We start from the raw sequence: 57,671 nt of genomic DNA, 5'->3' as shown, positions 1-57,671 counted from the left end.
GGCGTCGAGAACACGCCCCAGCAGGCGAGCGCCTGCTTCATCAACTCCGTCGAGGACACGATGGAGTCGATCATGGACCTCGCGAAGACCGAGGCCATGCTCTTCAAGGGCGGCTCGGGCACGGGCAGCAACCTCTCGACGATCCGCTCGTCCAAGGAGCAGCTCGCGGGGGGCGGGACCGCTTCGGGCCCCGTCTCCTTCATGCGCGGCTTCGACTCCTTCGCGGGGGTCGTCAAGTCCGGCGGCAAGACCCGCCGCGCGGCCAAGATGGTGATCCTGAACGTCGACCACCCGGACGTCATGGAATTCGTCAACTGCAAGGCGGACGAAGAAAAGAAGGCGTGGGCGCTGATCGAGGAAGGCTACGAGGGCGGATTCAATGTCCCCGGCGGTGCCTACGACTCGGTCTTCTTCCAGAACGCCAACCACTCCGTTCGTGTGACCGACGACTTCATGCAGTCCGCCGAGATCGGTGGAGCCTGGCAGACGAAGGCGATCACGACGGGCGAGTCGGTCGAGACGCTCCGCGCGGACAACGTCCTGCGCGAGATGGCCGACGCGGCCCACGTCTGCGGCGACCCGGGCATCCAGTACGACTCGACGATCAACCGCTGGAACCCGGTCAAGAACTCGGGGCGCATCAACTCGAGCAACCCCTGCTCCGAGTACATGTTCCTCGACGACACGGCCTGCAACCTCGCCAGCCTGAACCTCATGACCTTCGTCGCGGCGGACAGCGGCGCGTTCCAGGTCGAGGACTACCGGCGCGCGGCGGGGCTCACGATCCTCGGTCAGGAGATCGTCGTCGACTACGCCGACTACCCGACGCCGCAGATCGAGCGCAACAGCCACTTGTACAGGCCGCTCGGCCTGGGGTACGCCAATCTTGGCGCGCTCCTGATGGCGAATGGCCTCGCTTATGACAGTGACCAGGGTCGGAACGTGGCCGCTGCCCTCACTTCGCTCATGTGCGGCGAGGCGTACCGGATGAGTGCCGAGATCGCCGAGGCGATGGGCGCGTTCGCGCGGTACAAGGCGAACCGGAAGCCCTTCCTCGAGGTGATCGAGATGCACCGCGACGCGGCCTACGCGGTCCCGCCGGCGGGCGTCCCGAAGGACCTGCTCCAGGCCTCGCGCCAGAGCTGGGACGCTGCGCTCGAGCTCGGAACCGAGCACGGGTACAAGAACGGTCAGGTGACCGTCCTCGCGCCGACCGGCACGATCGCGTTCATGATGGACTGCGACACCACGGGCGTGGAGCCGGACATCGCGCTGGTCAAGTACAAGAAGCTGGTCGGCGGGGGCTTCCTCAAGATCGTGAACAACACGGTTCCGATGGCGCTCCAGAAGCTCGGCTACGCGAAGCACGAGATCGACGAGATCGTCGCCTGGATCGACGACAAGGAGACGATCGAGGGGGCGCCCGGCCTGAAGGACGAGCACCTGCCGGTCTTCGACTGCGCCTTCCGGGCCCAGAACGGCGTGCGCACCATCCACTGGATGGGCCACATCCGCATGATGGGGGCGGTCCAGCCCTTCCTCTCGGGCGCGATCTCCAAGACGGTGAACATGCCGGAGGACGCGAGCGTCGAGGACATCATGGAGGCGTACACCGAAGGGTGGAAGCTCGGCCTCAAGGCCCTCGCGGTCTATCGCGACGGCAGCAAGCGGACGCAGCCGCTGAACGCCGGCCGAGACGTCGAGGAGACGACGGACGCGGGCGAGGTCGTCGAGCTGGATCAGTACCGGCCTCGCCGCCGAAAGCTGCCGGACGAGCGCGTCGCTTCGACCCACAAGTTCTCGATCGCGGGTCACGAGGGCTACCTCACGACCGGGCTCTACGAGGACGGCACGCCGGGTGAGATCTTCCTGAAGATGGCCAAGGAGGGCAGCACGGTCTCCGGTCTGATGGACACGATCGCGACGATGACGTCGATCTCCCTCCAGTATGGGGTCCCGCTCAAGGCGCTGGTCGACAAGTTCAGCCACACGCGTTTCGAGCCCTCGGGCTTCACGAACAACAAGGAGATCCCGATCGCCAAGTCCGTGATGGACTACGTCTTCCGTCATCTTGGCAACCGCTTCCTGGCGGAATCGGTTGCGGACGAGACGGATGGCGAGGTGGAAGACGCCGGCACGCCGGTGCCGATTCAGATCCAGCCTGCAGCGACGCAGCCGGCGCCGGTCGCGGCGGCGGGGGCCGTCGCAGGCGGATCCGGCGACGCTGCGACGCTCGCCGGCGGAGGTGCAGCCGGGAACTCGACCCAGTCGAGCTTCGTGAACCAGGCCGACGCCCCGTCCTGCATGGACTGCGGATCGATCATGATCCGCAACGGCGCCTGCTACAAGTGCCCGAACTGCGGCAGCACGAGCGGCTGCTCGTAAGCGGAACGACTCATCCGTTCGCGCTTGGCGCGGCGGATCCGTTCGCGCTTCGTGCGAACCGGGGGAAGCCTGGCCGCGGCGCTGAGGTAGGATCCGGGTCATGACGAACCGGATTCTCCGCCGAAGCCCTGCCGCAACCCACGAATCGAAGGACCCCGGACGGCGACGTCCGGGGTCCCGTTCGTTTCGGACCCTGACCGCCCTCTGCCTGGCCGCCGTCCTCTCCCTCGCGAGCACGGGCTGTGTGAGCCTCGACATCCTGAGCCTCGGCCCGGATGGCCCTCCGGAGCAGTCCGTCGTGGCCGGGACCGCCGGCCCGAAGATCCTGCTGCTCGAGATCGACGGCGTGATCAACGGGGCGGATACGCCGTCGTTCCTGGGCTCCACGCCGAGCACGATCGCCCGCGTGCGGACCGTCCTCGACCTCGCGCGTCAGGACCCGGAGATCAAGGGCGTCCTGCTCCGGATCGACAGCCCGGGCGGGACCGCGACGGCGAGTGAGCAGGTCTATACCGAGATCCTGCGCTTCAAGAAGGAGAAGGGCGTCCCCGTCGTCGCCCAGCTCCTCACGACCGCGGCCTCCGGCGGCTACTACATCGCGATGGCCGCCGACGAGGTCCAGGCCCATCCGACGACGGTCGTGGGCTCGATCGGCGTGATCTTCACGAGCATGAACTTCGCGGGGCTGATGGAGAAGCTCGGGATCGAGGACCAGACGATCACCGGCGGCGAGTTCAAGGACATCGGCTCGCCGTTCCGCCCGCTGACCGCGGTGGAGCGCGCGCAGCTCCAGTCCATCGTCGACGATCTCCACGCGCGCTTCCGCGAGGTCGTCGATCGTGGCCGGCCGGCGCTCGACGCAGAGCAGGTCGCCGTCCTCGCGAACGGCCGGATCTACTCCGCGCCCCAGGCCCTCGAGAATGGCCTCGTCGACCGGGTCGGCGCGATGGAGGATGCGGTCGGCCTGCTCTCGGACCGGATGGGGGCGCCACGGGTCCGCGTCGTCGCCTACCACCGCCCCAACCGCGCGCGCTCGAACTACTACATGCAGGCACCCGGGCTTTCGGGTGGTCCGTCCTTCTCCGGAGCGCCCCCCTTCTCGGGGGTGCAGCCGCTCGACGCCGCGACGATGGGGCAGACGCTCGCGCCGCTCCTCGCCCGGCCGGGATTCCATTACCTGTGGTGGCCGGGGCTCGGCGGACTTCGTTAGCCGGCTTCGCTGGCCGGGGATCGGCGGACTTCGTTAGCCGGCTTCGCTGTCCGCGGCTCGGCGGCCTGAGATGGGGCGCCCTCAGGTGCGCGGCGTGAGGCGTGCCAGGATCGGCCGATCGGAAAGACTGCTCGGGAGGTGCGGGTAGTCCGCGCCCGCTACAGGCTCCATCCCGGCCACGCGGTCGAGCAGGGCGCGGACCGTGGCCTCGCCCTCGTGGCGGGCGAGGGTGGCGCCCGGGCACACGTGGCTGGCCGCGCCGAACGCGACGTGATCGCGGGGGTTCTCGCGGTCGAGGCGGAACACGTCCGCGTCGGTCCAGCTTGTTTCGTCCCGGTTGCCCGAGCCGAGGCCGACCTCGATCCAGTCTCCCTGGCGGATCTCGACGTCCCCGAGCTTCGTGTCCCGCATCGCGCGTCGCGCGGTGCCCTGGACCGGCGCGTCATGGCGCAGGGATTCCTCGAGATAGTTCGCGACGAGCGAGCGATCCGTGTCGAGCTGCCGGAAGAGGTCGGGGTCGATCAGGAGTCGGTGGACCAGGTGGCCGAGGAAGGTCCGGGTCGTGTGGACGCCGGCGTTCACCATGAAGTGCAGCTGGGTCACGATCTCGACGTCCGTGAGCGGCTCGCCCTCGATCTCGGCGTCCATCAGGACGGTGAAGACGTCGCGCTCGCGCGGCGCATCGTCGGCGCGACGCCGCGCGAGCTCCGCCGCGAAGTAGCGTTGGATCGGGGGGCCTTCGGGTCCCACGTCCGGGGAGCAGCGCCGCTTCATGAGACTGCCGTCGAGGGACCATTGCATGAACCTGGCCGCCGCGTCCGCCGGGTCCGGCAGCCCCATCATCCGCCCGAGGACCAGGCTCGGGATCGGCATCGCGTAGCCGAGGTGGAGATCGACGGGCTCGTCCCCCGCTTCGAGGAGTCGATCGAGCAGGCCGTGGCAGGTCTGCTCGGCGTAGTCGCCGAGCGCGTTCACGCGGTGGCGCGCGAAACAGGCGTTGTAGAGCCGACGGATCTGACCGTGGCGGGGCTCTTCGATCTCCGACAGGAAGAGCTGCTCGGGCGGGACCTCCTCGCGGCCGGCGAGCCCGGACAGGGGCGCGAGGTCCGCGACGAAGGTCTCGACGTCCTTCAGGCAGCGTTCGATCTCTTCCCGTCGCGACAGGTACCACCCCTGGGACGAATGACAGACGGGCTCCTCGCTTCGGATGCGCGCCAACAGGTCGAAGGGCACGCCTTCGGCCGCATGCTTCGGGTCACGCGCATCGTATTTCAATCCTGCCATCTCCCCGGCCCTCCGTCGCGACCCGCTTCTCCGTTGAGGGTACGGAAAAAAGCGATGTAGAGTGCAAGCGGCGTGAAGCGGGTCCGGGGATCCGGGCAGAGCGTACGGAGGTCGGGCGGATGTCGGAATCGGGAATCGAACCGTTCAAGATCGCGGTCGACGAGTCGGTCCTCGAAGATCTCCAGCGAAGGCTTTCGAGCGTGCGCTGGCCGGATGCGGTCGAAGACGCCGGCTGGGAGTACGGAAGCGATCTCGACTTCGTGCGCGAGCTCGTCACGCACTGGCGGGAGGTCTACGACTGGCGCGCGATCGAAGCGCAGCTCAATCGGCTGCCGCAGTTCAGAGCCGAGATCGACGGCTTCGGCATCCATTTCGTCCACGTGCGCGGTCGCGGGCCGGATCCCCTCCCGCTCGTCCTGAACCACGGCTGGCCGAGCTGCTTCTACGAGATGCACAAGGTGATCGGTCCCTTGTCCGATCCGGCCGCGCATGGGGGCGACCCGGCCGACGCGTTCCACGTCGTCGTGCCGTCGCTCCCCGGCTACGGGTTCTCCGATCGGCCGAGAACGAGGGGCGTCGACACGGCGCGGATCGCCGATCTCTGGAAGACGTTGATGGTCGACCGGCTGGGCTACACGCGTTTCGGCGCTCAAGGCGGCGACTGGGGGGCGGCGATCCAGACGGATCTCGGCAATCGACATGCCGAGCACCTGGTCGGCCTCCACTTCAACATGCTCACGCCGCCGGTCGATCCCGAGTCGCTCACGCCGGAGCAACGGCAATGGTGGACTGAGGTCCAGGCCTATCGCGACGAGGAGTGGGGCTACGTCCATCTCCAGCGAACCAAGCCCCAGACGCCTTCGTTCGCATTGAACGACTCGCCGGCGGGGCTCGCCGCATGGATCGTCGAGAAGTGGCGGCGTTGGAGCGACTGTGACGGCGATCCGGAGTCGATCTACACGAAGGACGAGCTCCTCACGACGGTGATGATCTACTGGGTGACCGAGACCATCGGCTCGTCGATGCGGCTCTACCGCGAGACCTTCGGTCGAACGTCCGGGCCCGGGCGCTACGAGGTGCAGGACGTCCCGGTCGGCGTCGCCGCGTTCAACGAGGTGAATCGTCCGCCTCGCGCGCTCTGCGAGCCCTTCTTCGATCTCCACCGCTTCACGGTCATGGAGCGCGGCGGGCACTTCCCGGCGATGGAGGTCCCGGAGGCCCTCGTCGAAGAGGTCCGCGCGTTCTATCGGCCGCTTCGCGGAGGGTGACGGCGTGCGTCAGCCGAGCGCCATGCCCTTCACGAACATCGCCGACTGATCGCCCACGTAGACGAGCTCGCCCTCCTGGCGGAACTCGAAGGCGTAGCGGAGGACGATGCGGGAGGGGCCCACGCGCTTGCGCGTCTCCGTCGAGACCAGCTCGATCGGCGGGCCGAGTCGGGCGAGGCGCTTGAAGTCGGCGCGGTGGATCCGGTTGCCGAAGCCCGCCCAGCCCTCGTCCCAGCGGACACCGTGGAGGAGCCATGCGTGCAGGCAGCCGAGGGCGCCGGTCACCATCACGAGCTCCGCGCCGGAGACGTGGCCGGGGTGGTTCGCGCTGGTGCGCTGGGTCTCGGCGAAGGGGAAGGTGCGGCTCCCGGTCTCGAGCATGGCCTCGATCCGGCAGGCCTCGGGGTCGAGCGCGGTGATCTCGTCGACGAGGACGGCGGGCTCCCGATAGAGGAAGGTGTCGAGGAAGGCCTGGAGGTCGTCCGGGTCGACGACCTCGGCGCTCCGCTCGGCGAGCGGGGATCGGCGGGGTTCGGGCATCCGCGGATTCTTCCATGCGGGTCGCACGGGCGTCAACGGCCCTGGAGAAGCGAGACGCCTCTTCGAAGCGGCTCCCATGACGCGCTGCCGGCACTATCCTCCGGGCATCTGCCGCGCGCGAGGATCCGCGCCGACGGGCAGCGGAAGGAGCGAAGCGAAGCGTGGCCCGGACCCCGAATCGAACGCGACAGGCGCTGCTCGGCTTCCTGAGCTGGGGGCCCCAGACCGGCTATGGCCTCCGGAAGGTGATCGACGGCTCGGTCTCGAACTTCTGGACCGAGAGCTACGGCCGGATCTATCCCATGTTGAAGGAGCTCGAAGAGGACGGCCTCGCCACGTCGGTCGAGCGGCAGACTCCTGGCGGGCGCCCCACGAAGACCTACTCGATCACGGAGCGCGGCCGCGCGGAGCTCGACGCCTGGCTCCACGACGAGCCCGCGCCTCCGGCGCGGCGCAACGAGCTGCTGCTCAAGATGTTCTTCACCGCCCGCGGCGAGGGAATCGACCCTTCGAACATGATCGAGAGTTTCCGCGCGGAGAAGCTCGCCGATCTCGAGCGCTATGCCGAGACCCGCGAGGAGCTCGAAGCGTCCGAGACGCCGCCGCCGGACATGAAGTACTGGATGATGACGCTCCGCTACGGCGAACTCGAAGCGGAGGCGCACGTGAAGTGGGCGGACGAGGTCCTGAAGGAGCTCGGCGCGCTCTGAATCGTGCGGCTTTGCGTGACGCCGCGTCCATCGGGCGCGCACCCGCGCGGCGCTACGTTCGCGGTCGAGAGGAGCGCCCATGTCCGCCGCCGACGCCTTGACCACCGAGCAGGTCCTCGGTCCCGACGAGTTCAAAGCCCACGGCTACCCGCACGAAGCGTGGAAGACGCTCCGTCGGGAGGCGCCGGTCAAGTATTTCGACATGGGCCCGCGCCCGGGCTTCTGGGCCGTGACCCGCCGCGCGGACATCGTCTGGCTCTCGAAGCAGCCGGCGAAGTTCCTGAACGCTCCCCGCGTCGCCGTCTTCGCCGACAGCCCGCCGCCGGATCCCGAGAAGCCGAATCGCGCGATCCTGCGTCATCTCCTGAACATGGATCCGCCGGACCACGCCGAGTACCGGAACCTGGCGAGCGCCTGGTTCACCCCGCGCGCGATCGCTCGCCGCCGCCCGGAGATCGAACGGATCGCCGACGACCTCGTGGACGAGATCGCCGAGAAGGAAGAGATCGACTTCGTCGAGGACTTCACCGCGCCGCTGACCCTCTCGGTCCTCGCCGACATGCTCGGCGTCCCGCGGACCGACTGGCGCCGGATGTTCGAGTGGACGAATCAGATCGCCGGCGCGAGCGACCCCGAGTACCAGGTCGGCGGGGGCGACTCCGGCGAGCAGATGCGCCAGACGCTCCAGGAGATGAACGCCTACTTCGCCGAGAGGGTCGCCGAGCGACGCGGGGCGCCGGGCGACGCCCCCGACGACATCACGAGCGTGCTCGCGAACGCCGTCTTCCGGGGCGGCGAGGTCCCGACCCTCGAGCTGCTCTCCTACTTCGCGCTCCTCGTGGTGGCCGGAAACGAGACGACCCGGAACGCCGCGAGCGGCGGGATGCTCGCGTTGATCGAGAACCCGGGCGAGCTCGCCAGGCTACGAGGCGACCTCTCGCTCGTCCCGAAGGCGACGGAGGAGATCGTCCGCTGGACGTCGCCGGTGATCCAGTTCTGCCGGACGCCGGTGGAGGATCTCGAGCTGCACGGCCAGAAGATCCCGGCCGGCGAGAACCTCTGCCTGCTCTACCCCTCGGCGAACCGGGACGAAGACGTCTTCGACGACCCGGACACGTTCAAGGTCGATCGTTCGCCCAACCCGCACATCGGCTTCGGGATCGGCGAGCACTTCTGTCTCGGCGCCAATCTGGCCCGGCTCGAGATCCGGATCGCGCTCGAGAAGCTGGTCCCGAGGCTCGAGCGAATCGAGCTCGCCGGGGAGATGGAGCGAATGCGGTCGAGCTTTCTCGGTGGGGTGAAGCGGATGCCGGTTCGGGTGAAGGTGCGTTAGGCGTTCGGAAAGAGCTCGACTCGCTCTGCGACCGTCCCCGTGTCGATGGCCTCCGCGAGTTCTTCCGCCAACGCGCGACACCGCTCGACCACGTCGTACCAGCGCGCCACCCGCTCGGCTTCTCCGAAGTCCAGGAAGTCGTCGCGGTCCGGCACCTTCCCGCCCGGCAGCGTCGCCACGAAGGCGTCGCTCGGCGCGATCATCACCACGTCCTCCAGCGCCCGTGCCGAGGGCCTGCGCTTCTTCCAGGGCTTGTCGAACCAGCCCGGCGTGATCCTGTCGAAGAAGTGGGGGAAGAGAACGAGGCGATCGTCGCGCGCGAACTCGAAGTCGAAGTGGTAGTCGATGATCCCGCCGTCGAAGTGGGTTCCGGAGACGCCCGGGACGTCGCGGACGCCCTCCATCAGGAGGGGGATCGAACCACTCGAGAGCAGCGCTCGCGGCACCCGCTCCGGCGTCAGGTCGACGGATTCCGTCGGGAGGTCGTCCCAGTCGAGGCGGGCGTGAAGTGTCTGGAAGACGACGCGCTCGAAGTGGCGGCCGAGGGCGCGGCGCGAGAACGCGTTCGCGAAGGCGCCGGCGCCGACCTGGAAATTGAAGGCGAGGCCGCGGTCCCGGCCGCGATCGCGACGCAGGCGCGCCGCGACGATGCTCGTTCGCAGATGCGGATGCTCGCAGATCTCCTTGGCACCGGAGTCCCCCAGCACGAGATCGAGCACGTTGATGCTCTCGCGCGTGATGGCCTCCTTCGAGGGCATGCCCTTCCGGTCGAGCTCGTCCTCCGCATAGGACTGCTCGACGTAGGCGGGCTCGAAGCAGGTGAGGGCGACCTGGGGGTCGACCTGCGCATAACACGCGTGGCGGAAGCTCCCGATCGAGGAGCCGAGGGCCTCGAGGGGCGTCGTGCGCGGGAGCACGACGCGGTCGATCAAGACGCTGTCGAGGTGGCGGAGGACGAGCCACTTGGGACCGCCCGACGCGCCGACCAGGGTTCCGAAGAGGTCCGGGTGGAAGCCTTCTTCGCGGAGTCGCTGTGCTGCGCGGGCGCCGGCGCGGATGACGAGATTGCGTTCGCTCATGTCGGACCGCGAAGGGTGGACGAAGGCGCCTCGGCGCGCAAAGAAAGAAGGGGTCTCAGCGCAGAGAAAAGGGCCGGAGCGCGAGGCTCCGGCCCTTCGTCTTCGCGTACTGCGAGTCGACGCGACTACATCTTGGTGTAGTCGGGCCCCTCGCCGCCCTGCGGCGTCGTCCAGGTGATGATCTGGTACGGATCCGCGATGTCGCACGTCTTGCAGTGGACGCAGTTCTCGTGGTGGATGAAGAGCTCCTTCGTTCCCGGGTTGTCCTGGGAATCCACCATCTCGTAGACCGCGGCCGGGCAGAACTTCTCGCACGGGTTCCCGTAGTCACGGGCGCAGTCCGTCGCGCAGACGTTCTTGTCGGCGACCTTCAGGTGCGGCTGCTGGTCGGCTTCGTGGGCGGTGCCCGAGTAGCCGACCGAGTTCTCCTTCGAGAAGGTGAGTACGCCGTCGGGCTTGAAGGGCTCGCGCTCGCGGCGGGACTTCGGGAGCTCCCAGAGCTTCTTCATGGCGCGGTGCGGTGCGTGGGTCTCGAGCCCGTCGATCATGCCGCGGCCCTTGGTCGGGACCATCAGCGGAATGTTGAGCATGCCGAAGAGCGGCGAGATCTCGTTGCTGCCCGAGAAGTTCCGCGCCTCGTAGTGCTCCTGGTACGCCCAGCTGTTGCGGAAGCGCTCGGCGTAGTTGCCGAGGGTCTTCGCCGAGGTGTCGGCGGCCTTGATGCTGTCGATGATCGTTTCCGCCGCCATCATGCCCGACTTGATCGCCGTGTGGATGCCGGCGAGCTTCATGATGTTGAGCATGCCCGCCGAGTCCCCGACGAGCATGGCACCGTTGCAGTAGAGCTTCGGGATCGCGCGCAGGCCACCCGCCGGCACGCACTTCGCGCCGTACTTGACGAGCTCTGCCCCCTCGAGGAGGTCGCGCATGAACGGGGAGTCGCGCTTGAACTCCTGGGCGGCGCGGTGGGGATCGTTGTTCGGATCCTCACTCGCGAGCGGCGTCACGAAGCCGTAGGACACGAGGTTGTCGCCCATGTCGTACAGCCACATGCCGTGGATCTCGCCCAGGAAGTCGGGGAACATCGAGCCGTGGATCACGCGGCCGGGCTTGTGCTTCTCCGGCTTGACCCGCCAGATCTCCTTGATGCCCGTCTCGTAGGTCTGCTCGCACTCGCCGTGCATGTCGAAGCGATCGAGGACCGTCTTCGTGCAGGATCCGCGAACGCCTTCGCCGAAGACGGTCACGCCGGCGACGATGTCCATGCCGGGCTGGTAGGTCGACTTCGGCTTGCCGTCCTTGTCGATGCCCATGTCGCCCGTGCGCACGCCGACGACCCGGTCGCCCTCGAAGAGGACCTCCGAGGCGGCGAAGCCCGGGTAGATCTCGATGCCCTTCTCCTCGCACTTCTCGGCGAGGAACTTCACGACGTCCGAGAGGGAGACGATGTGGTAGCCCTTCTTCTGGAAGAAGGGCGGGGTGACGAGCGCGGGCAGCTTGACGGTGAACTTCCGGAAGAACTGCCAGAAGTACGCCTTGTCGCAGGTCTGCTCGATCGGGAAGCCCTGCTCCTTGTAGTCGGGCATGAGCTCGGCGATGCCCTTCGGGTTCATCACCGCGCCCGAGAGCTGGTGGTCGCCGATCTCGGCGGCCTTCTCGATCACGAGGACCACGGGAGGCTCGATCGGTTCTTCCCCGCGTGCCTCGCAAGATGCATTGTGCTCCTCGACCTGGTTCATCAGGTGGTAGGCGGAGGCGAGGGTGGCCGGACCGGCGCCGACGAAGAGGACGTCGACCTCCATGCTTTCGCGTTCGGGTTCGGACATCGCTTGTCTTCCTTTCTGGGCTTGGCTGGGGTGGCGGGGCCGACGAGGCGCCCGCTGTCCGCCCCGGAGGATGCCGGGGCTCCCGGAGCGCGGCGTGGCGCCCTCCGGATGGATCTCGGGATGGCCGGACAATAAAAGACGGGGCGTCTCGAAACAACGGGATCCCGGTCAGGTCAGGTCCTGAAACCCCACTCAGTTGCGTCTCGCGGTGCTCAGCGGGGCCTTCGCCGCCCTGCACCGATTCGTGGCAGAGGGGAGGCGAATCCGCATTCGGTTCCCTCGGAAGGCGGTTTGGCGCCCGCCGGGGGCTCTCCTATGCTGCCGCGCGCACCAGCCCGGGGCGCGGATGGCCGATGAATCCGGGGTCGGGTCGGCGCTGTCTGTCGATCCGTCAGAATGTGCGCGGCACGCCCCCGGAACGGCGCGCCCACTCCCCACCCCGGGAGCAAGGAACCCCCCTCGCGATGTCGTCCCGACGTGACGCAGCCCAGCAGTCGTCCGACTTCGTGCAGCTCCTGCGCGAGTTCCTGACCGCGTCCGCGGAGCTCGCCGAGGCGATCGAGCGCGAGGACGACCTCGACTTCGCGACCCTGGCGGGGGCGGTGGGCGACGACCCGGCCTCTGCGCTCTTCAGACTGAAGGAACGCAGCCACGCGCTCTTCCGGAGCGAAGGTCTCTCTTCGGAAGCCGTGCGCCGGGAAGTGCTCTTCGACCTGACCGTCGGCGCGCTCTTCCACGCGGCGATGATGCTCCGCGAGAGCCTGTACCAGCGGGACGTGTACGCACCGCGCCTGGCGTCGCTGCGCGCTGCGACCGACGGAGATCCCGACGCGCTCTTCGGCGAGTTCGAGGGGCTCCTCGAACGGAGCGCCGGTCGCGTCGACGAAGGTCTCTCGGAGGTCCGCATCCTCCTCGCGCAGACCCGTGAGCAGTTCCGCCGGATGCTCGTCGAGCGCGCCGACGAGCGCGGCGTCGTGCGCTGCCTCCTCCAGCGCCGCGACCTCGTCGACCGGACCTTCCGCGGGGGCTTCGCGACCCTGCTCGCAGAGATGTTCGGGGACGTGTCGACGGGGCTGGTCGAAGCGGCCCGCGCGCTGCTCCACAGCGCCTACTTCGTCGAGGCGTCGAAGGTGCTGCGCGAGGCGTCCCGCGAAGCCCGGGCACCGAGCGCGGAGATCGACCAGCTCGAGCGCTATGCGGAAGGCATGCAGGCATTCCTCGACGGCGACTACGCCTCGAGCATCGCCGCCCTCGAAGCCTGGGTCGACCTCGGCGGTCCCCTCGAGGTCCGGCGCTTCGCGCGCCGGGCCGCGTCGGCGCTCTCGCGGGTGGGCCGACTCGTCGACAACGACGCCGAGGGCGCCACGATCGTCGACGCGGCGAAGCAGCTCCAGGGGCGCCTCGAGTCGACGCCGGGCTGAGGGCGGGGCGCCGGCGGTTCAGGTCGGTGCCGGGCGGAACGCGGAGCACCGTCCGTTCAGGTCGACGCCGCGCGGAACGCGGATCGCCGGCTGATCAGGCGGAGGCGGCGACCGGGTCGGCGTCCTGCGACCGGGCGCGCAGGATCAGCACGACGCCGAAGACGATCAGGCCGAGGCCGATGAACTGGGCCTCGGAGAGGCCGAGGGCGACGCGGGCGTTCAGGCGCCAGAACTCGATGGCGAAGCGGCCGATGCCGTTGATGATCAGGAACTCGCCCATCAGCGACGCGCTCTTCATGCGCCGGCTCCAGAGGAAGCCGGCTCCGAGCAGGAGCCACGCCGTCTCGTAGAGCATCGTCGGATGGACCGGGTAGTGCACCGGCGGCAGGCCGTTCGGGAACGCCACGGCCCAGGGCAGGTCCGAGGCCGTCCCGTAGTCGTCGCCGACCAGGAAACAGCCGACGCGGCCGATCGCCTGGCCGACGGCCAGGGAGATGCAGGCCGCGTTCGCGAGGGGGATCGGAGGGACCTGCCAGTACTTGCAGCCCAGGTAGCCCGCGAGGCCGCCGCCGATGAAGCCGCCGTAGAAGACCAGGCCGCCGCGGCTGAACATCGAGGCCCAGAACGGATCGCCGTAGATCAGGTAGAAGCTGATCGCGTAGTAGAGCTTCGCGCCGAACACGCCGCCCAGCATGATCACCATCAGCAGGTTGGCCGCGTCCTCGGGGTCGAGTCCCTCTTCCTTCATGCGCGGAAGCGAGATCCAGTATCCGACGAGGAACCCGAGGGCCATCATCGCGCCGAAGCTCGAGATGGGCCAATCGAGGCCCGGGATCGTGAAGAGCACCGGATACATGGAATTCCCCTCTGGCGCGCGTTCTGGCTCGGATCGAGGCGGGCGCACGGTACGTGAAGGCCCTCGGCCGGGCAATCGGCGCGGGCGGCGACGACGGAACTACGCGAATGGCGTCTACGTGGTTTCGTCCCGACCGCCGTCGGGGCGCGGGAGCCAGACCCGGAACCGGGCCCCACCGCTCGGAGCGTCCTCGACGTGGATCCGGCCGCCGTGGGCGTCGACGATCTTGCGCACGATCGCGAGGCCGAGACCGCTCGACTTCCGGCCCTCGATCGATTGACGAGGATGGCGCGCGGTCCGGAAGGGCTCGAAGATCCGCGCGCGGTCTTCCGGGGCGATTCCGGGGCCGTTGTCCTCGACGTCGAGCTGCCAGCCGTCGTCCATGGCCTCCACGCGGACCTCGATCCGGCCGGTGCCGTCGCGCGGGACGAAGCGGATCGCGTTGCCCACGAGATTCGAGAAGAGCTGATAGAGGCGCGTCCGATCGCAGACGACGACCGGGGCCTCGGCCGGAACGACGAGCGCGATGCGCGCGGCGTCGAGCTCGAGCTTTCGCTCGGCGGCGAGCTGCTCGAGCACGGCGGCCGGGTTCACGTGCACCGACATGTTGGGCGTGTCCTCCATCCGCGTGAGTGCGAGGAGGTCGTGGAGGAGGCGCTCCATGTGTCGGCCCGCCTGCTCGATCCGGTCGACGAAGTGCTGCCCCGTCCGCCCGATCGGTTCGCCGAACTCGTCGCGCAGCAGACGCGTGAAGCCGAGCACCGAGACGAGCGGCGAGCGCAGGTCGTGGGACACGCTGCGCAGGCAGGTCTCGAGCTCCTCGTTCTTGCGCGCCAGGGTCTCGAGCGGGGCTTCCGGGTCCGCGGCGTCGACGAGCACGACGCGCAGCGGCGGATCGCTCGCGACGTCGAAAGACCGGAGTCCCGGGGTGTCGGCCGCCGCGGTCTCGTCGGCCAGGCAGTCGGCGATCGCGCGAACGAGGGCAGGCGCGTCGTCGGCGTCTGCGAACGTCACCGGCGGCGGCTCGCCGAGTCGGCCTTCCGGATCGTGAGTGAAGACGGTTCGGCCCATCGCATCGACGGCCACGACCACGGCGTGCAGCGCGCCGAGGCCCTCGAGGAGCGCGCGCGAGGCCGGGTCGAGCTGCGGGCTCGCAGGGAATGGAGCGGCGGCGGTCGACATGGGGACGATTCCGAAGAGACGCGGACAGTTGGGGGCGACTGACCGATCCACGCCGCGTCACGCACTCCGGATCGGATGACGCGAAAATACCGGATCGCCCGGCGGAATAGAAGCGCTCGGGCAGAGATGGGGGCCAGGTGAAGCATTTCGGTGTCACATGGCCGCCGGGCAGGGGCATGGGTACTCTGCCTCTTCGCCCGGCCGTCGGGCAGCGACCGCGAGGGGCGCTGCGATCGACCGCGGTCGCGGCAGCTGGAGGGGCCGAGTGGATTCGTCGCAGCCGAAAGCGGACCGAGCGGAGCCGCCGTCCGGTGCTCCGCCGCCCGAGGCCGCCTGGCACGCCCTCGGCAGTACGCTCTCGCCGCGGGGCCGACGGGTCTCGACCTGGGTGCTGGTGGCGCTGGGCGCGCTGCTGGTGATCGACGCGCCGCCCGTCCGATTCGAGCGCGCGCAGGGCGTGATCACCGCCGACGAGGAGCTCGCCGCGACCCGCGGCGCCGTCGGAGCGGCCCTTCGCGCCCATCTTCGCGACCGCCGTTCGGCCCTCTCCGAGGAGGAGACCGAGCGCGTGATCGAGGCCGTCCTGCGAAGCAGTCGCCGCTACGAGCTCGACCCCTATCTCGTGACGGCGGTGCTGATCGTGGAGAGCGATGCGCGGCCCTGGGCCGAGAGCGGGAAGGGGGCGATCGGTCTGATGCAGGTGATGCCCTACATGGCCGAGAAGCTGCCGCTGTCGGGCAACCTCGCGACGATCGAGAGCAACGTCGAGGCGGGCTGCTTCATTCTCGCCGACAACATCCGTCGGCTCGGCGAAGCGCGGGGGATCTCGAGCTATTTCTGGGGGCGCCGGATCCGCGGCGTCGCCTATCTCCAGAAAGTGCAGCGCGCCCGTGCGCGCGTCCGCGCGGCGAGTGCCGGCTGAGTGCGCGACCAGATCCTTCGAAAAGAGACCCAGGTCGTCCTCTCCGATCAGGGCGAGCGGTATCGCCGGAGCTGGCTCCCGCCGGAGCCCTCCCGCGTGATGATCCTCGTCCATGGCTATGCGGAGCACGCCGGGCGCTACGACGAGATGGCGATGCACTTCGCCGAGCGCGGCTTCGCCGTCCACGCCTACGACCAGGCGGGCCATGGGCGGACCGCCGGGCCCCGGGGACACGTCGATCGCTTCGACCGCCTGCCGGAGGAGGCGGCGCGCTTCGTCGAGCTGGTCGCCGTCGATCATCCGGGGCTGCCCATCACCCTCGTCGGCCACAGCATGGGCGGGCTCGTCGTCGCGACGGCCTGCGCCGAGCACCATCCCGCGGTCGATCGCGTCATCCTCTCGGGCGCGCTCCTGGCGCTGGGGGCGGGCGGGCTCCGGCAGACGCTCAGCCTGATGGCCGCGCGGGTCCTCTCGGTGGTGGCCCCGAAGATCGGTCTGGCCGCCGGTCTCGATCTCCAGGGACTCTCTCGCGATCCGGAAGTCATCCGGCGCTACGTCGAGGATCCCTACGTGAAGGACCGCATGACGGCGCGCTTCGCCGCCGGGATGAACGCCACGATCGACCGCACCCGGGCCGGGGCGAGTCGCGTCGAGCGACCGATGCTGATCCTCCATGGCGGGCTCGACCCGCTGGCCGCGCCGTCCGGCAGTCAGGCCTTCCATGCCGGTCTCTCGCCGCAGGTGGCGAGCGAGAGCGAGCTCAAGGTCTATCCCGAGCTGCGCCACGAGATCTTCAACGAGCCCGAGCGCGAGGCGGTCTGGCAGGACATGCTCGACTGGCTCGATCGCTGAGCCATGAGCCGGGGCCGAAGCGCGCCCGACACGACGAGGAACGAGACGACGATGGGCGACGAGCTGACCCACCTCGATGAACAGGGCCGGGCGCGGATGGTGAACGTCGGCGAGAAGGCGGTGACCCACCGCGTCTGCATCGCCCGGGGCGAGGTCCGGATGCAACCCGAGACCCTCTCGCGGATCGTCGAGGGCCGCGTCGCGAAGGGCGACGTCCTGGCGACGGCGCGAATCGCGGGGATCCAGGCGGCCAAGCGGACCGGGGAGTGGATCCCGCTGGCGCATCCGATGCCGATCGACTCGGTCGAGGTCGTGCTCGAGCCCTCGCCGGAGGGCGACGCGCTCCGGATCGAAGCCCGAGTCGAGGCCCACTGGAAGACGGGGGTGGAGATGGAGGCGCTGGTCGCAGCGTCGGCGGCCGGGCTCACGGTCTACGATATGTGCAAGGCGGTCGACCGGGAGATGGTGGTCGACCGGGTCCGGCTCGTCGCCAAGCAGGGCGGCAAGAGCGGGGTCTTCGTGCGGGATGGCGAAGAGGTCGATCTGGACGGATAGGCGCCCGGGAACGGGTCCCGTCGGGCGCGAGGGCGGGCCCCGCGGGGCCTCGGTCGGGTCCGAGGAGCGTGAAATGGGCGAGAAACGCTCCACGGACCCGGAAGAACGCGAAAAAGGACCGCTTTCGCAGGAACCCGGATCCGAAGGCCGGGGTCTGTCCGCGCAGAGGCAGACACCGACCATGGCATACGAAATCGTCGAGAGAGGTCCGATGGTGAGTGGTACGAACCCGCTGGCGCGTGAGAAGAACGCGCCCCGCGTGGTCGTCGAGGATCCCGATCGGGAGCTCATCGTCGCATGGCAGGCGGGCGACGAGTCCGCGTTCGAGGAGCTGATCCGGCGTCACGAATCGCGCGTCTATCGCCTTCTCTACCGCATGATGGGGAACAAGGAAGACGCCGAGGACCTGACCCAGGAGACCTTCCTGAGTCTCCACCGCCACGGCCACCGCTTCCGAGCGGAGGCGCGTTTTTCGACCTTCGTCTACCGCGTCGCCGCGAACGCCGCGCTCAACCGTCGCCGTTCCTACGGCCGCGGGCGCGCCCGGATCGACAAGCTGAAGACGCGGCATGACGCCGGCGACGACCTGCCGAGCGCGCCGCGCAATCCCGAGGACGCCACGCTCGGGACCGAGCTCTCCGGTCACGTGCGGGACGCGCTCGAGAACCTCTCGCCTTCCCTGCGGATGCCCGTGATCCTCTACGACATCGAGGGCCTCGCCTACGGCGAGATCGCCAAGGTGCTCGGCATCGCCGAGGGCACCGTCAAATCCCGAATCCACCGCGCACGCCAGGCGCTGCGCGAAGAACTGAAGGGCTTGCTGGGCAACGATCCGCAGGCCGAGGGTCTCTAGAGTGAATCACGCGGACGTGAAGAAGAGCCTGGCCGACTACCTGGAAGGGGACCTCTCCCTCGAAGATCGCGCCCTCGTCGATGCCCACCTGGACGGTTGCGAGGAATGCGCCGTCGAGGTCGCCGAGCTCGAGCAGACGATCCTGATCCTGCGGTCGATGCCAGAGCCCGAGACGCCGCCCATGATCGCCGCGAACGTGATGCGACGGATCCGCGCGGGTGAGACGGAGCCCGGCTTCTTCGAGCGGATTCGGCGCGGCGTGACGAGCGTCCTCGAGCCGAGCTTCATGCTTCCGGCCTCCGCGGTCGCTGCGGCGGCGTTGGTCGTCGTGGCGATCCAGGACCCCGGGCGCTTCGGCCTCGATGATCTTCGGACGCCCGCCGCCGAAGGCGTCGGCGAGCCGGTCGTGGCGCTCGAGGCCCGCACGCCGATTCCGATGACGGTGATGTCGACTGCGCGGGGGACCGCCGATTCAGCGACCGCTGCGGCCCGCGCGCGGACGCGCGATCAGGTGCAGCTCTTTCGGGGGGCCGCGCCCGCCGAGCGAAGCGGGCACCTCTTCGCCGGGGCCGCGCCGCCGCCGGCCTTCGTCCTCGACGCGACGCCCCGAACCGTGACGCGCGGCACGATCGACGTCCGCAATCAGGCGGTGCCCGTCGCGGCGCCGATTCCGCCGGGCATGATGCCGCTGCGCGGTGACGCGGGCACGGATCGCGCCTTCGATGCGGTCCACACCGGCGCAACCGCCGTCGGTGAGGATCCGCGGGACGCTTGGATCGCCCTCGGCCTCGACCGCCCCGCTGATTTCGCGCGCTTCCTCGCGGGCAAGACCCTGGCGGAGCAGGAGCTCTGGGTCGAGCGGCTCGCCGATCGTGCGGAGTCCCGTGGACTGCTCGACGAGCTGGTCCAGGCGCTCGAGGCCGCGCCGACCGAGGTCGCCGCGCTGCTGGCCGCGGACTTCGTGGCCGAGGCTGGTCAGCTCCGCGCCGAAGCACGTTAGGCCGAGCGCGGCCGGTCTTCGGCCCGGGTCGCCCCCGCGCGGTCCGATCGGACTCCGTCGTCGGGCCGTCACGCCCCGATCGTGATCTCCGGTTCTCTCGCTTTCTGCCCTCTGGATCGCCGCCTAGCTTGCGTCCCCAACGAGGGGGGGCGCGATGCGGTCCAGAGGAGCGATCGAAGGGGGCGAGGCCGAGAGGGGGCGCCAGCGGAGCGGAGCCGCGCCGGTACCCGTCCGTGCCGGCGTCTCGCGACGCGAGACGCCCGGCGGGCCGAGGGAACGACTCGCGTCCGTCGGTGCATCGGCGCTCGCGGAGGCCGAGTTGGTCGCGCTCCTGTTGCGGACCGGGCGCCGGGACCAGGACGCCGAAGCGATCGCGCGGATGCTCCTCGGAGAACGGGGTGGGCTCGACGGGCTCGCGACCTCGACCTGGGTGGAGCTCGCGAACGGCCCGGGGATCGGGCCCGCGAAGGCGGCCAGCCTCGCGGCGGCCTTCGAGATCGCGCGGCGTCTCGCGGAGGTGCCGTTGGTGGTCGGTCAGCCGATCGGCGGGCCGGACGACGTGGAGCGCCACTTCCTGCCGCGGCTCGGTCGCCGCGATCGGGAGTCCTTTCACGTACTTCTGCTGGACGGCCGTCACCGGCTGATTGCCGAGGACGAGGTCTCGGTCGGAACGTTGACGGCGAGTCTGGTCCACCCGCGCGAGGTCTTCCGCGGGGCGGTGCGGGCCGCGGCGGCGGCGATCGTGCTCGTCCACAACCACCCGAGCGGCGACCCCAGCCCGAGCGCCGAGGATCGCTCGGTGACCCAGCGCCTGGCGGAATCGGGGCGTCTCCTGGGGATCGAAGTCCTCGACCACGTCGTGGTCGCCCGCGGCGGCCACTTCAGCTTCCGTGCGGCCGGCGAGCTGGGGGCGCCGGTTCCGTGATGGGGCGTGGCCTCTCGAGACCCGCGCCGCATGCGTCGCCATTATCTGGCCAGCTCCCCGAGAGTGCCCCGCGAGCGCCTCGAGAGTGCCGTGAGAGCGCCCCGAGGGGGTCTGTGATCCCACGGTCTAAAGGAGGAGGGGCAGGGCGGTCGATGAAGGGGGCCGGACCAGCGTCTTCGCACGCGGAGCACGGTGCGAGCGCGCCCTGCCCAGCGGCCGGACGCGTGATCCACGGGAGAACCAGCGGCATGGCCCGAGTCAGCATGGAGGCCCATGAGGCCCGAGACGGCACGGCGATCGAAGACGCCGTCGACCGCCGCCGTGCCGGTCGTGCGCCGGTCACCGTGCGGATCGACTACGCGACCGTCGACGAGATGTTCTCCGAGTTCACGCGAGACATCAACGAAGGCGGCCTCTTCATCGAGACCGACAAGCCTCACGAACCGGGGACCGAAGTGTCGATGCAGTTCAACCTGCCCGGCAGCGATTTCGCGCTCAAGACCGTCGGTCGCGTCGTGCGCGTCACGCCCTCCGCATCCGGCCGGCCCGGCGGCATGGGCATCGAGTTCGACGAGCTCACTCCGGACGATCGCACCCGGATCGACCAGATCGTCCGCGCCCTCCGCGCCAACGGCGCCGCCTGACGCACCCTCATGCCCGCGTGACGCCCCGTCTGCCCGCATGCCGACGCAGCGGTTCCGCTTCGACGGCGTCGACTGACGAGCACCCTGCCACGCAACCAGCAGGGCGCCCAACGCCGCAACTCAGAAGGGGATGTCGTCGTCCACCGGCGGTCCGGCGTCCATGGGCGCGTCGTTGCGCGTCCCGCCGCCTCCACCGCCGCCGCCCGAGTAGCTGCCGCCGCCTCCACCCCCGCCGCCGCCGTCGGTGCGCGGGCCGATGAAGTTGACGTTGCTGGCGTTGATCTCGGTCGTGTACCGCTTGTTGCCGTCCTTGTCTTCCCACTCGCGGGTCTGGATCCGACCCTCGACGTAGACGGTCCGGCCCTTGGAGAGGTACTGGTTGCACATCTCCGCCTGCCGACCCCAGACGACGATCCGATGCCACTCGGTGCGTTCCTGGCGCTCGCCGCTCTTGTCGGTCCAGCTCTCGCTGGTGGCGAGCGTGAAGTTCACGACGGCCTGACCGTTGGGGGTGTGTCGGAGCTCGGGATCGCGTCCGAGATTGCCGACGAGAATGGCTTTGTTGACACCTGCCATGGTGGGGGCTCCATCGGGACCTGATTGGGAATCCGGGAACGGATTCGAGGGGGAAGGGGGGCTCGGGGTCCGGGCCAAGTGTCCCGTCGTGGCCGAAAGGCGTCAAGGGAGGAACGGCCCGACCCTTTTCGCCAACGGGGGGCCACGGTATCCTGAAACGATTGTTCTCACCGGGGGGTGAGATCTCGATTCGAGCGCGTCGGATGCGGCACCGGAAAGCCTTGCCTGGGTTTTCGGCCGGCCGAGGACGGCGTGGAACGTGAGACACCAGAGGCAGGGGCGCCCTCGCTCGAAGAGGGTCTGCGCCGCGCATCCGGTCTCGTGTTCCGTCCGTGATCGACGATGAGAACCGAGGACCTTCGCCCCCCGATCGTCGACGCCGAACACGGTGATCGACCGCAGGTGTTCAGGGGGGCGACGATGGCCAAGGCGGCGGCGAAGTCGCGCGCGAAGCGGGGCGGGCGCAAAGCCGAGGAGCGCAGCGAGGACGGTCCGGTCCTCGTCGCAGCGGGCTCCGAGATCGCGGGCCTGGTGCTGATCGGGCTCTCGCTCCTGGCGACCCTGGCCCTGGCGACCTACGCGCCGTCGGACCCGATCGGACAGCTGGTCGAAGTCTCGAATCGGGCGGGACCGGTCGGCGCCACCCTCGCCGGCGGGCTCCTGCGCGGTTTCGGCGCCGGCGCGATCGTCTTCGTCGCGGCCTGCGCCTTTCTCGGGGGCCGTCTCGTGATGAGCCTCGGGATGCCGGGGCTCCTTTCGCGCTTCTGGATCGGTGCGGTCGTGTTGATCCCGACCGTCGCCCTGCTTCCGCCGTTGCTCTATCGCCTGGCCCCCGAATCCGTGCCGTGGGTGGAGCCCGGCTGGCTGGGTGGGAACGGTGCGGATTTCCTCACGCTCCTCTTCGGAACGGCGGGTGCGCTCGTCCTGACCGGTCTCGGTCTCGCCGTCGGGGTGCTCTCGTTGACCGGCGTCTCGAGCGGCGCCGTGCTGGGCGCCCTCGGGCGCGCGGCCGTCTGGTCGATCGAGCGCGCGATGGCCTTCGGAGAATGGGTGATGCGGAGCCTGCGGCGCGCGATGGACTTCGCCGTCCATCTCACCCGCGCGACGATCGCCGGAGCCGGGCGTGCCGTCCGCCAGACCCGCGAGGCGATCACGCAGATCTCCGTGCGTCGCGAGCAGCGGGCGCGTCGCGAGCGCGTACAGGAGCGGCGCGAGCCCGAGCTCAGCTTCGAGGAAGAAGTGCGCGAGCAGGAGGAGCCCGCTTCGCCGGTCGATGTGCTCGCGGAGCCCGAGGAGAAGCCGGCGCCGGCCGCGCGACGGATGCGGCCAGGTGAAGAGCCCGACATCGTCGACCACGACGAGGAGCGCAAGCGCAAGCGGAAGCCCGAGCAGGAGGCCTTCCAGTTCAACGAGAACGGGCCGCGCGGCCCGTTCCAGCTCCCGGACGTCGCGATCTTCGAAGCGCCGCCGGACGGCGAGCGGACCTACGACCGCGATTCGCTGCTCATGAACTCGAAGATCCTGGAGAAGAAGCTCCAGGACTTCGGCGTGACCGGGCGCGTGGTGCGCGTCCATCCCGGCCCCGTCATCACGATGTACGAGTACGAGCCGGCGGCGGGCATCAAGGTCAACAAGATCGTCGGCCTGACCGACGACCTGACGATGGCCCTCCGCGCGATCTCGATCCGGATCATCGCGCCCCTGCCCGGCAAATCGGTCGTCGGGATCGAGGTCCCGAATCCCCAGCGAGACACGGTCTACCTGCGCGAATGCCTCGAGTCCGACAGCTTCCGCAAGAGCAAGGGCAAGCTCGCGGTCGCGATGGGCAAGGACATCTTCGGCAACTCGGTGACCTCGGATCTCGCGAAGATGCCGCATCTGCTGGTGGCCGGGTCGACGGGCACGGGCAAGTCGGTCTTCCTGAACTCGTTCCTCTGCTCGCTGCTCATGCGCGCCACGCCGAACGAGCTCAAGCTCCTCATGGTCGATCCCAAGATGCTCGAGCTGTCGATCTACGACGGGATCCCGCATCTGATCGCGGACGTCGTGACGAGCCCGAAGCGCGCGGCGGCGGCGCTCCAGGGCGTCGTTCGCAAGATGGAAGAGCGCTACCAGATGATGAGCGCGACCGGCGTGCGCAACATCGATCAGTTCAACGAGAAGGCGCGGAAGATGATCGAGGAGGGCGAGGAGTCCTTCGAGTTGAAGCTGAAGCCGGGCCAGACCACGCCGGAAGAGATCGAGTGGCAGGAGCTGCCCTACATCGTCGTCGTGATCGACGAGCTCGCCGATCTGATGATGTCCTCCGCCAAGGAGGTCGAGGAGTCGCTCCAGCGCCTCGCGCAGATGGCGCGCGCCGCCGGCATCCACCTCGTGCTGGCGACCCAGCGACCGAGCGTCGACGTCCTCACCGGCGTGATCAAGGCGAACTTCCCGGCCCGCGTATCCTTCCAGGTCTCGAGCGGCACCGACTCGCGGACGATTCTCGACCAGAAGGGCGCGGACGACCTGCTGGGCATGGGCGACATGCTCTTCCTCCCGCCGGGAACGGCGGTGCTCCAGCGGATCCACGGGCCCTTCGTGAACGAAACGGAGGTCCACGACCTCGTAGCCTTCCTGAAGGACCAGGGACGACCGGTCTTCGACGACGACCTGATGCGGGCGAGCGAGGAGGCCGCGACGATCGAGAGCCGGGGCGAGGACGTCGACGAGATGTTCGACCAGGCGGTCGAGATCGTCGCGACGACGCGGAACGCATCGATCTCCTACGTCCAGCGCCGCCTCAAGATCGGGTACAACCGGGCCGCGCGGATCATCGAGCAGATGGAGCTCGAGGGCATGATCGGTCCGCAGATCGGATCGAAGGGCCGCGAGGTCCTGCTGCCGACGCCCGCGGTGGAAGAAGAGATCGACTAGACCTTCGCCTGCGGGCGCTCGGCGAGCCTGGATCGCATTCGGGCATTCGAGGGCGAGATCGGCCGCCTGGCGGCGCTCCGCACGGGAGCTCCGCGTGCGGGCGTGCGGCGGCTGAGTGCGCCCCTTGCGACTGGAGAGCGAGACCATGGCGATCGTAGGAGGAGGCGTGCGTGCGTTGCGCGCGATGATGGCGACGGGGCTCGTCGGGCTGAGCACGGCGGGTGCGTTCGCCGGGGAAGAGGCCGTCGAGGCTGCCTGCGCGCCGCGGGCCGGGGCGGAGGCCGCGGCGCTCGTCCAGAGCCGCTACGACGGCATTCGCGATCTCGCCGCCGCGTTCGAGCAGGAGAGCCAGTCGGCGACCTTCGGTGGGCGAGCGTTGATGGATTCGGACGTGAAGCGGGGCGAGGTCGTCTTCGCCAAGCCCGGGCGGATGCGATGGCGTTACGCCGACCCGGAGCCGAGCCTCGTCGTCAGCGACGGCGAGACGCTCTGGATCCACGACATCGAGGGCGGGACCGCCACCCGCCTCGAAGTCACCGCCGGCTACCTGAGCGGCGCCGCGCTCCAGTTCCTGCTCGGGGACGGGAAGATCGTGGACGCCTTCGACGTCGAAGCGACGCGCTGCACCGCCGAGCGGGTGGACCTCACCTTGCTTCCGCGCGAGGACGCAACCTACGAGCGCCTCGGGCTGGTTGCGGATCGGAAGACCGGAGACATCGTCGCGACGTCGGTCGTCGACCTCTTCGGCAACGAGACGATCATCCGCTTCCGGGACGTTCTCGTGAACCAGGCGCCGCCGGATTCGACCTTCGCCTTCGATCCGCCCGAAGGCGTCGAGCTGATCGACTACGCGGCGGGAGCAGCCGGCGCCGAAGGGGCGCTGGACGCCGATGCCGGCTGGCCCAGTCCGGAAGGCGGGGACGCGAGCACGCGCTGAAGGCGCTCGCGAAGGTGATCCCCCGCCGGAGGCCACCGGAGCGACGCGGTTGGGCACTTTGGTTCCGCGCATCGGCGCGCGCGCACGACAGTGCGAAGCGAACGGTGCGCATCCTGCTCGTAATCCGTGCGTAGATCGGCGCCGGCGCGATTTCGACGATTTCGTCCGATTTCCGGCATCCGAGTGACCCCGCTGCCACCTCGGTTGGCAGTCCGAATCGCCGAAACCGGCTCGGGGGCGCAGGTGACTCACTTCATGCGGACCGCTCTCGACGGCCCGACCCGCGCGAGGACGAGTGCACCGATCGGGGCCGAGGTGTTCGCATCGGAACGCTTTACTCAAGATAAAACAGGAGTTTATGAGGATTTCTGCAGATTCGGTCCGGTTGACAGGGGTGGCTTCGTCGATACACTCGAAAAAAGCGAAAACGGCTTCAAATTCGAGGAGTTCAAGAGGTTTCCACCTTCGCGCTGCGTCTGCTTCGCGCATAACATCGTCGTCGTCGAGGGATCGAGGCGGACGAGCCGGGCGAAAACCCGGGGCGGAGAGAGCGAATACGGACGCATGGGCCGTGTTCGTTGATCCGCGAGACAGCGCGATCGACCGTGAACGCGACAACGCGGCAACGCGAAGAGGGAGATCGCACCCAGCACGAGCGAGAAGCGCGCCGAGAGCGGGCTCTCGCCCGCCTGGCAGGACGAGACGCAGGACGACGCGACCCGACACGTCCCTCTGATCCCCCCGATCACCCACGGAGGACCCCTGCAGCGCAGGGAGGCGGTTCCGACCGGTACGGAAATGAGCGAACTCGCGAGACCGAGTACGGGCTCGACCGGCGCAAACGGCCACCCCGAGCAGAGGTGCCGACAGCGGAGGAAGGGAAAGCGGGAGGAATGCTAGGCCTGCCCGGGACGACGGGGAGCGAGGGACACGAGACCCTCGCCGACGGTGTGCTTCGGTCGCCGACCGGAGGCCTGCGTGCGGCCCGGCTGCCCCGTTGCTTCCAATCGCCCTACGTCCGTCCGAGTCACCCCGAGGCGCGTCCATCCGCCCGTTTTGCCAGTCTTTTTCCGGTCACCTGCTCACCCCGCACGAGGCCGGATTCCACTTCACGGAGCGCGCCCGCTCCGCCCGCGAGGACCGCTCGCGAGGCTCCCATCCCCCGCCCCCCGGCGACTCACTCGAGACTGCCCGATCGTCGAACCGTCGCGCCCACCCGGCGCTCGATGAGTCGGCTGCGGCGGATAGAGTGCAGGTTGCGCCACGCAATTCTGGAGGGGGCACGGCGAAAGCCGGCACACCCCTTGCAGTACTGGACGGGTGAGGGATGGGGCCATTTCGACTCCGCACGTTTCTGCGGAGTGGGCGGCCCGGGCAAGGCAAAGGAGAGATCGCAATGAGCGAACATGATTCGGACTCTTCCCGAGGCGGCGGCGCTTCCGGGGGCAGCGGCGCCGAATCGCAGGGCGGAGGCTCTGGCCGGAAGGGATTCGTGCGCGACGTGATGCGTCGGATCAATCCCTCCGGTGGAACCGGCTCGGCGAGCGGACGCCCGGAAGAGGGAGAGTTCGCCCAGGGTGGCTCGCCGGAGTACGGCGGTGGCGACGCCCCGCACCCCGGCAGCGGTCGTTCCGACGTTTCCGGTCGTTCTGACGTTTCCGGTCGCTCTGACAGCGAAGCCGAACGCCTGCAGGACGCGATGCGCTTCTTCGGCAGCGACTCGAACGAGTTCCGGCACCGGCTCGACCGGATGCTGGCGGACTTCGAGACGCTGCGACGACGCTATGACCAGGCGCGCACCCAGCACCGGGACGCCGAACGGCAGAACGAGAAGCTGGTGGCGATGCTCCAGGAGGCGAAGCAGCAGATCGAGCTCTTGAAGGAAGAGGTCGACAAGCTCTGCGCTCCGCCCAACACCTACGGGATCTTCCTCCGGGCCAACAAGGACGGGACCAGCGAGATCCTGATGGACGGCCGTCCGATGCGCGTGAACGTGCATCCGAACCTGGATCCGTTCCAGCTCGACGAAGGTCAGTACGTCGTCCTCAACGAGGCGTTCAACATCATCGAAGGCGCCGAGTACACCCAGCGCGGTGAGGTCTGCACGGTCGTCGACTCGATCTCCGACAGCCGCGTGATCGTCAGTGGACACACCGACGACGAACGGGTGGTCACCCTCTCCGAGCCGCTGCGCCGGGAGACGATCAAAGTCGGCGACCCGCTTCTCGTGGACATGCGAACCATGTACGCCTTCGAGAAGCTGCCGAAGTCGTCGGTCGAAGAGGTGATGCTCGAGGAGATCCCGGACGTCACCTACGAAGACATCGGGGGCCTGGGCGACCAGATCGAGATCCTGCGGGATTCGGTCGAGCTGCCCTATCTCCACCCGGAGGTCTTCCTGGAGCACAAGCTCAGCCCGCCGAAGGGCATCCTGCTCTACGGCCCGCCCGGCTGCGGCAAGACGCTGATCGCGAAAGCGGTGGCGAACAGTCTGGCCAAGCGGATCGAGTCCCGGACGGGGAAGGCCACCACGGCGTACTTCCTGAACGTCAAGGGCCCGGAGCTGCTCAACAAGTACGTCGGCGAGACCGAGAGCAAGCTGCGCGAGGTCTTCAAGAAGGCCCGCGACAAGGCCAGCCAGGACGTGCCGGTCGTCGTCTTCTTCGACGAGATGGACTCGCTCTTCCGCATGCGCGGATCGGGCGTCTCCTCGGACATGGAGGCCACGGTCGTGGCCCAGTTCCTCTCGGAGATCGACGGCGTCGAATCGCTCCAGAACGTGATCGTGATCGGCGCCTCGAACCGTCAGGACCTGATCGACCCCGCGGTGCTCCGCCCGGGTCGTCTGGATCTGAAGGTCAAGGTGTCGCGACCCGATCGCGATTCGGCCATCTCGATCCTCGAGAAGTACATGACCGACGATCTCCCGCTGCACGAGACCCTCGTGAGTCGCTTCGACGGCGACCGCGAGAAGGCGTGCAAGGGCATGATCATGGAGGTCGTCGACAACATGTACTCCGAGGGGGACGAGAACAAGTTCCTCGAGGTGACCTACGCCAAGGGCGAGCGCGAGATCTTCTACTTCAAGGACTTCTCCTCCGGCGCGATGCTCGAGAACATCGTCGCCCGCGCCAAGCGCAAGGCCGTCAAGCGCTTCCTCGAAGGGGGCGACCACGGCATCACGGCCGACGACCTGATCGAGTCGGTGCGCGAGGAGTTCAAGGAGAACGAGGATCTTCCGAACACCACGAATCCGGACGACTGGGCCCGGATCTCCGGCCGGAAGGGCGAACGGATCATCAACGTCCGAACGCTCATCACCGGCATGGAGCGCAAGGAAGAGAGCATCGAGAACGTCTCCGCCGGCCAGGGGCAGTACCTCTGACCTCCGGCTGAGCGGAGACCGACCCTTCGGGTCGGTGGACAGCCGAGCGGGAACCAGAGCACGGTCACCCGACCCATTCCACCGCCGGATCGCCGAGCGGGCCCGTCACCGGGCCCGCCGGTTCCGGCCCTTCAGACCGAGCGCGGGTGGCGCGCTCAGGAGCTTCGATTCGAGATGGCGATTCCCACTGTCATGGGTACCGAGATCGAGTTCGGGATCATGGTCAAGAACGACCCCGACTTCGACCCCATCTCGTCCTGCGTCCTGATCGTGAACGCCTATCGCGAGGACCCGGACGGCAGGATCCTGTGGGACTACGACCAGGAGAACCCGCTCGCGGATGCGCGCGGGTTCCAGGTCGAGGGCGAGAAGTACACGCCCAACCAGCAGGAGAACATCGCCCGCAACAAGACGCTGATCAACGGCGCGCGCTACTACGTCGACCACGCCCATCCGGAGTATTCGAGCCCGGAGGTGACCAACGCCCGCGACCTCGTGATCCACGAGAAGGCGGGAGAGCGCGTGATCGAGATCAGCCGCCGAGAGGCGAACCAGCTGCTGCCGGAGGGCGCGCAGATGCTGATCTACAAGAACAACAGCGACCGCAAGGGCAACAGCTACGGCTGCCATGAGAACTACCTCATGGATCGCCGCACGTCCTTCAAGCAGGTCGTCGAGCCGCTGCTCCCCTTCTTCTCGACGCGCCAGATCTGGTGCGGTGCCGGCAAGGTCGGCAGCGAGAACCGAAGCCACCCGTGCGACTACCAGCTCTCCCAGCGCGCCGACTTCTTCGAGACCGAGGTCGCGCTCGACACGATGGTCAAGCGACCGATCGTGAATACCCGTGACGAGCCCCACGCGGATCGCGAGAAGTACCGCCGACTCCACGTGATCGTGGGGGACTCGAACATGAGCGAGTACACGATCTATCTGCGCAACGGGGTGACGGCGCTGATCCTGTCGATGATCGAGGACGGTGCGATCACGAAGGACCTTTCGCTGCGCGATCCGGTCAAGGCGATCCGCGAGGTCTCCCACGACGTGGGTCTGAAGCAGGAGCTCACGATGGACGACGGAACGTCGAAGACGGCGCTCCAGATCCAGAGCGAGTTCTACGAGATGATGCTCGCCTATACCTCCTCGCGCTCATTGGATCCCATCCAGAAGGACGTGATCCAGAAGTGGGGCGAGGTCCTCGAGGCGCTCGGCGACGACCCGATGAAGCTCGACACCCGGATCGACTGGGTGATCAAGAAGCGACTCATCGAGGGCTACATGGACCGCAAGGGCCTCGGCTGGGACGACTCCCAGGTCCAGATGCTCGACCTCCAGTACCACGATTCGCGCCCGGACAAGGGGCTCTACTACCTGCTCGAACGACAGGGCAAGGTGGAGCGGATCGTGACCGACGAGGAGATCCAGCACGCGGTCTACAACGCGCCCCAGGACACCCGGGCGTTCTTCCGCGGCGAATGCCTCAAGCGCTATCCCGGCGAGGTCTTCGGCGTGAACTGGGACTCGATCTCGTTCGGTCTCGAGGACGAATCGATCAAGCGCGTCATGATGGCGGAGCCCCTCAAGGGCACGAACGAGATCGTGGGCGGGCTGCTCGACAAGTCCGAGACGGCGGCGCAGCTGCTCGAGAACATGGGGTCCTGACTTCAGCTTGCGCGCCTGCGGCGCGCGGACAGGAAGGGCCGGAGAGCTGATCAGCTACGATTCAGTGCCGGCCCGGAGGTAGAAAGAATGGCGAACTTCACCACGATCGAACGGCTGCGAGAGCGCTCCCACGAGGAGGATCTGCCGATCTTCTCCGCGATGGCGGAGAAGGGCGGGCAGACCCAGAAGAACAAGGGCGGCGGCAGCGACGACGGCGACGAGGCGTCCGGCGACGGCGGTCAGAAGCTCAAGGAGAAGGGCGAGGATCTCAAGGAGGACATGGACAACCTCCTCGACGAGATCGACTCGGTCCTCGAAGAGAACGCCGAAGAGTTCGTGAAGAACTACGTCCAGCGCGGCGGCGAATAGGACAGACCATCGCGGCTGCGCCTCGATGACAGATCGACGCGTCGTGCGAGCGACGGACGTCACTTAGAACGGTTACTGAGGGGGGTAAAGTGCCGGTTCAGGGCAACTACCAGGGTTCGAGCTTCTTCGAGCTCCTACGGGTCGACCATCCGCATCTCGCGCCGGATCTGTCGGCGTGGGGCGAGAGCGCCGTGAACTTCGGCGCGGGAGAGGTTCCGCACGGGACGACCGTGCTGACCATGAAGTTCGGCGACGGCGTCCTGGTCGCGGGCGATCGCCTCGCGACGGCGGGCCACTCCGTGGCTTCGCGCGATGTCGTGAAGGTCTTCGAGACGGATCCCTACTCGGTGATGGCGATCTCCGGCGCGGCCGGGCCGTGCATCGAGATGGCCCGCATCCTGTCGGTCGAGCTCGAGCACTACGAGAAGCTCGAGGGCGAGTCCCTCGAGCTCGAGGGCAAGGCCAACAAGCTCTCCCAGATGATCCGCGCCAACCTGCCGGCCGCGATGCAGGGCCTCGCGGTCGTGCCGCTCTTCGCCGGCTACGACACGCGCCGGAAGACCGGGCGCCTCTGGAAGTTCGACATCACGGGCGGTCGCTACGAGGAAGGCGAGTTCGATGCGACGGGCTCGGGTGGCCTCTTCGCTCGGGAATCGCTGAAGCACGGTTGGGCCGCCGACCTGTCGCGCGACGACGCGGTCAAGGTCGCCGTCGCGGCCCTGACGGCCGCTGCGGACGAGGACCGGGCGACCGGCGGGGTCGATCTCGAACGCGGGATCTACCCGATCATCAAGGTCTGCGACCGGAACGGACACAGCGACGCGAGCGAGCAGGAAATCGCCGCGTGCTACCGCGCGATTCTCGATGCGCGCGCTGCAGGAGGGAACCTCTGATGTCGATGCCCTTCTACGTCTCGCCTGAACAGGTCATGGCCGACAAGGCCGAGTTCGCCCGCAAGGGGATCGCTCGCGGCAAGTCGATCGTGGCCCTCGAGCATCAGGGCGGTGTGCTGCTGATGGCCGAGAACGCGACTTCGCTCAACAAGATCGGAGAGATCTACGACCGGATCGCCTTCTGCGGTGTCGGGAAGTTCTCCGAGTTCGACCAGCTGCGGAAGGTCGGCGTTCGCTACGCGGACACCACCGGCTATGCCTACAGTCGAGAAGACGTGCGCGGCCGGGGACTCGCCAATGCGTTCTCCCAGGTCATCGGTGAGGTCTTCACCCGGGAGATCAAGCCGCTCGAGCTCGAGATCATCGTGGCCGAGGTCGGCGACGATCGGTACGAGGACCACAAGTCGAACTCGCTCTACCGGATCAAGTACGACGGGTTCATCAGTGATCATCCCGGCTTCGTCGCAATCGGCGGGAACGTGGAAGAGGTCGAATCGGTTCTCAAGAACGACTATCGCGACGGAATGCCCGCGGGGGAGGCGACCCAGCTGGGGCGGCGAGCCCTGAGTGCGGGAGCAGAACGAAGTTCTGAATTGGATGCAGGCAGCCTGGAAGTCTGCCTCCTGGATCGGGAAAGGACCGGCCGCAAGTTCTGCCGCCTTTCTGCCGATGAAGTTCAAGGTATGCTCGACGGTAGCTAGCGGCGTGCTCTCGCCCCCGGCACGGTCGTAGCGGCCAGACGGCTGTCAGGCGGTAATTCGTGCAGAAGCGCATTTACGGGATCGAGACCGAGTACGGGATCATCTTCACGCCGGAGGGGCGGAAGACCCTGCCGGTCGAGAAGGCGATCCGCTTCCTCTTCGAGAAGCTCATCACGACGGAACACTTCCTGAACGTGTTCCTCGAGAACGGCGCTCGGTTCTACCAGGACACCGGCTGTCACCCCGAGTACGCGACGCCCGAGTGCATCTCGCCGAGCCAGCTCATCATCTACGACAAGGCCGGTGAGCGGATCCTCGAAGATCTCCAGATCTACGCCGAGGAGAAGATCCGCGAGGAACGGATCGCCGGGAAGCTCTCGATCTTCAAGAACAACACCGACTTCGTCGGGAACAGCTACGGCTGCCACGAGAACTACCTCGTCGACCGCGACGTGGACTTCTACTACCTGGCCGAGCAGCTGATTCCGTTCCTCGTCACGCGCCAGATCTACACCGGTGCGGGCAAGGTCTTCCAGACCCAGGACGGGATCCACTACTGCGTGTCCCAGCGCGCGCAGCACATCTACCAGAAGATCTCGGGCACGACTACCAATGACAGGTCGATCATCAATACCAGGGACGAGCCGCACGCGGACCGCGAGAAGTATCGCCGCCTGCATGTGATCGTCGGTGACTCGAACATGAGCGAGTACACCAACTTCGTGAAGGTCGGTACGGCTTCGGTCGTCCTGCAGATGATCGAAGACAACTACATCAACAAGGACTTCACGCTTCGCAATCCGGTCAAGGCGATCAAGGACATCACCTACGACTCGACCTGCAAGCGGCGTCTGCGCCTCGACAATGGCCGCGAGTACTCGCCGATCGAGATCCAGCGCGAATACTGCGAGATGGCCCAGAAGTACATCGAGCAGTACCCGGTGACCGAGGACCACAAGAAGGCCGTGCACATGTGGCAGCACGTGCTCGACTGCCTCGACACGGACCCGGAGAAGCTCGATCGCCAGATCGACTGGGTGATCAAGCGGAAGCTGATCCAGAGCTGGGTGGACAAGCACGACACGACGTGGACCGATCCGCGCGTGCTGATGCTCGACCTCCAGTACCACGACCTGCGTCGCGAGCGCAGCCTCTACTACCTGCTCGAGCGCAAGGGGGCGGTCGAACGTCTCTTCACCGACGAAGAGGTCGATGCCGCGAAGACCGCGCCGCCGCCGGACACGCGGGCCCGGATGCGCGGTGAGTTCATCAAGCTCGCCCGCGAGAACTCGATCCAGTACGACCTCGACTGGTCGAACATCCGCCTCGGCAACCTCCTGAACGTCCGCGTCATCTGTAACAATCCATTCGAGACGGATACGGAGAAGGTCGCGGAGCTCGTGCGCACGATTCAGAAGACGAATCTGCGCAAGACCTCGCTCTCGAAGCTCGTCATCCAGAGCTGATCAGTTCACGAGGTCGGCGGGCCTGTGGCCCGGCGACCGCGTGAACCAGGCTCGCCGCGTCGCGCGGAGCGCGACCCGGCCTCGACTCGCCGAGAACCGGCCCGGCGGGACGCGTGTTCAGGGCGCCGCCTCGGGGTTGTGCTGACATTCGTGCAGTGTGGTCGTATCCTTCGTCGTGAAGGAGGTCGGTCATGCCGGATTCCTCACGCGTCTCGTGGATCCCCGTCCTCGTCCTGCTCGCCTCGCTGGCGGGCTGCGCGCCGCCTCCCCCGGAGCGGGCGCCCGATCGGATCCAGCTCCGGCCCCTTCCCGGCCTCTCGCGGGTCGACGTACCGATCCCCGGCGTGCTCGACCTGCGATCGGATCACCGGATCTCGGGGTACGACGAGATCCTCGTCGAAGACTCCCGCCTGCTGTACCGCCCGGGGTCGATCGAGCTGACGCAGGAGGCCGAACGTGTGTTTCTCGAGCTCCTGCAGGCCTCGCTCGTCGAGGCCGTCGAGGCGAGCGGGATCCCGCTCGCGGCCGAGCCCGGACGCTGCGCGATGGAGGTCGGGTTCCGCGTGGTGGACCTCGACCTCGAGACCGCCGAATACTCTCCGGAACTCGCCGAGATGGTCGTCGAGATGGTCTTTCGGGACAGCCTCAGCGGCGACGCCCTCCTTCGATACGCGCGGGGCGCTCGAATCGAACACCCCGCGATGGGCGCGACGGACGACGAGCAACTCCGTCGCGGGCTCGCGCGAATCGTCGTCGACATGGACGTGACGACGGTCTTGCGGCCCGCTGGCCTGGCGACCGATCTCCGGATCGCGGGCTGCGAGGGCCGGTTGGGGGCTCGCGGGCGGGCCATCAACGCGGGGACGCTCTAGGAGGGCCGAGCCTCGGTGGCCCGGGCACGTCACCGACGCCGCGGTGTAGACGGCTAGGGCAGCGGCACCCAGCTCGTGCCGCGGGCGCGCAGGTAGCGCCCGACTTCGTCGGCGACCCGGTCGATGTCGGTGGGGCCGAGCTCGTAGTGCATCGGCATTCGCAGGAGCCGGTCGCTGACTGCATCGGTGACCGGGAGCGGCGTGTCGTCACAGCCGAGTCGTCGCCCCATCGGCGACGAGTGAAGCGGCACGTAGTGGAAGGCGGACCCGATGTTCGCCTCTTCGAGATGTGCGATCAGGCCGTCGCGGGTCTCGCGGTCCGGCAGCAGGAGGAAGAAGCCGTGGGCGTTGTGGCGCGCGTCGGCCGGGATGCGCGGCAGACGTGCGAGCTCTTCGCGCTCGAGATCGTCCATCACCTCCTGGTATCGCGCGTGGATCGCGAGGCGCTTCTCGAGGAGCGAGTCCATCTGGTCGAGCTGCGCCTTGAGGAAGGCGCAGACCAGGTCACTCGCGGCGAACGAGGAGCCCGTGTCGACCCACGTGTACTTGTCGACGAGTCCCTCGTCGAAGCGGTAGCGGTCGGTGCCCTTGTCGCGGATGATCCGCGCGCGGTCGAGGAGGGTGGGGTCGTTGACGCAGAGCGCGCCGCCTTCGCCGGCGATGTAGTTCTTGGTTTCGTGGAAGCTGAAGCAGCCGAGCTGCCCGATTCCGCCGAGGGGGCGGTCGCCGAGGAAGGCGTTCACGGCGTGGGCGGCGTCCTCGACGATCGTGATGCCGCCCGGTGCGGCCATTCGATGGAGCGTCTCGAGGTCGCACCCGACACCTGCGTAGTGGACCGGGATGATCGCGCGGGTCCGCGGGCCGATCGCCTGCTCCACCTTCTTCGGGTCGATGTTGAAGGTGTCCGGACGGATGTCGACGAACCGAGGGGTCGCGCCGGTTCGGGCGATGGCCGTGGCGGTCGAGACGAAGGTGAACGAAGGGAGGATCACTTCGTCGCCGGGCCCGATGTCGCAGAGCATCATCGCGAGCTCGAGGGCCGCGGTGCCGGAGCAGGTCATCAGGACGTTGTCGATCCCCAGGCGATCCTGGAGGAGCTCTTCGCAGGCGCGCGTGAAATGGCCACCCCCGGCGAGATGACCGAGATCGATCGCCTTCCGGATGTTGTCGAACTCGGCGCCCGTCAGATGAGGGCGGTTGAACGGGATGCGAGCGACCGTCATGACGCCTCCGATGAGCTTCGCGCGGCCAGACGCGCCGCGAGGGCGCGCGCGTCCCGGCGGATCCCGCGGAGCATGCGACTCGTGAAATCCTTCTGCTGGTCGAGTCCGAGGAAGAAGAGCCCCGGCGCATCGACCGACTCCATCTCGTGCATCTGCGGCAGGCCGCTCTCGGCGTCGCGCCGGACGAGTCCGTCGAGATGATCGAGGGCGGGTCGGTACCCGGTCGCCCACAGTACGGCGTCGAAGACGTCGTGCTCACCGCCCACGAAGAATACGGTGTCGTCTTCGAAGGAGGCGACGTCGGGACGGGTCGCGATCCGGCCGGACTCGATCAACTCCTTCGCGCGACCGCCCTGCATGGGGTGGCCGGAGTCTCGCGCCGCGAACTCGGGATCGCGGAGCCGCCACGATTCGTAGGGATAGTAGGCCCGGAAGCCGAGTCGCTGGACCCTGGGCGAGAAGCCGAACTCGATCGGGTCGCGATGTGAGATCGTGACGTCGAAGCCGGCGTCGTGGAGCTCGACGCCGATCTGTCCGGCGGTGATGCGCGCGCCGACGATCAGGATTCGACCCGTCTCGCCGGCGAGACGATCGCGGACCGCGTCGGGGCTGTCGTACTCGGGGACCGTCATCTGGAGGAGCTTTGCGGTGTCCGCACCGGGTCGGAACGGGACGAAGGGTCGGCAGAAGTAGCCGGTCGCGTTGACGACGCTCCGGGATTCGAGCTCTCCGGCATTCGTCTCGATCCGGAACCCTCCGCCTGGCTGCGCGACGACGCGAGAGACGTCGACGCCCGACTCGATCTCGAGATCGTTCCGGGTCGCGAACTCGACGACGTGATCGTAGAAACGAGCGCGGGTCCAGATCCGGTCCCACTCGACGAATCCGACCTTCGTGTCGCCGAGCACGCTCGCGCCGACGGGCGAGTTGAGCCGCATGTCGCGGGGCATGCGACGCCAGCTGTCCCCCGGCCCCTCGCCGCGTTCGAGCAGCCGGAAGCGAATGCCCGAAGAGGTGAGCGCCTGCGCCAGGTTCAGTCCCGCAGGACCGGCACCGAGGATCACGACGTCGATCACGGTCGGACCTCGGGCGCGGCGGCGATCCCGGTCGGTTCGATCCACGGGGCGAGCGCGGTCTCGAGGGCCTGCGCCGCGACGTCGAAGGAGGTCTCTTCCAGGTCGAAGAGGGCGCGTCCGATCTGATGGCCGCTGTCGCGCAGGGCCTGGACGGGATCGCCTCGCCGCAGGTCGAGCTCCAGCTGCGCGAGACCCGGGACGGAGCGACGAATCGCGTCCAGGTCGAAATCGCGCTCCAGGACGCCATGGCGACCGGCCGCGAGGACGAAGCTCGCTCCGCGGCGCGTGGCCGAGGCTTCGACGCGGGGACGCTCGCCCAGGGCGGAGGCGATCGTCGCGCGGAAGAGATCGACGCCATGGGTCCAGGCCGCGAGCTGCGGGATCCAGTTCCCGCCGAGGCGGGGTGCGATCTCGAGCAGGACCGCCGTGCCCGCGCCGTCGATGCGGACGTCGAAGTTGACCGGGCCGTCGGTGTAGCCAGCGTGCTGGCAGTGGCGTTCGACCAGCGACCCGAGCGCCTCGACCCGTTCCGTTCGGAGCCGTGTCGGCATGACGTGTCCTCGCACGATCGCGCCGGCCATGACCTTGTCCGTCACGAAGAGCGCCGTGACGCGGCCGTCCTCGATCCAGGCGTCCCCGCCGTGTTCGAGACCGTCCACGAAGCGCTCGACGATCACTTCGCCCTCGAAGCCGATCGCGGCCGCTTCCTCGATGGCGCGGGCGAGGGTCGCGGTGTCTTCGGCGCGGACGCGCACGACCCCGCGTGAGCCCGAGCGGTCGGTCGGCTTCACCACCAGGTCGCCGCCCAGCTCCCGTGCTCGCTCGAGGAGCGTGGGCGAGGGCGCGCCGGTCACGAAGTCCGGGCACCCGAGGCCGCCGTCCGCCTGAAGCGCTCGGAGGTTCGACTTGGGGTGCCAGAGCTCGAGCGTCTTCGTTCGAACGCCGGGGAGGTCGAGGGCTTCGACCGTCGCAGCGAGGGCCGGCAGGGCGACGTCCGAGCAGGAGGAGACGACCGCGTCGACGTGCTCCCGCCGCGCGAGCTCGACGACACCGGCCACGTCTCGCGTGCTCACGTCGAACGCGGCATGCGCCGCCGCGTGGGCCGGGTTCGAAGGCACGTTGTCCGCCGTGAGGACACGATGACCCGCCGCTCGAGCCGCTCGGACGAGGGGCGCCTGGAGGGCGCTCGCGCCCAGCACGAGGACGGTCTTCATCGCTCGACCTCGCGTGTCGGCGCACCGGCCGCACCCAGCTCGAGCTCGACGGGACCGCGCTCGTCGGTCGAAGCGCGCACGACGTAGCGCGGTGTCCCGGAGAGCTGGACGACGAGCCGCATGACGTACTCGCCCATGACTCCGAGGGAGAGCAGGATCGTGCCCGAGAGGAAGGTGAGGAGGAGGACGAGGGTCGTGAATCCGGGCTCCTGGATCGATCCGCGCAGCCAGGAGAGGAACGAGTAGACACCGAACGCGAGGGAGCCCGCGGAGACGGTGAGGCCGAGCAGACTGACGGCGCGCAGGGGGATGGCGGAGCCGTCGAAGATCTCGCTGAGCACGATCCCGACGAGCTGGGAGAGTCGGTAGCCGCTGCGGCCGTGCGCCCGCGCGTGGTGCTCGATGTCGATGTTCATGAGGCGCCGCGTGTGCATCAGGATGATCGACGGGAAGACGGGGTCGATCGCACGGCTGCGAACGAGCGTATCGACGAGGGGGCGGCTCAGGATGCGGTAGCTGGTCGTCTCCAGATCGGCGGGGCGGTCGTACACGCGCTCCTGGATCCACGCGAAGAGCCGCGATCCGGCGTTGCGGAACGGACTGTGCTGCTTCTTCGGGTAGCGCCCGATGATCGCGTCCATCTCGGGGTGGGCGAGGGCGGCATCGAAGAAGCGGGGGAGCTCGCTCGGGGCGGTCTGGAAGTCGTCGTCCATCGTGACGACCCAGTCGCCGCGACTCGCCTCGAGCCCGGCCATCAGCGCCCGGTACTGGCCGACGTTCCACTGGAGCCCGAGGCCGCGAACGAAGTCGCATTCCCGGGCGATCCGCTCGATCGCCGCCCACGTCTCGGTGTCGGGCGAGGCATCGTCGACGAGAACGAGCTCGAGCGAGTCGAGGCGATCCCCCGCGTGCGCGGCGATCTCCTTGACGAGGTCGGCCAGCCAGGCGCCGCTCCGATAGCAGGGGATCACGACCGACCACTGCGGGCGTCGATCGAGGTCGACTGCGATCCTTCGTCTCGCCGCTTTCTCGGGGATCTCTCCAGGCATCGGGGCTCGCTCCGTCGCTAGAGGAGTGGCACGATCGAGGCGCTTCGCGTCGGCCGGATCGTGTGTTTCGAGGGGAAACGCGTGACTTGCTTCTTCGGGGCGCTTGCGCTGCGCATGAAAGGCGTCTGATCTGATGCCCGTCCGCCCGCCCATTCCTGTTCGCGTACGAAGGTGCCGCCGTCATGCAGCCGGACTGCGCGAGAGCGGGAAGGTCGCTGCCGGGATCCCCATCGTAGGGCAGGTGTCGGGGACGTTGTGCGAACCTGCTCACAGTAGGTGGATCGAGACGGGCAGGGACGGTGCGACCGATTCGGGGCGCCCGCGATCGGGGACGAGGTGACGACGGAGCGTTGGATCGAGCGTGGGCTGGTGCTGGCGACGCTCGTCGTGTCGCCGCTGGTCGCGCTGCTCTATCTGCAGCTGCCGCCCTCGATCGACCAGTGGCAGCTCGACTACACGGGCTGGCTCGTCCGCCTCGGCCAGGCCCCCTACGTCGACATCCGCGACGGGAACTGGCCGCTGTCGCATTGGCTCCACGCCGTCTCCGTGGCCTTCTGGGGGCTGGACGAGTTCGGCTGGCGGCGGACGGATGTGGTCATTCTCCTACTTGGTGTGGCGGGCGGCACGCCCCTGGTCGCCCAGCTGGGGGGGCGTGCCGCGGTCCGGTGGTTCTGGTTCCTCCACCCGATCCTCTACATGACCTCCGGCCACTGGTTCGCGGGCCAGCGGGACATCATCGCGGGTCATTTCGGGCTCGCCGCCCTCGCGCTGGCATGGCGGTTCCTGGTGGCGGGCGGCGTCGCTCGGGTCGCGCTCGCCGGCGCGGCCCTGACCGCCGCGGTCCTCGTCAAACCGACCTTCGCGCTCTTCGCCCTCGTCGTGCCCGTCCTGGCCGGCGTCCTCGCCAGGCGCGGCGAGCTCGCGCCGCGTGAGGCGGTGCGGGGGGTCGCGGTCGTCGCCGGCTGGAGCCTCGCCGCGCTGCTCGTCGCGGTGCTCGTCCTCGCGCTCCAGGGCGCCACGCTCTCGGCTTTCTGGGACCACGCCATCGTCGCGATCGTCACGCGGGTGCCCGCCGACTCGGCGCCGCTCGCGGAGCGTTTCGCCACGATCGTCCGCTACTGCGTCGGCGGCTACCACTGGGTGATCGTCGCGGCGATCGTCGCGACCGTCGTCGCGTTCCGGTCCTCGGACCGCGCGCCGCGGACCGCCGCCGGACTCGGGTGGGCGACCGTGATCGTGGGCGTGCTCTCCTATCTCGCCCAGGGGCACGACCTCGTCTACTACGCGGGGCCGATCCTGGTCGGACTCTCTGCCCTGACGGCCGGAGCGCTCGGTCAGGCCACGGGCGCCGTCGCCCGGACGGGGGGCTGGCGTTGGGCGGCGATCGCGCTGATCGGCCTCGCGCTGATCGGGTCGGCCGCGAAGATCCGCACGGCCTTCGGGGACCTCTTCCCCGTTCTGACCGGCGAGCGCGATCGCGCGACCTGGGAAGCGCGCTTCGAGGCCGGCGACGGCGTCGCTCTCGACGACGCCCGCGACATCGCCCGGGAGCTCGCCGCGGCGCTCCCCGCCGATGGCCCGCTCCTCGTCTGGGGACGCGCGAACGTGCTCCACCTCCTGCTCGAGCGCAGACAACCGTCCGGCTTCTATCACCCGCCCCACTTCCAGCGGACCTACCTGCCGGCCAGACTCTTCGAACCGTGGCAGGCGGAGTTCATCGCCGACCTCGAGGCGGATCCGCCGGCGGCGGCCTGGGTGCGCAACGTGACGGATTTCGGCGAGACGCCCGCGAGCCGTTTCCTGACGCGTTGGCTCGACGCCCACTACGTCGCGGGGCGCGCGGTCGGGGCGGGGCGCGTGTACGTGCGACGTCCGGAGGGATCGGATGGCTGAGTCGAATACCGGCGCCCGGCCCTGGCACGCGGTCGCGCTCGGTCTCGCGGCCGCCGCGGCGGAGGCCCTGCTCTGGATCGCGGACGGCCGGGTCGTCCCCGTCTGGGGCGTCCTCGCTCTGGGACTCGCCCTCGGCGTCGCGGGGGCGATCGTGGGCGCGCTCGGGATGCCGCTGGCGCGCGTCCCGTGGGCGCCTCGACTCGCGATCGTGATCGGCTTCGCGTCGGCGGTCGCGCCGCAGGTCGGGAACCTCGTCCGGCGTCTCGATCTGGCGCCCTTCGCCGACGGGCTCGCGACGTCCGTCGCTGCGATCGGGATCGGTGCCTGCGTCGCCGCGCTGCTCGCGTTTCGCCCCGTTCGCGTCGCGCTCGTCGGCGGAGCAGGGCTCGCCGCGGGGATCGCGCTGGCGACCCTGGCCACGCGCGCGGAGCGGCCGCCGCTCGCTCCGCCCGGCGCGCATCCCGACGTCGTGTTCATCGTGATGGACACGACGCGCCGGGACCGACTCTCGCTCTACGGTCACGATCGCGCGACGACCCCGGCCATCGATCGGCTCGCCTCGCGCGCCCGGGTCTACGACGACGCCTGGTCCGCGGCCCCGTGGACACCGCCGAGCCACGCGACCCTCTTCACCGGGCTCCTGCCCGCCGAGCACGGCGTCGACGGGGTCCACGTCCCGGCGTTTCCGGCGGAGCTGCCCTCGCTTCCGGACCGACTCCAGGCGGCGGGCTACCGGACCGCGGGATGGGTCGCGAATCCGAACCTCCTCGGGCCGGGCTGGGAGCGGGGCTTCGACGTCTACGCGCCGCCCTGGTTCGCGGGGCCGCACAGCCTGACCGCGCTGCTCAACCGCGGGCTCATGGGCGGCAAGCCGGCCTGGCTCGACGACGGGGCCAGCGATCGCGTCCTCGCACGGGCGAAGCGCTGGTGGTCGCGAACGAACGATGCGCCGCGCTTTCTCTTCATGAACTTCGTCGATCCCCACGACCCGTACCGTCCGCTCGAAGTCGACACCGAACGTGTCCTGCCCGATGTCGACCGTCAGGCGGCCATGGCGGTCCCTCAGGATCCCCAGCGCTACGCCGTGGATCCCGGGATGACCGACGAGACCCGTGACGCGATCGCGGCGCTCTACGACGCGGAGATCGCTGGTCTCGATCGTCGTCTCGGTGTCTTCTTCGATTGGCTCGAAGAGCGCGGCGAACTGGACGAGACGCTGATCGTGATCACTTCGGATCACGGGGAGCGTCTCGGCGAGCGTGGCCTCCTCGGTCACCTGCTCGTGATGGACCAGCATCTGCTGCGCGTCCCGCTCCTGATCCGTCACCCGCCGAGCATTCCACCGGAGCGGGTCGCCGAGCGCGTCTCCTCCCGCGACGTCGCCGGCGAGATCCTCGAGATCGTCGGGCTCGAGCCACTCCCGCCGCCGGCGGGCGAGGGGCTCTCGCTCTCCGTCGCCCGCGTCCGGCGCGGCGGCGAGACCCCCCTCGTCGCGCAGCATGGTCCATTCGGTTGGTACCTCGACCAGCTCCGCGGTCGCCGCGCAGGCTTCGAATCGCCGCTTGCGATCGGCCACTGGACGCTCACCACCCTGGGTGACCACGTCCTCCTGTGGTCGCCGGACGAGGACGAAGAAGCCGCGATCGTCGTGTCGCTCGAGGGCGACCCGTCCTGGGAGCGGAACCTCGCAGAAGACGCCCCGGAGATCCGCGCGCGCCTGCTCGACGCGGCGCGCGAGGCGCCGCGCTATTCGGCAGAGCCGGCGGTCGCGGGCGAGATCGACGAGGTGCTGAGGGAGCGGCTCCGCGCCCTCGGATACAGCGAGTGACGCGCCCCGGCGAGCGGCCCGGGCGGACGACCCCGTCGGCGCCTCAGCCGCCCCGGGCGATCAGCGCGACGCCGGCGCAGATCAGGAGCAGGCCGCCGATCTTCGAGGCGCTCATGGCGTCGCCGAAGAAGAGATAGGCGAGCCCGAAGACGAGCACGTAGGTCAGGCTCATGAACGGGTAGGCGTAGCTGAGCGGAAAGCGCTGGATCGCGGCCATCCAGAAGAGCGAGGCGACGAACGCGGCGGCCAGGCCGGAGAAGATGAGCGGTCGCGTCAGGATCAGACGGACGAGCTCGGGAAAGGCCGCCAAGCCGGAGGGCAGGGGCGGGAGCCCGGCCATCTGTTGCTTCAGGATCAGCTGGCCGTAGACCGTGAAAGCGATCGTGCCCAGGATCAGCACGTGTCCGGCCAGGTCGAATCGCGAGGTGACGGCGCCCAAGGCGGTTCCTTTCGCGTCGCGCCGGTGCGGCGACGACGAACGTTCGGTTCGATGGACAACCTAGCGGATCCCGCGCGCACGCCCCTCGACGTGCGCTGCGTCACCGGCCTCTCGCTGCGCTGTGCGAATCTTCGAAGGCAATCGATGACGAGGAGGGCGGACGATGAGCCGGATCCCGCTCGGGCTGGCGGCGCTTCTGTGTGGTGCGTGGATCAGCGTGGCTTCCGCGCAGACCACGGGGAATCCGATCCCGACTTCGGCGCCGATCGCGAGCTGGACGATCGAACTCGCGGACGTCGTGACGATTCCCGACAGCGCAGGTCTGCCTCCGCGTCTCGAGGATCTCGTCTGGAACGAGACGACCGGGCTCGCCTACGTCATCGACCAGCGCGGCACGATCCATTCGTTCCCGCTTCCCTCGGCGTCCCCCGTCGCATCGGTCTTCCTGGATCTCGATGCCGCGGTCGGCGATCTCTTCATCGCGAACGAGGCCGGGGTTCGGGCGATGGCCTTCCATCCGGACTTCGGAGACCCGACCGCGCCGGGCTTCCGGAAGCTCTACGTGACGTTCAGCCGGACCGCGCAGGCCCTGCCCGTGGGCGGGCCGGTCGACTTCGCCTCGCCCTCGGGCGTCGACCATCGGACCGTGCTGGCCGAGTGGACGCTCCTGCCGAGCGGCGAGGTCGACCCGGCCTCCTACCGGGAGCTGATGCGGATCGCTCAGCCCTTCGTCAACCACGACGGGGGCGACCTGGGCTTCGACCCGCGCCGCTCGCCCGGGGACGCCGATTACGGCCTGCTCTATCTCGCCCTCGGTGACGGCGGATCCTTCGGCGATCCATTCGGCCTTGCGCAGGACATCGACACGACGCCGACCGCCTATCCCCACGGCAAGATCCTGCGGATCGATCCCCTGCAGGCGGGCACGGCACCGTATTCGGTGCCGGCGTCCAACCCCTTCTTCGGTCAGCCGGATCGGATCGAGGAGATCTGGGCCTACGGCTTTCGCAATCCGCACAAGTTCTTCTGGGATCGCGTCTCCGGTCGGCTCCTGGTGTCGGACATCGGCCAGGGGGTGGTCGAAGAGATCGATCTCGTTCGGCGCGGTCAGAATCACGGGTGGGACGGCCGGGAAGGCGCGTACACCTACGTGAACGGCAGCAGCGTCTCCCCGCTCCCGCCGGAACATCCGAACGACGACTTCGCCTATCCGGTCGCCCAATACGATCACGTGCAGAACGGGCTCACCGGGAACGCCGCGATCGTCGCCGGTCCCGTCTATCGAGGGGCCTCGATTCCCGCGCTCACGGGCACGATGTTCTTCGCCGACTTCGCGACGAGTCCGGGTCCGATCTTCGCCGTCCACGTGAACCAGCTGCTCGAACGGAACGCGTTCGGCGCGATCGGGGCGCTGGAGGACGGACGCCTCGCACCCTACCAAGAAGTGCGGATCCGGGACGGCGGCGTGGACAAGACGTTCCGCGATTTTCTTCGCGACGCGACCGGCAATCCCTTCCTCTCGAGAACGGACACGCGGTTCGCGGAGGGGGACGATGGGGAGATCTACGTGCTGAACAAGCAGGACGGGGTCGTGCGGAGGATCTCGGCGGCGCCGGGCCACCCCGGGCCCTCGTTCTTCGTACCGGTGCTCGGCGGCGTCGGCCCGGCCCTTCTGCTCGGTGGGGCCGTGACCCTCGGTGCCTTCGCGGTGCGCGGTCGGAGACCGACGCCGGGCGGCAACGACTGATCGGACGGTCCGGCGCTGCACAGGGTGTGGCGAGCACGTTGCCCGGGTCGACCCGTCGGAGCGCCATGCCCAGGAAGTCCGTCGTCCAGCCGTCGGGCGTGTGGATCGACCCCACCGTCGGCTGATCGACCGGGATCGAGAGGGCACGCTGCGCCGGCGAGGACACGGGCCCCGTCGGCCGCCTCACAGGAGGCGCGATCTCTCGCCCCATGCGCTCGATTCCGCTCGGGACGGACGCTCTAGGGCGTTCCCCGGAGACGCGCAGTGGACGTTGTGAGCCCGCTCACGAGTGACCGGGGCGAAAAACCCTTTGCCCAGGGCCCCTTTGGGCTCAATCTCTGCGCCTTCTTGCCGATTCAGGAATACGAGACCCGCTTGCCCCCGCTCTGCGGGTCCGTGAATCCAATCGGGAGAAGCGTATGCTGCTCGACGCCATCGCCGGAATGTTCTCGCACGATCTCGCGATCGACCTGGGAACGGCCAACACGCTCGTCTACAGCAAGGGGAAGGGCGTCGTCTGCTCGGAGCCTTCGGTCGTCGCGGTCACGCGGGACACCGGCGGCAAGGCCGCCCGCGTTCGCGCCGTCGGCCACGAAGCGAAGGAGATGCTCGGGCGCACGCCGGGCAACATCGACGCGGTCCGCCCGATCAAGGACGGCGTGATCGCCGACTTCGAGATCACCGAAGCGATGCTCCGCTACTTCATCCAGCGCGCGCACAACCGGCGCACGCTCGCGCGACCGCGGATCGTGATCTGCGTCCCCCCCTGCATCACCAGCGTCGAGAAGCGCGCCGTCCGCGAGTCGGCGCTCTCCGCCGGCGCCCGCGAGGTCTTCCTGATCGAGGAGCCGATGGCGGCGGCGATCGGCGCCGGCCTCGACGTGACCGCGCCGACGGGCAACATGGTCGTCGACATCGGCGGCGGCACGACCGACGTCGCCGTGATCTCGCTCTCGGGCATCGTCACCAGCCGCTCCATCCGGACCGGCGGCGACAAGATGGACGAGGCGATCATCAACTACGTCAAGCGCAAGTACAACATGCTGATCGGCGAGCGGACCGCGGAAGAGGTCAAGATGACGATCGGGTCGGCGTCTCCCGAGAGCTCGATCGAAGAGATGGAGATCAAGGGCCGCGACCTCGTCGCCGGCATCCCGAAGGTCGTGACCACCACGAGCGACGAGATGCGCGAAGCGCTGGTCGAGCCGATCCACGCGATCGTCGAGACGGTCCACCTGACGCTCGAGAAGACGCCGCCGGAGCTCGCCGCCGACATCGTCGACCGCGGCATCATGCTCGTGGGCGGGGGCTCGCTCCTGCGCGATCTCGACCACCTGCTCCGCCAGGAGACGCGGCTTCCCATCCTGCGCAGCGAAGACCCCTACACGGCGGTCGTCCACGGCGCCGGCAAGGCCCTCGACAACATCTCGCTTCTTCGAGAAGTCGCGCTGACCTGATCGCTCCGCTGCTGCGAGAAGTCGCTCTGACCTGATCGCTCCGCTGCTGCGAGAAGTCGCTCTGACCTGATCGCTCCGTTGCTGCGAGAAGTCGCTCTGACCTGATCGCTCCGCTGCAACGGCTTTCGGATCGCCCCGGTCCTCCCTCGCGCGTTGGTTCGCACGCCTTCGCTGCGGCAGGCTTCCGGTTTCCCGCCGACCGGAAGCAGCCTAACAGGCTCGTGACGACGCGATCCGGAAGGCGTTCACCGAACCGCCGGCGACGACACTTCGGGAGCCTCTTTCCCCCGGGATGGAGAATCGTCCGCGATCGGAAATCTCGCGGTTCGGTTACGAAGGATTGCGATCCCCGGTGTCGTTCGCGATTGCCGGCCCGCGGGCGGTGTGAAACGGTCGAGGGGAACTCGTCGAGGTTTTCCCATGCTCCACGCTTCCCGCTCTTCGTCCGCTCGCTCGCTCGCGCGACTCGTCTTCTCCCTCGTACTCTTCCTCGCGGCCCCGGCCGGTGCGGTCGTCTACGACGTCGACCTCGTCGTCACCGGTGCCGGCAACTCCGGCACCGTCGTCGGCACGATCGAGACCGACGGCACGATCGGAACCGGAATTCTTCCCTCGAACATCGTCGCCTTCGAGCTCGCGCTCTCGACCAACGGCAGCACGGTCGTCGCGCAGTTTCCGGGAACCGGCGTGATCGGCGGCGTGAGCGTGTCTCTCGCGGCCACGGCCGACGAGCTGATCTGGCCGCGCGGGGGCAACTCGGCCGGCGAATTCTCCTTCTGTGACGGGAGCTGTTTCGTCGGGAATCCGCGCTTCCGGTTGACGGGCGGCGGACTCATGCTCATCGAGATCCCCGGAGAGCTCGCCGTCTCACAGGGGTTCCCGATCGGGACCGACGTGACGATCGGAACCGCTGCGCCGTCGGTGCCGTTGGGCCCCGCCGTGCCGATCGCGGCGGCGCTCGGGCTCGGGCTCCTGGGAGCGCGGCTCGCGCGAGGGCGACGTCCCTAGGGCACGATCACGGATCGCGGTCTGCGACGTTCGGGCTCGCCCAGCGATCGGGTCGCAGAGCAATGGGTCATCTGTATGAACCGCTTCACGGAACGCCGTGGCGCGCTGCGAGATCCTGAGAGGGACCCGAACGGAGGGCCCTGAGCATGGATTCGCGATTCACCGACCGACGACGCTTCTGGAGTCTGATCCTCTTCCTTTCACTCACGTTCGCCTCGCCGGTCCTGGCCGTCGAGATCACCTTCGATGAAATCGCCGGACAGACGATCGACCTGCATGTCTGCGGGGTGGTCGTCAGCGGATCGGACGACGTCTTGACCGACGCCGGGCTCGGCATCGCCGGCGGGTTCGGGACGTCGATGGTCGACGGCACGGAGTGGATCGAGTTCGAGTTCGACGCCCCACAGCTCGGCGTTCAGATCGACGTCATCGATGCACTCGACATCGATGGAGACGGCATCAGCGGGCGCATGCTCGTCGAAGCCTTCGACGCGACCGGCGCCTCGATGGGCTTCCAGTTGATCCAGGAAGCCGGCACCAAGGATCTCGCAGCGATCTACGGTGGAGCGTCGATGTCCCGCTTCGTCATGACCGCGCTGGGAGACGCGAGCCGCATCACACGCCTCGGATACGACGAGACGGGGGCCGTCGAGATCGATCTCGTCGGTGGAGGCTACGTGGACCTGGCCTACCCGGCGCCGACGATCTGCGGTGTGCGCTTCGTCGGATCGAGTCAGATCTACTTCGTCGATGGCCAGTCCGGGGGCAACGCGGGGATGGGGGTCGTGGGCGGAGAAGATGCACTGATGCTGGACGGCAGCGAGTGGATGCGCCTCGAGTTTCCGTATCCGGTCGACGAGCTCGTGCTCGAGTCGCTGCTCTTCGGGCTGGACGCAGACTTCTTCTACGGCGAAGCCGTGCTCTTCGCGTACGACGATCTGGGCCAGAGCCTCGGGTCGATGTCGCTCCAGCGACATTCGCTCTTCGGGGGGCCCGTGGCGCAGACCGTCGACGTCGTGACCGCGCTCGGGGCAGGGGGAATCAAGGAGATCGAGATCCTCTCCCTGGGAGACGGCCGCCGTCTCGACCGCGTGATCTACGCGCCGGAGCCGAGCATGGGAACCGGTGCCGCGCTGATCTCCCTTGCCGCATTCGCGCGCCGGCGATCGCGAAAGGTCGCCGCGGGAGCCTAGTCCGGCGACATCGCCGCCAGCGCAAGCCCGATCGCCAGGCCCTCGTCTCCTTCGATCGGGACCGAGCCGGCAAGGAAGGCGTCCTGCGCGTCCAGGCGTCCGCTCCGCAGCTGCGCATACGTCTCGGCGTCGAGTCGGATCGTCGCGTCGGACGTCGTGGGGATCGACGGCGGTAGCGACTCGTCCTCGGCGACGCCGAACCAGGCCGTGAGTCCAAAGCCGCCGGCGCCGGTGCGTTCGAGCGAGATGCCGCCTGCGAGCTCGCGCAGGCTTCGGACGCGCTGCGCGGTGATTCGCATGTCGTCGCCCAGGCCAGCGAGCGCGCCGAGGAAGCCCAGCAAGGAGTCTCCGCACGCCTCGTGAAGCGCCGGGAAATCGGCGGCCGTGTGCGCGAGTACCAGGAAGGGCGTGTGTGCGGGCGTCGCGACCGACACCATCTCGCCGCGTTCGATGTCGAACGCGAACCAGCGCTTCTTCGTCGCTTCGGCGACGATGACCACGATCGACGCACGGACCGCCTCCATCTCGGCGAGGATCCGCGCGCCCTGCTCACTGTCGCGGGCCGCCTGTCGTTGGTCGGTCAGCGTCGCGTTGTAGTGTTCAGGAACGCGCTCGAGGTAGAAGAGTTCGATCGCGTCGGCGGCGTCCCGGCTCAACGCCGTCGCCTCCGCCGCTGGTACTCGTCGACGTTGCGTTCGTGCTCGGCGTTGGTGCGGGCGAAGATGTGCGTCCCGTCGTTCTTCGACACGAAGAAGAGATAGGGCGTGTCCGCGGGCTCGACGACGGCGCGGAGCGCGTCGCGTCCCGCGCTTGCGATCGGCCCCGGCGGCAGGCCTCGGATCGAGTACGTGTTGTACGGGTTGCTCGCGTCCTCGAGGTGGATCCGCCTGAGGTTCCCGTCGAAGTTCTCGATCCCGTAGATGACGGTGGGGTCCGTCTGGAGCTTCATGTGCTTCTTCAGTCGGTTGAGGAAGACGGCGGCGATCAGCGGCCGTTCGTGGGCCGCCCCCGTCTCCTTCTCGACGATCGAAGCGAGGGTCGCGTGCTCGCGCATCGAGAGGGGGAAATCCTCGTCGACGGCCACGATCTCGCGCTGGACGGCGAGGAACTGGTCGACCATCGCACGGACGATCCGCTCTTCCGGGAGACCGCGGGCGAAGCGGTAGGTGTCGGGAAAGAGGTAGCCCTCGAGGGTCGGGCCCTCGACGCCGTAACGCTCGGGGCTCTCGGGATCGAAGACGATCGTGAGGAAGCGGTCGGCCTCGGCGAGACCCTCCGCTTCCAGCCGCGCGGCGATCTCCGTCGCGCGGAAGCCCTCCGGAATCACGACGGCGTGGGTCTCGACCCGGCCTTGCGTGAGGGCCTCGAAGATCTTCGGCGTCGACCAGGCCGTCGAGAGGCGGTACTCGCCGATCTTCAGCTTCGAGGCCATGTTCTCGGACTGCGCGAACCAGCGCGCGACCCGCGCATTGCGAATCACGCCGTCGCGCTCGAGCTCCGCGGCGACGCGCCAGAACGAGTCTCCGGACTCGACGAGGTAGGCGACCTCGCGCGCCGCCGCGTCGTTCTCGGCGATCGGCGAGAGCTCGCGCTGGAGCCAGATCCAGCCCGCACCGGCGCCGGCCACGGCGAGCCCGACGAGAACGAGGAGGGCGAGGGCGAGGCGCTTCACGATTCGAGGCCTCCTTCCCGGCCGGCGCTGCCGGACGGATGCTGGGCCAGCCAGGTCTGCAGGAGGATGGAGGCCGCCATCTCGTCGACGGTGCCCTTCGCCCGGCGCTTGTCGCGCTTCTTCGCGGTCGTCGGCGCCAGCAGCCGCTCGGCCTCCTTCGAGGTCCAGCGCTCGTCGAGGGTCTCGACCGGGATCCCCGCGAGCTCCGAGAGCGCTTCCGCGAAGGCGACGGCCTTTTCCGCTGCCGGTCCGCGGCGTCCGTCGAGGTGGAGCGGCAGGCCGACGACGGCGCGCCCGATGCCGCGTTCGTCGATCAGGGCGCGCAGCCGGGCCAGGTCCTTCTTGCGCCCGCGGCTGTCGAGGGTGCCGGCGGGGAACGCGATGGTCCCGTCTTCGTCCGTGACGGCGAGACCGATGCGTTTATGGCCGAGGTCGACTCCGAGGATGCGCACGGCGCGCAGTGTAGCGGCGACGCCCGCGACGCGGACGCGTCAGCCTTCCTCGGTCCGGTCGAGGGCGGCGCACGCCCGGGCGCGGATCGATTGCGTGCTGCGCAGCGAAGCCCGACCGAGACAGCGCCGCGCCTCCCTGGTCGGGAGGATCGCGAGGGCATCGATCGTGACGAGCTGGAGCGCGTGCCAGTGGGCGCGGCGGAGGACCGGGCGGCGCTCGAGGATCGCGCAGAGCCGCGGGACCGCGCGTTCGTCGCCGAGGCGCCCGAGGACCTCGATCAGCGTACAGCCGAGCTTCGTGCGCGTGTCGTGCATGCTCGCCTCGAGGACGTCGAGGAGGATCGGGACGGCTTCGCTGCCGTCGCTGGTGGCGAGGGCTCGGCTGGCCTCCGCGGCGATTTCCTCGAGATCGCTCGACAGCGCATCCTGGAGCGCACGCTTCGATTCCTCACCGGGCAGGAAGCTCAGCGCCCGGATCGTCTCGAGCCGCCGCGAGAGGTCGGGAACGCGCAGGGCCCGGATCAGGACCGGCAGGATCTCGGGGTTCTGGAGCTCTCCGGCGAGCCGGGTCCCCATCCTCGCCCGTTCGACGTCGTGGCCCTCGATGGCGGCGACCAGGGCTGGAATGGACGCCTCGCCCTGGGTGAGGATCAGGCCGCGGAGCGGGGCCGCCCGGTTCGGGTCGGTCTCGCTGGCCAATCGGTCGAGGATCGGGCCGACCGCCGTCTCGCCGAGCTGCAGGAGCAGCGTGGCCGCGCGGACGCCGGCCGTTCCGGCCTGCATGGCCCGCTCGATCAGGAAGTCCAGGCGTTCACCCCGGGCCAGCGCCGCGAAGCTCGCGGCGGCCGCGCGGGCCTGCCCCACCGATCGACCGCCGATTCCGACGGCGTGGTCCGCCAGGACGAGCATCGCGCGGAGACACTCCTCCTCGGCCGACTGCTGCCAGAGGTCCTCCGCCCAGATCACGACGTCGTCGACGCGCCGTCGGTAGTCGTCGTCCTCGAGGGTCGCGTCGAGCTCGATCAGTCGGGCTCGAAGCTTCTCGCCTCGATCGTCGTTGGCGGGGGCCTCGAGCGGTGCGTCGTCGAGGGCGGGTTTCTCCAGCTCGTGCGCCGGCTGTTTGCTTCCTCGCGAAGGCAGCAGGCTCGAGGCCAGGGAGGCGCTGGCGCGGGGGGAGGTCGAGCCGAGGCTCGGCGTGCCGGGCGCGACGTCCGGGTCGATGTCGTTGATGCGGATGCCGCTCGAATCCCGTGCAGCGAGGGTCCGGGCAAGATGGTCCGGACTCGCGAGGCGGTCGTGCCCCTGCCCGAGGAGGTGGAAGAGGCCGGCGAGGGCGGTCCGGGTCAGGGTCGGATCGAGGCGGAGGGACTGGACGCCGTGACGCCGGAACGCCGTCTCCAGATCGTCGATCGGACCCCGGCTCTCGGTCGGCCCGTCCGCGCCCGGGATCGCGAAGCCACGGCCGCCTGCGACGAGGCGGAGCTCGATCGCGCCGGCGCGGTCGAGCTCGCTCCGGACGGCGAGGTGGGCGCGCTCCGCGAGGGGGCGCCTTCGCGGGTCCGTCTCGCCGTAGAAGCGATACCCGCGCTCGACCCGGGCCAGCTCGAGGAGCAGACTCGCGTAGTCGTTCGGCGTGCGGAGCGCCCACTCCGAGGTGGGCGCGCCGGCAGGACTGTCGTCGGTGGAGGTGCGCATCGGTTGCCGGTCCTGGTGGGGTTCATCGGCCTCTCCGGCGAGGGCCTGAACCCCTGCCGGCATCTCCGATCGATCTCCGGTTTTCGTCGATTTTTCGCCTTTTCGATTGACGGCGCTCGACGCTGACGGCTACTTTTCGACCGTTCGACGCCCCCCCGCGACGAAGACGCCGCCGATTCCCCCGATCTGCGGTCCCCATGAGGTGGGATTTCCCATCGCCCCTCGAACCGGTACAGAACCGGCCCTCGCGCCTCGAAGCGACGCGTCGCTGCTCGATCTCCTTCTCGATGGAGCGGCCCGGTGGATCGCCGTCGTCGGCGGCGCAGGTCTCGCTCCCGTCGCGCCCGGCACGATGGGCTCGCTCGTGGCGGCGCTGGCGTTCTTCGCGGTCGCGCGTGCGTCGCTCGGTTCGGAGACCGAGCCCGTGACGCTGCTCGGGATGCTCGCCGTCGCGATCGTCGGGACCTTCGCACTCGGGACCTGGGCTTCCGGACGCGCGGAGCGGATCTTCGGACGGCACGACGACGGTCGGATCGTGATCGACGAGGTCGTGGGCCAGTGGATCGCGCTCGTGCCCGTCACGCTCTTCCTGCCGCGCCTCGATTCTTTTTCGCTGTCGGTGGCGGTCGTGACCGCATTCGTCGCATTCAGGGTGTTCGATATCTGGAAGCCGGGAGCGGTCCGCTGGGCCGAGCGCCGGTTCGAAGGAGGACTCGGGGTGATGGCGGACGACGTGGTGGCGGGCGTGTACGGCGCGCTCGTGGGCGTGCTGCCAACCTGCTTTTTTTTGGTCGCTGAAGGCTCTCTCTTGGTCGCTGATGGCTCTCTTCCAATCGCTGAGGGCTCTCTTCTAGTCGCTGAGGGCTCTCTTCCAATCGCTGAGGGCTCTCTTCTAGTCGCTGAGGGCTCTCTTCCAATCGCTGAGGGCTCTCTTCTAGTCGCTGAGGGCTCTCTTCGCGGGAGCGGAGCGGAGGGTGCCGCCGCAGGGTTCGTCGGTGTGGGTCGGGGAGTCGTCGCGTGAACGCCGAGATCATCACCATCGGCGACGAGTTGATGCGCGGCGAGATCGTCGACTCGAACAAGGCGCGGATCGCGGAGCGGCTGCTGCTCCACGACCTCGACACGCGCCATCAGGTCTCCGTCCTCGACGATCCGGCCGACATGCGCGACGCCTTTCTGCGGGCCGCCGAGCGGAGCGATTTCGTCCTCGTTTCCGGAGGCCTCGGGCCGACGCGGGACGATCTGACGACCGAGGTGCTGGCGGAGACCTTCGGTCGCAAGCTCGAGCTCCACGCGCCGTCCCTCGCGGCGATCGAGGCCTTCTTCTCCCGGGTCGGGCGAGCGATGGTCGATGCGAACAAGAAGCAGGCGTATTTCCCGGAGGAGGCGGACGTCCTCGAGAACCCGATCGGGACCGCGCCGGGCTTCTCGATCCGCGAGGGGCGCGCGACGTTCTTCGCGATGCCCGGGGTGCCGCGTGAGCTCGACCGGATGATGGACGAGCAGGTCCTGCCCCGAATCGCGACGCGGCTCGCCGCCGAGGAAGAGGGGGGAGCGGCCCGCCGGGTCGTCCGCGCCCAGCTCCTCGCGACCTTCGGTCTCGGGGAGTCGACCCTCGAAGAGGAGCTGCGCGACCTGATGCGCGATGGCGAGGTCGAGCTCGGCTTCCGAACGACCTTCCCGGACAACTTCCTGCGCCCGGTCGCCCGGGCGGCGACCGCGGAAGAGGCCGACGCGAAGATCGCCCTGGCGGTGGCCGCGATCCGGGATCGGCTCGGGGCGGTGGTCTACTCCCGGGAAGAGGGGATGGGCTCGGCCGACAGCAAGGACACGATGGAGAGTGTCGTCGGGTATCTGCTGGCGGAGGCCGGCAAGACGGTCGCGACGGCCGAGTCCTGTACCGGCGGTCTGATCGCCGAACGCTTCACCGACGTCCCCGGCTCTTCCGCCTACTTCCTCGGCGGCATGGTCGCGTACACGAACGAAGCGAAGGCGGCGATGCTCGGCGTGCCCGAGGACGTGCTCGAGACCCATGGTGCGGTCTCCGAGCCCGTGGTCCGCGCGATGGCGGAGGGGGTCCGCGAACGCTTCGGGAGCGACTTCGGAATCGCGACCTCGGGAATCTCCGGTCCGACGGGCGGAACGCCCGAGAAGCCGGTCGGCCTGGTCTGGATCGCACTGGCGAGCGAGGCCGGGACCCACGCCGACTCCTTCGTCTTCCAGGTGGACCGGAGCCGACACCGCCGGCTGACGGCCCAGGTCGGCCTCGACTGGATCCGCCGGAGCCTGATCGGCGCTGAGCTCGTCGGACCTTCCTTGTTGCGTCGGGGGGGCGGCGGCTCGGCACCCGGGGCCGGTGGGGCGTCCGGCGGCGCGGAGCGGGGGAGTGCAGGTTCGGGGTCCCCCGCGAGAGGGGCGGGCGACGCCAAGCGCTAGGCGAACGAGATGCAGATCCGCGCGCTCCCGATTCGGGGCGGACGCGGTCGAGAGAGACACGAACGACGACCGGGCAACCGGACATCGAAACGAGACGAGACGAGAGGAGATCCGAGATGGCACGAGGCAAGCAGGCAACGCCGAAGGCGAAGGTGGAACGAGGGGGCGTCGCGGAGGACGCGAAGGCGAAGGCGATCGAGCTCGCCGTCTCGAGTATCGAGAAGCAGTTCGGCAAGGGCGCGATCACGAAGATGACGGACGACGCCGTCGATCACGCGATCCCGTACTTCTCGAGTGGCGCGCCGAGTCTCGACATCGCCCTCGGGATCGGCGGCTTCCCGCGCGGCCGCGTGGTCGAGATCTACGGTCCGGAGTCGAGCGGCAAGACGACGCTCACGCTCCATGCGATCGCCGAGGTCCAGAAGGTCGGCGGTGTCGCCGCGTTCATCGACGCCGAGCACGCGCTCGACGTGAACTACGCGCGCCGTCTCGGCGTGAACGTCGACGAGCTCCTGGTCTCTCAACCCGACACAGGGGAGGAAGCGCTCGAGATCGCGGACGTCCTGCTCCGCAGTGGGGCGATCGACCTGGTGGTCGTCGACTCGGTCGCGGCGCTCGTGCCGCGGGCGGAGATCGAAGGCGAGATGGGCGACACCCACGTCGGTCTCCAGGCGCGGCTGATGAGCCAGGCGCTACGGAAGCTGACGGGGACGGTGTCGAAGTCCGGTGCGACGGTGATCTTCATCAACCAGATCCGGATGAAGATCGGCGTGATGTTCGGGAGCCCCGAGACGACGACGGGCGGCAACGCGCTGAAGTTCTACTCGTCGGTGCGCGTCGACGTCCGTCGGATCGCGGCGATCAAGGAGGGCGACGAGGTCACGGGCAACCGGACGCGCGTCAAGATCGTGAAGAACAAGGTCGCGCCGCCCTTCCGGCAGGCCGAGTTCGACATCATCTACAACGAGGGGATCTCCCGCGAAGGCGACCTGATCGACCTGGGCGTCGACGAGGGGATCGTCGAGAAGAGCGGCTCCTGGTACTCCTACGGAGACGAGCGAATCGGGCAGGGACGCGAGAAGGCGCGCACCTTCCTGAAGGAGAACCCGGACGTCTGCGCTCGGCTCGCGGAGGAGGTCTACCTCGCGAAGGGCCTCAAGCTGGCGGTCCCGGCGAAGGGCCCCGAGGAGACGGCCGAAGACGAGCTCGTCGAGGACGCACCCGAGGCCTGACCTCGATCCGGCCCAGCCCGCTCCATCCTGACGGCGCGCGTTTCGCTCGAGACGCGCGCCGTCGCTCGTTCGGAGGAGGATTCGCGGGGCGAGGTGCCCTCGAGCGCCCGGATCCGCCGAGCGTTGAGCCCGTTCAAGTCATTGAAATGATTTGACTTTTTCGCCCATTTGTCTCTTTCTTCGCGCCACCAGGCCCTGTCCTCCGAGCTGTGGGCATCTCCCCGTCTCGGCCTCAAGGAAGCCTCCTCGGCGGTCGAAAAAGAAGGAGATGGGTCGGACTCCCGGGTCCGATCCCCGGTCGATCCACGAGCGGAATCAGGGGACCAGGGGCTCCGATGGAACTGAACGAGATCTTGAAGGTCGCCATCAAGGGCGGTGCCTCCGACATTCACCTGAAGTCGGGTCTCCCTCCGATGTTCCGCGTCGACGGTGCGCTGGTGCCGCTCAAGAACGGCGAGCGGATCCTGCCCGACGAGCTCCAGAAGATCGCGTTCTCGATCATGAACCCGATCCAGAAGGCACGCTTCGACGAGAATCGCGAAGCCGATCTCGCGTACGGGATCCCCGGCCTCGGTCGCTTCCGCGTGAACGTCTTCCAGCAGCGGGGCACCGTCGGCATCGTCTTCCGCGTCATCCCCTTCGGCGTGAAGACGATCGAGCAGCTCTACCTGCCCAAGGTGATCGAGAAGATCTCCCAGGAGCATCGCGGCCTCGTCCTCGTGACCGGCACCACGGGCTCCGGTAAGTCGACGACCCTCGCCGCGATGATCGAGCACATCAACGCCGAGCGGACGAGCCACATCATGACCGTCGAGGATCCCATCGAGTTCCTCGTTCGCGACCGCCGCTCGATCGTGAACCAGCGCGAGATCGGCGTCGATACCCACTCCTTCTCGTCGGCGCTTCGCGCCGCGCTCCGGCAGGATCCCGACGTGATCCTCGTGGGCGAGATGCGAGATTTCGAGACGATCGAAACGGCGCTGACCGCGGCCGAGACCGGTCACCTCGTCATGTCGACGCTCCATACCCTGGACGCGACGGAGACGATCAACCGCATCATCTCCGTCTTTCCGCCCTACCAGCAGAAGCAGGTGCGGCTCCAGCTCGCGACGATCCTCAAGGCCGTCATCTCTCAGCGCCTCGTGCCCCGCGCCGACGGCAAGGGCCGGGTGCCCGCCCTCGAGGTGCTCGTCTCGACCGCCTTCACGCGGGAGCTCATCGCGGACAAGGACCGCACGAAGGAGCTGCCGGACGCGATCGCCAAGGGCCACACGACCTACGGCATGCAGACTTGCATGCACAAGCACAGCATGGGCACCACCTTGGCTGCACCGGAAGGAAAGCACAAGTTAAAAGCACAACACACTGGAAATCAAAGATGAAGCCCCCAGCAAAAGTAACTTGAGGATGAACGCTCGTCCCGGGTGCGCTGGGCACG

At 68.6% G+C, this 57,671-nt stretch carries 48 protein-coding genes and 1 pseudogene (1 of these 49 running past the window's edge); 33 read left to right on the top strand and 16 right to left on the bottom strand.

Features of this window, described 5'->3' with window-relative positions; all coding sequences use genetic code 11:
• Positions 1 to 2,385 carry the 3' portion of a vitamin B12-dependent ribonucleotide reductase gene (locus NXI30_27035; GenBank protein MCR9097891.1) on the top strand. The gene continues 501 nt to the left of window position 1, outside the view, so only the last 2,385 of its 2,886 coding nucleotides appear in the window; the start codon falls outside the window, past its left edge; it ends in the stop codon at positions 2,383 to 2,385.
• 100 nt (positions 2,386 to 2,485) lie between these two features.
• The gene (gene sppA / locus NXI30_27030; protein ID MCR9097890.1) at positions 2,486 to 3,595 is read left to right on the top strand and encodes a signal peptide peptidase SppA; all 1,110 of its coding nucleotides are present in this window, start codon (positions 2,486 to 2,488) and stop codon (positions 3,593 to 3,595) included.
• Positions 3,596 to 3,676: 81 nt separating this feature from the next.
• On the opposite strand, the gene NXI30_27025 is transcribed toward sppA, so the two are convergent.
• Complete coding sequence (locus tag NXI30_27025) at positions 3,677 to 4,879, bottom strand: cytochrome P450 (protein MCR9097889.1); 1,203 nt, start codon at positions 4,877 to 4,879, stop codon at positions 3,677 to 3,679.
• A 119-nt stretch (positions 4,880 to 4,998) separates the two neighbouring features.
• Here NXI30_27025 and NXI30_27020 point away from each other — a divergent pair, with 119 nt between their 5' ends.
• A complete protein-coding gene (locus NXI30_27020) occupies positions 4,999 to 6,147 on the top strand; it encodes an epoxide hydrolase (GenBank protein MCR9097888.1) in 1,149 nt (382 codons plus the stop codon).
• 9 nt (positions 6,148 to 6,156) lie between these two features.
• On the opposite strand, the gene NXI30_27015 is transcribed toward NXI30_27020, so the two are convergent.
• The gene (locus tag NXI30_27015) at positions 6,157 to 6,687 is read right to left on the bottom strand and encodes a hypothetical protein (GenBank protein ID MCR9097887.1); all 531 of its coding nucleotides are present in this window, start codon (positions 6,685 to 6,687) and stop codon (positions 6,157 to 6,159) included.
• 161 nt (positions 6,688 to 6,848) lie between these two features.
• Between NXI30_27015 and NXI30_27010 the strand changes: the two genes are divergently transcribed.
• Together NXI30_27010 and NXI30_27005 are read left to right on the top strand one after the other, a co-directional pair.
• Positions 6,849 to 7,397: a PadR family transcriptional regulator gene (locus tag NXI30_27010; GenBank protein ID MCR9097886.1), complete on the top strand. Its 549-nt coding sequence runs from the start codon at positions 6,849 to 6,851 to the stop codon at positions 7,395 to 7,397.
• Positions 7,398 to 7,476: 79 nt separating this feature from the next.
• Positions 7,477 to 8,730 carry a cytochrome P450 gene (locus NXI30_27005; protein MCR9097885.1) on the top strand — a complete coding sequence of 418 codons (1,254 nt, stop codon included), beginning with the start codon at positions 7,477 to 7,479 and terminating at the stop codon, positions 8,728 to 8,730.
• On the opposite strand, the gene NXI30_27000 is transcribed toward NXI30_27005, so the two are convergent.
• Positions 8,727 to 9,809 carry a hypothetical protein gene (locus NXI30_27000; protein ID MCR9097884.1) on the bottom strand — a complete coding sequence of 361 codons (1,083 nt, stop codon included), beginning with the start codon at positions 9,807 to 9,809 and terminating at the stop codon, positions 8,727 to 8,729. The two genes, NXI30_27005 and NXI30_27000, sit on opposite strands and share 4 nt — an antisense overlap.
• A gap of 125 nt (positions 9,810 to 9,934) precedes the next feature.
• Positions 9,935 to 11,635, bottom strand: a complete 1,701-nt coding sequence (locus NXI30_26995; GenBank protein MCR9097883.1) for an electron transfer flavoprotein-ubiquinone oxidoreductase — start codon at positions 11,633 to 11,635, stop codon at positions 9,935 to 9,937.
• A gap of 464 nt (positions 11,636 to 12,099) precedes the next feature.
• On the opposite strand from NXI30_26995, the gene NXI30_26990 reads away from it, so the two are divergent.
• Positions 12,100 to 13,056: a hypothetical protein gene (locus NXI30_26990; protein ID MCR9097882.1), complete on the top strand. Its 957-nt coding sequence runs from the start codon at positions 12,100 to 12,102 to the stop codon at positions 13,054 to 13,056.
• A 94-nt stretch (positions 13,057 to 13,150) separates the two neighbouring features.
• Here the strand turns inward: NXI30_26990 and NXI30_26985 are convergent, their stop codons facing one another.
• Positions 13,151 to 13,912, bottom strand: a complete 762-nt coding sequence (locus NXI30_26985) for a prolipoprotein diacylglyceryl transferase (GenBank protein MCR9097881.1) — start codon at positions 13,910 to 13,912, stop codon at positions 13,151 to 13,153.
• Between the two features lie 114 nt (positions 13,913 to 14,026).
• Positions 14,027 to 15,094 carry a HAMP domain-containing histidine kinase gene (locus tag NXI30_26980; GenBank protein MCR9097880.1) on the bottom strand — a complete coding sequence of 356 codons (1,068 nt, stop codon included), beginning with the start codon at positions 15,092 to 15,094 and terminating at the stop codon, positions 14,027 to 14,029.
• A gap of 265 nt (positions 15,095 to 15,359) precedes the next feature.
• Here NXI30_26980 and NXI30_26975 point away from each other — a divergent pair, with 265 nt between their 5' ends.
• The 7 genes from NXI30_26975 to NXI30_26945 all read left to right on the top strand — a co-directional run bounded on the left by NXI30_26975 (position 15,360) and on the right by NXI30_26945 (position 20,845).
• Positions 15,360 to 16,016, top strand: a complete 657-nt coding sequence (locus NXI30_26975; GenBank protein MCR9097879.1) for a transglycosylase SLT domain-containing protein — start codon at positions 15,360 to 15,362, stop codon at positions 16,014 to 16,016.
• Complete coding sequence (locus NXI30_26970) at positions 16,017 to 16,868, top strand: lysophospholipase (protein ID MCR9097878.1); 852 nt, start codon at positions 16,017 to 16,019, stop codon at positions 16,866 to 16,868. It abuts the gene before it with no gap.
• A 51-nt stretch (positions 16,869 to 16,919) separates the two neighbouring features.
• A complete protein-coding gene (moaC, locus tag NXI30_26965) occupies positions 16,920 to 17,423 on the top strand; it encodes a cyclic pyranopterin monophosphate synthase MoaC (GenBank protein MCR9097877.1) in 504 nt (167 codons plus the stop codon).
• A 181-nt stretch (positions 17,424 to 17,604) separates the two neighbouring features.
• On the top strand, positions 17,605 to 18,276 hold the full coding sequence (locus NXI30_26960; GenBank protein ID MCR9097876.1) for a sigma-70 family RNA polymerase sigma factor: 672 nt from the start codon (positions 17,605 to 17,607) through the stop codon (positions 18,274 to 18,276).
• 1 nt (position 18,277) lies between these two features.
• Positions 18,278 to 19,276, top strand: a complete 999-nt coding sequence (locus NXI30_26955) for an anti-sigma factor (GenBank protein ID MCR9097875.1) — start codon at positions 18,278 to 18,280, stop codon at positions 19,274 to 19,276.
• A 154-nt stretch (positions 19,277 to 19,430) separates the two neighbouring features.
• Positions 19,431 to 20,201, top strand: coding sequence for a DNA repair protein RadC (gene radC / locus NXI30_26950; GenBank protein ID MCR9097874.1), 771 nt, complete (start codon positions 19,431 to 19,433; stop codon positions 20,199 to 20,201).
• A 248-nt stretch (positions 20,202 to 20,449) separates the two neighbouring features.
• Positions 20,450 to 20,845 carry a TIGR02266 family protein gene (locus tag NXI30_26945; protein ID MCR9097873.1) on the top strand — a complete coding sequence of 132 codons (396 nt, stop codon included), beginning with the start codon at positions 20,450 to 20,452 and terminating at the stop codon, positions 20,843 to 20,845.
• A gap of 120 nt (positions 20,846 to 20,965) precedes the next feature.
• Here the strand turns inward: NXI30_26945 and NXI30_26940 are convergent, their stop codons facing one another.
• Positions 20,966 to 21,421 (bottom strand): single-stranded DNA-binding protein, encoded by a 456-nt coding sequence (locus NXI30_26940; GenBank protein MCR9097872.1) that lies wholly within the window; start codon positions 21,419 to 21,421, stop codon positions 20,966 to 20,968.
• Positions 21,422 to 21,841: 420 nt separating this feature from the next.
• Here NXI30_26940 and NXI30_26935 point away from each other — a divergent pair, with 420 nt between their 5' ends.
• From NXI30_26935 to NXI30_26890, 10 genes are all read left to right on the top strand, one after another.
• Positions 21,842 to 24,337: a DNA translocase FtsK 4TM domain-containing protein gene (locus tag NXI30_26935; GenBank protein MCR9097871.1), complete on the top strand. Its 2,496-nt coding sequence runs from the start codon at positions 21,842 to 21,844 to the stop codon at positions 24,335 to 24,337.
• Between the two features lie 145 nt (positions 24,338 to 24,482).
• Positions 24,483 to 25,274, top strand: coding sequence for an outer membrane lipoprotein carrier protein LolA (locus NXI30_26930; GenBank protein MCR9097870.1), 792 nt, complete (start codon positions 24,483 to 24,485; stop codon positions 25,272 to 25,274).
• A 255-nt stretch (positions 25,275 to 25,529) separates the two neighbouring features.
• Positions 25,530 to 25,856 carry a hypothetical protein gene (locus tag NXI30_26925; GenBank protein ID MCR9097869.1) on the top strand — a complete coding sequence of 109 codons (327 nt, stop codon included), beginning with the start codon at positions 25,530 to 25,532 and terminating at the stop codon, positions 25,854 to 25,856.
• A gap of 922 nt (positions 25,857 to 26,778) precedes the next feature.
• Positions 26,779 to 28,659: a proteasome ATPase gene (gene arc / locus NXI30_26920; GenBank protein ID MCR9097868.1), complete on the top strand. Its 1,881-nt coding sequence runs from the start codon at positions 26,779 to 26,781 to the stop codon at positions 28,657 to 28,659.
• Between the two features lie 174 nt (positions 28,660 to 28,833).
• Positions 28,834 to 30,318, top strand: a complete 1,485-nt coding sequence (dop, locus tag NXI30_26915) for a depupylase/deamidase Dop (GenBank protein MCR9097867.1) — start codon at positions 28,834 to 28,836, stop codon at positions 30,316 to 30,318.
• Between the two features lie 159 nt (positions 30,319 to 30,477).
• Entirely contained in the window at positions 30,478 to 30,687 is a 210-nt protein-coding gene (locus NXI30_26910; GenBank protein ID MCR9097866.1) for a ubiquitin-like protein Pup, read from the top strand.
• An 89-nt stretch (positions 30,688 to 30,776) separates the two neighbouring features.
• Complete coding sequence (gene prcB, locus NXI30_26905; protein ID MCR9097865.1) at positions 30,777 to 31,580, top strand: proteasome subunit beta; 804 nt, start codon at positions 30,777 to 30,779, stop codon at positions 31,578 to 31,580.
• Positions 31,580 to 32,281: a proteasome subunit alpha gene (gene prcA, locus NXI30_26900; protein ID MCR9097864.1), complete on the top strand. Its 702-nt coding sequence runs from the start codon at positions 31,580 to 31,582 to the stop codon at positions 32,279 to 32,281. The genes prcB and prcA overlap by 1 nt, the downstream gene beginning before the upstream one ends.
• A 59-nt stretch (positions 32,282 to 32,340) precedes the next feature.
• Positions 32,341 to 33,747 carry a Pup--protein ligase gene (pafA, locus tag NXI30_26895; GenBank protein ID MCR9097863.1) on the top strand — a complete coding sequence of 469 codons (1,407 nt, stop codon included), beginning with the start codon at positions 32,341 to 32,343 and terminating at the stop codon, positions 33,745 to 33,747.
• Positions 33,748 to 33,938: 191 nt separating this feature from the next.
• Complete coding sequence (locus NXI30_26890) at positions 33,939 to 34,619, top strand: hypothetical protein (protein ID MCR9097862.1); 681 nt, start codon at positions 33,939 to 33,941, stop codon at positions 34,617 to 34,619.
• 53 nt (positions 34,620 to 34,672) lie between these two features.
• Here the strand turns inward: NXI30_26890 and rffA are convergent, their stop codons facing one another.
• From rffA to NXI30_26870, 4 genes are read right to left on the bottom strand one after another with little or no spacing between them, the layout of a single operon-like run.
• The gene (gene rffA / locus NXI30_26885; protein MCR9097861.1) at positions 34,673 to 35,842 is read right to left on the bottom strand and encodes a dTDP-4-amino-4,6-dideoxygalactose transaminase; all 1,170 of its coding nucleotides are present in this window, start codon (positions 35,840 to 35,842) and stop codon (positions 34,673 to 34,675) included.
• A complete protein-coding gene (locus NXI30_26880) occupies positions 35,839 to 36,918 on the bottom strand; it encodes an NAD(P)-binding domain-containing protein (protein MCR9097860.1) in 1,080 nt (359 codons plus the stop codon). The genes rffA and NXI30_26880 overlap by 4 nt, the downstream gene beginning before the upstream one ends.
• Entirely contained in the window at positions 36,915 to 38,132 is a 1,218-nt protein-coding gene (locus tag NXI30_26875) for an ATP-grasp domain-containing protein (GenBank protein MCR9097859.1), read from the bottom strand. The genes NXI30_26880 and NXI30_26875 overlap by 4 nt, the downstream gene beginning before the upstream one ends.
• The gene (locus NXI30_26870) at positions 38,129 to 39,181 is read right to left on the bottom strand and encodes a glycosyltransferase (protein ID MCR9097858.1); all 1,053 of its coding nucleotides are present in this window, start codon (positions 39,179 to 39,181) and stop codon (positions 38,129 to 38,131) included. The genes NXI30_26875 and NXI30_26870 overlap by 4 nt, the downstream gene beginning before the upstream one ends.
• Positions 39,182 to 39,517: 336 nt before the next feature.
• On the opposite strand from NXI30_26870, the gene NXI30_26865 reads away from it, so the two are divergent.
• Both NXI30_26865 and NXI30_26860 read left to right on the top strand, forming a co-directional pair.
• Entirely contained in the window at positions 39,518 to 41,074 is a 1,557-nt protein-coding gene (locus NXI30_26865; protein ID MCR9097857.1) for a hypothetical protein, read from the top strand.
• Positions 41,067 to 42,902, top strand: coding sequence for a sulfatase (locus tag NXI30_26860; GenBank protein MCR9097856.1), 1,836 nt, complete (start codon positions 41,067 to 41,069; stop codon positions 42,900 to 42,902). The genes NXI30_26865 and NXI30_26860 overlap by 8 nt, the downstream gene beginning before the upstream one ends.
• A 43-nt stretch (positions 42,903 to 42,945) precedes the next feature.
• Here the strand turns inward: NXI30_26860 and NXI30_26855 are convergent, their stop codons facing one another.
• On the bottom strand, positions 42,946 to 43,341 hold the full coding sequence (locus NXI30_26855) for an EamA family transporter (GenBank protein MCR9097855.1): 396 nt from the start codon (positions 43,339 to 43,341) through the stop codon (positions 42,946 to 42,948).
• Between the two features lie 163 nt (positions 43,342 to 43,504).
• Between NXI30_26855 and NXI30_26850 the strand changes: the two genes are divergently transcribed.
• The 4 genes from NXI30_26850 to NXI30_26835 all read left to right on the top strand — a co-directional run bounded on the left by NXI30_26850 (position 43,505) and on the right by NXI30_26835 (position 48,746).
• Entirely contained in the window at positions 43,505 to 45,088 is a 1,584-nt protein-coding gene (locus NXI30_26850) for a PQQ-dependent sugar dehydrogenase (protein ID MCR9097854.1), read from the top strand.
• Positions 45,089 to 45,507: 419 nt separating this feature from the next.
• Complete coding sequence (locus NXI30_26845) at positions 45,508 to 46,545, top strand: rod shape-determining protein (GenBank protein MCR9097853.1); 1,038 nt, start codon at positions 45,508 to 45,510, stop codon at positions 46,543 to 46,545.
• A 420-nt stretch (positions 46,546 to 46,965) separates the two neighbouring features.
• Positions 46,966 to 47,553, top strand: a complete 588-nt coding sequence (locus NXI30_26840; protein MCR9097852.1) for a hypothetical protein — start codon at positions 46,966 to 46,968, stop codon at positions 47,551 to 47,553.
• Positions 47,554 to 47,699: 146 nt separating this feature from the next.
• Positions 47,700 to 48,746, top strand: a complete 1,047-nt coding sequence (locus tag NXI30_26835) for a hypothetical protein (protein ID MCR9097851.1) — start codon at positions 47,700 to 47,702, stop codon at positions 48,744 to 48,746.
• On the opposite strand, the gene NXI30_26830 is transcribed toward NXI30_26835, so the two are convergent.
• Genes NXI30_26830 through NXI30_26815 form a run of 4 tightly spaced genes read right to left on the bottom strand, consistent with a single transcriptional unit; the run spans position 48,743 to position 52,628 of the window.
• A complete protein-coding gene (locus NXI30_26830) occupies positions 48,743 to 49,402 on the bottom strand; it encodes an SCP2 sterol-binding domain-containing protein (GenBank protein ID MCR9097850.1) in 660 nt (219 codons plus the stop codon). The two genes, NXI30_26835 and NXI30_26830, sit on opposite strands and share 4 nt — an antisense overlap.
• Positions 49,399 to 50,418, bottom strand: a complete 1,020-nt coding sequence (gene mltG, locus NXI30_26825) for an endolytic transglycosylase MltG (protein MCR9097849.1) — start codon at positions 50,416 to 50,418, stop codon at positions 49,399 to 49,401. Before mltG ends, NXI30_26830 begins: the two co-directional genes overlap by 4 nt.
• Complete coding sequence (gene ruvX, locus NXI30_26820; protein ID MCR9097848.1) at positions 50,415 to 50,870, bottom strand: Holliday junction resolvase RuvX; 456 nt, start codon at positions 50,868 to 50,870, stop codon at positions 50,415 to 50,417. Before ruvX ends, mltG begins: the two co-directional genes overlap by 4 nt.
• A 39-nt stretch (positions 50,871 to 50,909) precedes the next feature.
• Positions 50,910 to 52,628, bottom strand: coding sequence for a hypothetical protein (locus NXI30_26815; protein MCR9097847.1), 1,719 nt, complete (start codon positions 52,626 to 52,628; stop codon positions 50,910 to 50,912).
• Between the two features lie 43 nt (positions 52,629 to 52,671).
• Here NXI30_26815 and NXI30_26810 point away from each other — a divergent pair, with 43 nt between their 5' ends.
• From NXI30_26810 to NXI30_26795, 4 genes and pseudogenes are all read left to right on the top strand, one after another.
• On the top strand, positions 52,672 to 53,586 hold the full coding sequence (locus tag NXI30_26810) for a phosphatidylglycerophosphatase A (protein ID MCR9097846.1): 915 nt from the start codon (positions 52,672 to 52,674) through the stop codon (positions 53,584 to 53,586).
• Entirely contained in the window at positions 53,583 to 55,001 is a 1,419-nt protein-coding gene (locus NXI30_26805) for a competence/damage-inducible protein A (GenBank protein ID MCR9097845.1), read from the top strand. The genes NXI30_26810 and NXI30_26805 overlap by 4 nt, the downstream gene beginning before the upstream one ends.
• A 116-nt stretch (positions 55,002 to 55,117) precedes the next feature.
• Entirely contained in the window at positions 55,118 to 56,233 is a 1,116-nt protein-coding gene (recA, locus tag NXI30_26800; GenBank protein MCR9097844.1) for a recombinase RecA, read from the top strand.
• Positions 56,234 to 56,568: 335 nt separating this feature from the next.
• Positions 56,569 to 57,525 (top strand): annotated as a pseudogene (locus NXI30_26795) (PilT/PilU family type 4a pilus ATPase).
• Positions 57,526 to 57,671 lie beyond the last annotated feature (146 nt).

The sequence above is a fragment of the bacterium genome, from assembly GCA_024742285.1.
Classification (GTDB): Bacteria; Myxococcota_A; UBA9160; order UBA9160; family UBA4427; genus UBA4427.
The sequence above is the reverse complement of the archived record's forward strand: the minus strand, read 5'-3'. Positions and strand labels throughout refer to the sequence as shown.

Bases quoted from the DNA above. Each gene is read 5' to 3' on its own strand.
- NXI30_26835 (MCR9097851.1), top strand. From the start codon at position 47,700: ATGGATTCGCGATTCACCGACCGACGACGCTTCTGGAGTCTGATCCTC.
- NXI30_26945 (MCR9097873.1), top strand. From the start codon at position 20,450: ATGGCCCGAGTCAGCATGGAGGCCCATGAGGCCCGAGACGGCACGGCG.
- NXI30_26870 (MCR9097858.1), bottom strand. From the start codon at position 39,181: ATGCCTGGAGAGATCCCCGAGAAAGCGGCGAGACGAAGGATCGCAGTC.
- NXI30_26845 (MCR9097853.1), top strand. From the start codon at position 45,508: ATGCTGCTCGACGCCATCGCCGGAATGTTCTCGCACGATCTCGCGATC.
- NXI30_26840 (MCR9097852.1), top strand. From the start codon at position 46,966: ATGCTCCACGCTTCCCGCTCTTCGTCCGCTCGCTCGCTCGCGCGACTC.
- NXI30_26925 (MCR9097869.1), top strand. From the start codon at position 25,530: ATGCGGACCGCTCTCGACGGCCCGACCCGCGCGAGGACGAGTGCACCG.
- NXI30_27015 (MCR9097887.1), bottom strand. From the start codon at position 6,687: ATGCCCGAACCCCGCCGATCCCCGCTCGCCGAGCGGAGCGCCGAGGTC.
- NXI30_26890 (MCR9097862.1), top strand. From the start codon at position 33,939: ATGCCGGATTCCTCACGCGTCTCGTGGATCCCCGTCCTCGTCCTGCTC.
- arc (MCR9097868.1), top strand. From the start codon at position 26,779: ATGCGTCGGATCAATCCCTCCGGTGGAACCGGCTCGGCGAGCGGACGC.
- rffA (MCR9097861.1), bottom strand. From the start codon at position 35,842: ATGACGGTCGCTCGCATCCCGTTCAACCGCCCTCATCTGACGGGCGCC.
- dop (MCR9097867.1), top strand. From the start codon at position 28,834: ATGGCGATTCCCACTGTCATGGGTACCGAGATCGAGTTCGGGATCATG.
- NXI30_26875 (MCR9097859.1), bottom strand. From the start codon at position 38,132: ATGAAGACCGTCCTCGTGCTGGGCGCGAGCGCCCTCCAGGCGCCCCTC.
- NXI30_26815 (MCR9097847.1), bottom strand. From the start codon at position 52,628: ATGCCGGCAGGGGTTCAGGCCCTCGCCGGAGAGGCCGATGAACCCCAC.
- NXI30_26935 (MCR9097871.1), top strand. From the start codon at position 21,842: ATGGCCAAGGCGGCGGCGAAGTCGCGCGCGAAGCGGGGCGGGCGCAAA.
- NXI30_27005 (MCR9097885.1), top strand. From the start codon at position 7,477: ATGTCCGCCGCCGACGCCTTGACCACCGAGCAGGTCCTCGGTCCCGAC.
- NXI30_27020 (MCR9097888.1), top strand. From the start codon at position 4,999: ATGTCGGAATCGGGAATCGAACCGTTCAAGATCGCGGTCGACGAGTCG.
- NXI30_26860 (MCR9097856.1), top strand. From the start codon at position 41,067: ATGGCTGAGTCGAATACCGGCGCCCGGCCCTGGCACGCGGTCGCGCTC.
- prcA (MCR9097864.1), top strand. From the start codon at position 31,580: ATGTCGATGCCCTTCTACGTCTCGCCTGAACAGGTCATGGCCGACAAG.
- NXI30_26910 (MCR9097866.1), top strand. From the start codon at position 30,478: ATGGCGGAGAAGGGCGGGCAGACCCAGAAGAACAAGGGCGGCGGCAGC.
- sppA (MCR9097890.1), top strand. From the start codon at position 2,486: ATGACGAACCGGATTCTCCGCCGAAGCCCTGCCGCAACCCACGAATCG.
- NXI30_27000 (MCR9097884.1), bottom strand. From the start codon at position 9,809: ATGAGCGAACGCAATCTCGTCATCCGCGCCGGCGCCCGCGCAGCACAG.
- NXI30_26930 (MCR9097870.1), top strand. From the start codon at position 24,483: ATGGCGATCGTAGGAGGAGGCGTGCGTGCGTTGCGCGCGATGATGGCG.
- NXI30_26995 (MCR9097883.1), bottom strand. From the start codon at position 11,635: ATGTCCGAACCCGAACGCGAAAGCATGGAGGTCGACGTCCTCTTCGTC.
- NXI30_26940 (MCR9097872.1), bottom strand. From the start codon at position 21,421: ATGGCAGGTGTCAACAAAGCCATTCTCGTCGGCAATCTCGGACGCGAT.
- NXI30_26990 (MCR9097882.1), top strand. From the start codon at position 12,100: ATGTCGTCCCGACGTGACGCAGCCCAGCAGTCGTCCGACTTCGTGCAG.
- moaC (MCR9097877.1), top strand. From the start codon at position 16,920: ATGGGCGACGAGCTGACCCACCTCGATGAACAGGGCCGGGCGCGGATG.
- NXI30_27025 (MCR9097889.1), bottom strand. From the start codon at position 4,879: ATGGCAGGATTGAAATACGATGCGCGTGACCCGAAGCATGCGGCCGAA.
- NXI30_26985 (MCR9097881.1), bottom strand. From the start codon at position 13,912: ATGTATCCGGTGCTCTTCACGATCCCGGGCCTCGATTGGCCCATCTCG.
- radC (MCR9097874.1), top strand. From the start codon at position 19,431: ATGCGGTCCAGAGGAGCGATCGAAGGGGGCGAGGCCGAGAGGGGGCGC.
- NXI30_26960 (MCR9097876.1), top strand. From the start codon at position 17,605: ATGGCATACGAAATCGTCGAGAGAGGTCCGATGGTGAGTGGTACGAAC.
- NXI30_26850 (MCR9097854.1), top strand. From the start codon at position 43,505: ATGAGCCGGATCCCGCTCGGGCTGGCGGCGCTTCTGTGTGGTGCGTGG.
- NXI30_26980 (MCR9097880.1), bottom strand. From the start codon at position 15,094: ATGTCGACCGCCGCCGCTCCATTCCCTGCGAGCCCGCAGCTCGACCCG.
- recA (MCR9097844.1), top strand. From the start codon at position 55,118: ATGGCACGAGGCAAGCAGGCAACGCCGAAGGCGAAGGTGGAACGAGGG.